At 68.5% G+C, this 57,671-nt stretch carries 38 protein-coding genes and 1 pseudogene; 19 read left to right on the top strand and 20 right to left on the bottom strand.

The genetic code is table 11. The features are described from left to right. Positions 1 to 152 precede the first annotated feature (152 nt). A complete protein-coding gene (locus ACFQ9R_RS03445) occupies positions 153 to 1,043 on the top strand; it encodes an MHYT domain-containing protein (RefSeq protein ID WP_378988634.1) in 891 nt (296 codons plus the stop codon). Here the strand turns inward: ACFQ9R_RS03445 and ACFQ9R_RS03440 are convergent, their stop codons facing one another. Genes ACFQ9R_RS03440 through ACFQ9R_RS03430 form a run of 3 tightly spaced genes read right to left on the bottom strand, consistent with a single transcriptional unit; the run spans position 1,044 to position 3,119 of the window. Then, complete coding sequence (locus tag ACFQ9R_RS03440; protein ID WP_378988632.1) at positions 1,044 to 2,222, bottom strand: cation:proton antiporter; 1,179 nt, start codon at positions 2,220 to 2,222, stop codon at positions 1,044 to 1,046. Between the two features lie 5 nt (positions 2,223 to 2,227). Continuing rightward, positions 2,228 to 2,710, bottom strand: coding sequence for a cation:proton antiporter regulatory subunit (locus ACFQ9R_RS03435; RefSeq protein WP_101466659.1), 483 nt, complete (start codon positions 2,708 to 2,710; stop codon positions 2,228 to 2,230). A gap of 37 nt (positions 2,711 to 2,747) precedes the next feature. Next, entirely contained in the window at positions 2,748 to 3,119 is a 372-nt protein-coding gene (locus ACFQ9R_RS03430) for a DUF952 domain-containing protein (RefSeq protein WP_378988630.1), read from the bottom strand. Between the two features lie 402 nt (positions 3,120 to 3,521). Between ACFQ9R_RS03430 and ACFQ9R_RS03425 the strand changes: the two genes are divergently transcribed. Next, a complete protein-coding gene (locus ACFQ9R_RS03425; RefSeq protein ID WP_378988628.1) occupies positions 3,522 to 3,716 on the top strand; it encodes a hypothetical protein in 195 nt (64 codons plus the stop codon). Positions 3,717 to 3,817: 101 nt separating this feature from the next. On the opposite strand, the gene ACFQ9R_RS03420 is transcribed toward ACFQ9R_RS03425, so the two are convergent. Then, a complete protein-coding gene (locus ACFQ9R_RS03420; RefSeq protein WP_378988626.1) occupies positions 3,818 to 4,576 on the bottom strand; it encodes a TetR/AcrR family transcriptional regulator in 759 nt (252 codons plus the stop codon). 138 nt (positions 4,577 to 4,714) lie between these two features. On the opposite strand from ACFQ9R_RS03420, the gene ACFQ9R_RS03415 reads away from it, so the two are divergent. Further along, positions 4,715 to 6,445, top strand: coding sequence for a DEAD/DEAH box helicase (locus ACFQ9R_RS03415; RefSeq protein ID WP_378989122.1), 1,731 nt, complete (start codon positions 4,715 to 4,717; stop codon positions 6,443 to 6,445). Next, positions 6,445 to 6,993 (top strand): hypothetical protein, encoded by a 549-nt coding sequence (locus tag ACFQ9R_RS03410; RefSeq protein ID WP_378988624.1) that lies wholly within the window; start codon positions 6,445 to 6,447, stop codon positions 6,991 to 6,993. The genes ACFQ9R_RS03415 and ACFQ9R_RS03410 overlap by 1 nt, the downstream gene beginning before the upstream one ends. Before the next feature lie 118 nt (positions 6,994 to 7,111). Here the strand turns inward: ACFQ9R_RS03410 and ACFQ9R_RS03405 are convergent, their stop codons facing one another. Further along, complete coding sequence (locus ACFQ9R_RS03405; RefSeq protein WP_378988622.1) at positions 7,112 to 7,849, bottom strand: SDR family NAD(P)-dependent oxidoreductase; 738 nt, start codon at positions 7,847 to 7,849, stop codon at positions 7,112 to 7,114. 161 nt (positions 7,850 to 8,010) lie between these two features. On the opposite strand from ACFQ9R_RS03405, the gene ACFQ9R_RS03400 reads away from it, so the two are divergent. Next, a complete protein-coding gene (locus tag ACFQ9R_RS03400; protein ID WP_378988620.1) occupies positions 8,011 to 8,613 on the top strand; it encodes a TetR/AcrR family transcriptional regulator in 603 nt (200 codons plus the stop codon). 40 nt (positions 8,614 to 8,653) lie between these two features. On the opposite strand, the gene ACFQ9R_RS03395 is transcribed toward ACFQ9R_RS03400, so the two are convergent. Next, positions 8,654 to 10,363 carry a DEAD/DEAH box helicase gene (locus ACFQ9R_RS03395; RefSeq protein WP_378628281.1) on the bottom strand — a complete coding sequence of 570 codons (1,710 nt, stop codon included), beginning with the start codon at positions 10,361 to 10,363 and terminating at the stop codon, positions 8,654 to 8,656. A gap of 206 nt (positions 10,364 to 10,569) precedes the next feature. Here ACFQ9R_RS03395 and ACFQ9R_RS03390 point away from each other — a divergent pair, with 206 nt between their 5' ends. Then, the gene (locus tag ACFQ9R_RS03390; RefSeq protein ID WP_378988618.1) at positions 10,570 to 11,733 is read left to right on the top strand and encodes a YihY/virulence factor BrkB family protein; all 1,164 of its coding nucleotides are present in this window, start codon (positions 10,570 to 10,572) and stop codon (positions 11,731 to 11,733) included. On the opposite strand, the gene ACFQ9R_RS03385 is transcribed toward ACFQ9R_RS03390, so the two are convergent. Then, on the bottom strand, positions 11,703 to 11,942 hold the full coding sequence (locus ACFQ9R_RS03385; RefSeq protein ID WP_056815556.1) for a DUF3039 domain-containing protein: 240 nt from the start codon (positions 11,940 to 11,942) through the stop codon (positions 11,703 to 11,705). The two genes, ACFQ9R_RS03390 and ACFQ9R_RS03385, sit on opposite strands and share 31 nt — an antisense overlap. A gap of 83 nt (positions 11,943 to 12,025) precedes the next feature. On the opposite strand from ACFQ9R_RS03385, the gene ACFQ9R_RS03380 reads away from it, so the two are divergent. Continuing rightward, entirely contained in the window at positions 12,026 to 12,442 is a 417-nt protein-coding gene (locus ACFQ9R_RS03380) for a DUF3099 domain-containing protein (protein ID WP_378988616.1), read from the top strand. A 13-nt stretch (positions 12,443 to 12,455) separates the two neighbouring features. On the opposite strand, the pseudogene ACFQ9R_RS03375 reads toward ACFQ9R_RS03380, so the two are convergent. Beyond that, positions 12,456 to 13,837 (bottom strand): annotated as a pseudogene (locus ACFQ9R_RS03375) (MFS transporter). A 222-nt stretch (positions 13,838 to 14,059) separates the two neighbouring features. On the opposite strand from ACFQ9R_RS03375, the gene ACFQ9R_RS03370 reads away from it, so the two are divergent. The 3 genes from ACFQ9R_RS03370 to ACFQ9R_RS03360 all read left to right on the top strand — a co-directional run bounded on the left by ACFQ9R_RS03370 (position 14,060) and on the right by ACFQ9R_RS03360 (position 17,638). After that, entirely contained in the window at positions 14,060 to 14,797 is a 738-nt protein-coding gene (locus ACFQ9R_RS03370) for a VOC family protein (RefSeq protein WP_378988614.1), read from the top strand. Between the two features lie 203 nt (positions 14,798 to 15,000). After that, positions 15,001 to 16,500, top strand: a complete 1,500-nt coding sequence (locus ACFQ9R_RS03365) for a methyltransferase (RefSeq protein WP_378988612.1) — start codon at positions 15,001 to 15,003, stop codon at positions 16,498 to 16,500. A gap of 169 nt (positions 16,501 to 16,669) precedes the next feature. Continuing rightward, positions 16,670 to 17,638, top strand: a complete 969-nt coding sequence (locus ACFQ9R_RS03360; RefSeq protein ID WP_378626663.1) for a sigma-70 family RNA polymerase sigma factor — start codon at positions 16,670 to 16,672, stop codon at positions 17,636 to 17,638. A gap of 123 nt (positions 17,639 to 17,761) precedes the next feature. Here the strand turns inward: ACFQ9R_RS03360 and ACFQ9R_RS03355 are convergent, their stop codons facing one another. Together ACFQ9R_RS03355 and ACFQ9R_RS03350 are read right to left on the bottom strand one after the other, a co-directional pair. Continuing rightward, positions 17,762 to 20,956, bottom strand: coding sequence for a GNAT family N-acetyltransferase (locus ACFQ9R_RS03355; RefSeq protein ID WP_378988610.1), 3,195 nt, complete (start codon positions 20,954 to 20,956; stop codon positions 17,762 to 17,764). Further along, complete coding sequence (locus ACFQ9R_RS03350; protein WP_378988608.1) at positions 20,949 to 22,190, bottom strand: acetoin utilization protein AcuC; 1,242 nt, start codon at positions 22,188 to 22,190, stop codon at positions 20,949 to 20,951. Before ACFQ9R_RS03350 ends, ACFQ9R_RS03355 begins: the two co-directional genes overlap by 8 nt. Positions 22,191 to 22,319: 129 nt before the next feature. On the opposite strand from ACFQ9R_RS03350, the gene ACFQ9R_RS03345 reads away from it, so the two are divergent. Continuing rightward, positions 22,320 to 23,006, top strand: a complete 687-nt coding sequence (locus ACFQ9R_RS03345) for a metal-dependent transcriptional regulator (protein ID WP_378989121.1) — start codon at positions 22,320 to 22,322, stop codon at positions 23,004 to 23,006. A gap of 3 nt (positions 23,007 to 23,009) precedes the next feature. Next, complete coding sequence (galE, locus tag ACFQ9R_RS03340) at positions 23,010 to 23,990, top strand: UDP-glucose 4-epimerase GalE (RefSeq protein WP_378626657.1); 981 nt, start codon at positions 23,010 to 23,012, stop codon at positions 23,988 to 23,990. A 10-nt stretch (positions 23,991 to 24,000) separates the two neighbouring features. On the opposite strand, the gene ACFQ9R_RS03335 is transcribed toward galE, so the two are convergent. Both ACFQ9R_RS03335 and ACFQ9R_RS03330 read right to left on the bottom strand, forming a co-directional pair. Then, positions 24,001 to 25,167 carry a DUF4192 domain-containing protein gene (locus tag ACFQ9R_RS03335; protein WP_378988606.1) on the bottom strand — a complete coding sequence of 389 codons (1,167 nt, stop codon included), beginning with the start codon at positions 25,165 to 25,167 and terminating at the stop codon, positions 24,001 to 24,003. A gap of 146 nt (positions 25,168 to 25,313) precedes the next feature. Continuing rightward, positions 25,314 to 26,036, bottom strand: a complete 723-nt coding sequence (locus ACFQ9R_RS03330; RefSeq protein WP_378988604.1) for a sensor domain-containing protein — start codon at positions 26,034 to 26,036, stop codon at positions 25,314 to 25,316. A 233-nt stretch (positions 26,037 to 26,269) separates the two neighbouring features. Between ACFQ9R_RS03330 and ACFQ9R_RS03325 the strand changes: the two genes are divergently transcribed. The 5 genes from ACFQ9R_RS03325 to ACFQ9R_RS03305 all read left to right on the top strand — a co-directional run bounded on the left by ACFQ9R_RS03325 (position 26,270) and on the right by ACFQ9R_RS03305 (position 32,856). Then, the gene (locus ACFQ9R_RS03325) at positions 26,270 to 27,214 is read left to right on the top strand and encodes a PAC2 family protein (RefSeq protein ID WP_378988602.1); all 945 of its coding nucleotides are present in this window, start codon (positions 26,270 to 26,272) and stop codon (positions 27,212 to 27,214) included. Between the two features lie 26 nt (positions 27,215 to 27,240). Continuing rightward, positions 27,241 to 29,739: a DEAD/DEAH box helicase gene (locus ACFQ9R_RS03320; RefSeq protein ID WP_378988600.1), complete on the top strand. Its 2,499-nt coding sequence runs from the start codon at positions 27,241 to 27,243 to the stop codon at positions 29,737 to 29,739. Positions 29,740 to 29,842: 103 nt separating this feature from the next. Beyond that, on the top strand, positions 29,843 to 30,946 hold the full coding sequence (locus ACFQ9R_RS03315; RefSeq protein WP_378626650.1) for a type III PLP-dependent enzyme: 1,104 nt from the start codon (positions 29,843 to 29,845) through the stop codon (positions 30,944 to 30,946). A gap of 8 nt (positions 30,947 to 30,954) precedes the next feature. Then, entirely contained in the window at positions 30,955 to 32,160 is a 1,206-nt protein-coding gene (speD, locus tag ACFQ9R_RS03310) for an adenosylmethionine decarboxylase (RefSeq protein ID WP_378988598.1), read from the top strand. Between the two features lie 135 nt (positions 32,161 to 32,295). Further along, positions 32,296 to 32,856: a hypothetical protein gene (locus ACFQ9R_RS03305; RefSeq protein ID WP_378988596.1), complete on the top strand. Its 561-nt coding sequence runs from the start codon at positions 32,296 to 32,298 to the stop codon at positions 32,854 to 32,856. A 67-nt stretch (positions 32,857 to 32,923) separates the two neighbouring features. On the opposite strand, the gene ACFQ9R_RS03300 is transcribed toward ACFQ9R_RS03305, so the two are convergent. The 8 genes from ACFQ9R_RS03300 to ACFQ9R_RS03265 all read right to left on the bottom strand — a co-directional run bounded on the left by ACFQ9R_RS03300 (position 32,924) and on the right by ACFQ9R_RS03265 (position 56,394). Continuing rightward, on the bottom strand, positions 32,924 to 33,136 hold the full coding sequence (locus tag ACFQ9R_RS03300) for a 4-oxalocrotonate tautomerase family protein (protein ID WP_378988594.1): 213 nt from the start codon (positions 33,134 to 33,136) through the stop codon (positions 32,924 to 32,926). A gap of 96 nt (positions 33,137 to 33,232) precedes the next feature. Next, positions 33,233 to 33,973, bottom strand: coding sequence for an SDR family NAD(P)-dependent oxidoreductase (locus ACFQ9R_RS03295; RefSeq protein ID WP_378988592.1), 741 nt, complete (start codon positions 33,971 to 33,973; stop codon positions 33,233 to 33,235). A 78-nt stretch (positions 33,974 to 34,051) separates the two neighbouring features. After that, the gene (locus ACFQ9R_RS03290; RefSeq protein WP_378988590.1) at positions 34,052 to 34,642 is read right to left on the bottom strand and encodes a TetR family transcriptional regulator C-terminal domain-containing protein; all 591 of its coding nucleotides are present in this window, start codon (positions 34,640 to 34,642) and stop codon (positions 34,052 to 34,054) included. A 105-nt stretch (positions 34,643 to 34,747) separates the two neighbouring features. After that, a complete protein-coding gene (locus ACFQ9R_RS03285; protein WP_378988588.1) occupies positions 34,748 to 35,350 on the bottom strand; it encodes an energy-coupling factor transporter transmembrane component T family protein in 603 nt (200 codons plus the stop codon). Further along, entirely contained in the window at positions 35,347 to 36,027 is a 681-nt protein-coding gene (locus ACFQ9R_RS03280) for an energy-coupling factor ABC transporter ATP-binding protein (protein ID WP_378988586.1), read from the bottom strand. The genes ACFQ9R_RS03285 and ACFQ9R_RS03280 overlap by 4 nt, the downstream gene beginning before the upstream one ends. 12 nt (positions 36,028 to 36,039) lie before the next feature. Continuing rightward, positions 36,040 to 36,633, bottom strand: coding sequence for a biotin transporter BioY (locus tag ACFQ9R_RS03275; RefSeq protein WP_378988584.1), 594 nt, complete (start codon positions 36,631 to 36,633; stop codon positions 36,040 to 36,042). An 86-nt stretch (positions 36,634 to 36,719) separates the two neighbouring features. After that, a complete protein-coding gene (locus ACFQ9R_RS03270) occupies positions 36,720 to 54,851 on the bottom strand; it encodes an amino acid adenylation domain-containing protein (RefSeq protein WP_378989120.1) in 18,132 nt (6,043 codons plus the stop codon). Positions 54,852 to 55,485: 634 nt separating this feature from the next. Beyond that, the gene (locus ACFQ9R_RS03265; protein WP_378988582.1) at positions 55,486 to 56,394 is read right to left on the bottom strand and encodes a hydrogen peroxide-inducible genes activator; all 909 of its coding nucleotides are present in this window, start codon (positions 56,392 to 56,394) and stop codon (positions 55,486 to 55,488) included. Positions 56,395 to 56,474: 80 nt separating this feature from the next. Here ACFQ9R_RS03265 and ACFQ9R_RS03260 point away from each other — a divergent pair, with 80 nt between their 5' ends. Further along, positions 56,475 to 57,062 (top strand): peroxiredoxin, encoded by a 588-nt coding sequence (locus tag ACFQ9R_RS03260; protein WP_378988580.1) that lies wholly within the window; start codon positions 56,475 to 56,477, stop codon positions 57,060 to 57,062. Positions 57,063 to 57,103: 41 nt separating this feature from the next. Then, entirely contained in the window at positions 57,104 to 57,643 is a 540-nt protein-coding gene (locus ACFQ9R_RS03255) for a carboxymuconolactone decarboxylase family protein (protein ID WP_378626640.1), read from the top strand. Positions 57,644 to 57,671 lie beyond the last annotated feature (28 nt).

Below are 57,671 nucleotides of genomic sequence, written 5' to 3'. Positions count from 1 at the left end.
GTAAATCGGTGAGTAATCTTTTCGTGATCAAACCCACACTGCTGGATTGCACTGTGGAGGACCCGGATTGGCGATCTTCGACGTATTGTCACACCCAGCTTTTCGTTCTACCGCCTCAAGTCTGCGGTATCGGCATTGAGGGTTTTTCGCGCGTGCTCGACATTTACCACTTCAGCTACGGCTGGATCACCCCCGTACTCGCCTACTTCATGTCCGTCACGGGCTGCCTGCTCGGACTGCAGTGCGCGGCCCGCGGTCGCAATGCCACCGAGGGACGGGTCGGCTGGCTCATCGGCGCCGCGATCGCGATCGGCGGGACCGGGATCTGGGTCATGCATTTCATCGCGATGCTCGGCTTCACCATCCGCGGCACCGAGATCCGCTACGACATCCCGTTGACGCTGTTCAGCGCGATCACCGCGATGGTGGTGGTCGGAATCGGGCTGTTCATGGTCAACAAGCCACAGCCGACCCTGCGCTCACTGCTCACTGGTGGCGTCATCACCGGCCTCGGTGTCGGGACCATGCACTACACCGGCATGTACGCGATGAGATCCAGCGCGACCGTGCGATACGACCCGGCGATCGTGGCCCTGTCGATGGTGATCGCGGTGGTGGCATCGGTCGTGGCGCTGTGGTTCACGTTGCGCGTCAAGGGATTTCTCGCCACCGTGGGTGCGGCACTGATCATGGGTGTGGCCGTGTGCGGCATGCACTACACCGGGATGGCCTCGATGCACGCGCACACCGGACATCAAACCGCGCCCGCGACCGGCGCCGAGGCGATGCAATTGCTGGCGCCGCTGATCGGGGTGAGCAGCATCGTCACCATGCTCGTGCTGATCAGTGTGAGCCTCACCGAGATCGAGAACGAGGAAGCACTGCCACGCATGTGGCTCACCTCGCGGCACCGGCCCCAGCCGCGGCCGGCCGCGCCCGCGCGCCCGGCCGCGCAGTACGCGCCGCCGGTCCAGCACGAGTACCGCACCGAGGAATTGAGTTACGACGGTGCGGGCGCCTGGCCACGCCGGGTCGTCGACTGATCAGGTCGTCGCGACACCCGAACGGCGCCTGACGAACTCGGCCACCGGCTCGACGACCCGGGCCGCGATCGGGCCGAGGATCGCCATCAGCAGCACATAGGCGGAGGCGAGCGCGGCCAGCTTCGCGTCGGCCTTGCCGTAGGCGACCGCCAATCCGGCGATGACGATGGAGAATTCGCCGCGCGCCACCAGCGCGGCGCCCGCCCTCGCCCGACCCATCTGCCGGATTCCCTGCCTGCTCGCCGCCCACCAACCGACCGCGATCTTGGTGCCGGTGGTCACCACCGCCAGCGCGACCGCCCAGGCGAACACCGGCGGGATCGCGGTCGGGTCGATCGACAGACCGAACGCGACGAAGAAGATCGCGGCGAACAGATCACGCAGTGGCTCGAGCAGTTTCGCGGCCTCGTGCGCGGTGGACCCCGAGATGGCGATGCCGAGCAGGAACGCGCCGACCGCGGCCGAGACATTGAGCGCCGAGGCCGCCCCGGCCACGAGCAGCGCGGCGCCGAGCAGCTGGAGCAGGAACACCTCGCGATCGGCGCTGTCGAGTACGGCCGAGACCACCCGCCCGAACCGCAGCGCCACCACGAGCACCACCGTGATGGTCGCCAGCGCGACCGCGAGGGAGATCAATCCGCTCAGCAGGCTCAACCCGGCCAGCATCATGGTCAGGATCGGCAGGTACACCGCCATCGCGAGGTCTTCGAGCACCAGGATCGACAGCACCACGGGCGTCTCGCGGTTACCGAGACGGCCCAGATCGTCGAGCACCTTGGCCACGATCCCCGACGACGAGATGTAGGTGACCCCGCCGAGCACGACGGCGCCGAGCACACCCCAGCCCATGATGAGCGCGACCGCGACCCCGGGCAGCGCGTTGGCCACCAGATCGAGCACTCCGGCGGCCCAGGAGCGCCGCAGACCGGTCATCAGCTCGGGGGCGGTGTACTCGAGCCCGAGCAGCAGAAGCAGCAGCACGACGCCGATCTCGCTCGCCATGTGCCCGAACTCGGTGGCGGCGTCGAGCTCGATGAAACCGCCGCGGCCGAACGCCAGTCCGCCCAGCAGGTACAGCGGAATCGGGGACATCCCGAAGCGGCCCGCCACTCGCCCGCAGATCCCCAGCGCGAACAAGATCACGCCGAGCTCGAGCAGAGCCAAGGCCTGCGAGGTCACGGCGGTCAGCCGTGCACGAGAATCTTCGCGGCCGCTTCCAGGCCGTCCGGGGTGCCGACGACCACGAGCAGATCACCCTCGGTGAAGGTGAAGTCCGGGCCGGGTGACGGGTGGAGCTGACCGGCGCGCATCACCGCAACGATCGAGGTCTTGGTGCGGGTGCGCATGCCGGTCTCGCCGAGCGTCCGGCCCGCGTAGGGGGATTCGTCGACGATGGCGAGCTGGCGGGTGGTGATGCCCGGCAGATCGCGATGGTCGTCGTTGAGTTTGGCGACCAGCTGCGGCGCGCCGAGCAGGTTCGCCAGCACCGACGCCTCGTCGGTGGACAGCGGCACCTGGGCGGCGATGGCGTCCGGGTCGTCGGGTTTGGACACGATCAGATCGATGTCACCGTCGCGGTGGGCGACCACCCCGACGCGGCGCCCCGACCTGACTTCGAAATCCTTGCGCACTCCGATGCCCGGTAGCGCTGTGACGTCGACGTTCACACCGTCAACAGTAGACGCGCCCGGCCGCGATTGTGGTCTACGCCACTCCCTCCCGGCGCGGTGTGCTGAACACGCCGTCGGATCCGGGCAGATACGGCTGCGCGGCCAGCACCGCGGCGACCGGCAGCGCCGCGTAGAGGTGCGGGAACAGCATCGACGACGGGTCGCTCGGCACGCCCGGTTCCCACTTCACCGCACCGGTGAACGCCGCCGGATCCAGCCACAGCACGACCATGTCGGCGCGCCCGGCAAAGAGTCGATTGGCGGGCAGGTGGACCTGCTCCGGGGTGGACAGGTGCACGAAGCCCGCGTCGGCCAGCGAAGGCGGTCTGCGCTCGCCCACGCGGCGAGCTTCCTCCCATTCTTGGGAAGAACACAGGTGAACAAGGGTGTGAGTGTCGGATGTCACGGGTAATCTCCGGGTAGACAACAGGTTCGGACGGTCAAGACCCTGTCACAACTCGATCGTGTTCGGCCCGCTTCGGTGCTCGGCTCGTCCGTAACGAGCAACACCGCAGCGAGCGACATATCGGTGAGCGGCAGGTTCGAGTGGGAGGTGGCATCAGCGCTTCGCGGGTGATCGGTGGGTGCTCGAGACCGACGACCGGCGGGTGTTCGCTTTCAGCGAAACCGCAGGTCTGTTATCGAAAACACAAAGATTCACTTCCGGGAACAAAGCCTGAACCCCGAACGTCTGACAGAGTAGTCGTACCACTGCTGGGAAGTAGCGGATGCGAGCCGCGTGGAGTGACCACGAGGCCCACACCTAGGCGAACGGCCACGCAGCGCCGGGAGCCGGGACGGAGGAGTCATGCCAGGAACACTGACCAGCACCCCACTGACCGCACTCGATCGTTGCGATCGCTGCGGGGCGGCTGCCCGAGTGCGTGCCGTGCTTCCCGCGGGTGGCGAGTTGCTCTTCTGCCAGCACCACGCGAATGAACACATGGACCGCTTGCGCGAACTCGAAGCCGTGCTCAACACGGACGAAGCTCCCGCGATCTGACCACTCCTCGCGTCCGAAACAACCACATCTGACAACAGAAAACTCCCGACAGCGGGCGACCCGGACAGGGCGCCCGCTGTCGCTGTATCCGGGTATCCCGGCTATCGGGCGTCGGCGAGAATGCCGTCGACGAGGGTCGCCACGCCGTAGTCGAACGCGCCCTCCGGGTCGGCGGGCGCCTGGTAGTGCTCGCCGACGGCCGTACCGACCCGCCCGGCGAGCGGGAATTCGCCGGCGGGCATCACCTGGGCCAGCAAGGGGCCGTTGACCTCCCACCATCGGGCGTCGCTCAGCTGCGCGGCGGCGCCCGCGGCCGCGATGGCGAGGCGGGCATTGCCGGTCGCGAAGTCGGTGAGGACCGCGATCGCGCGGTCCATGGCCAGATCGCTCAGGCCGATGCCCTCGATCGCGGCCAGCTGATGTTCGTAGCGGCGCATCCGGGCGGGGCCGAGCACCTGGCGCCACGGGGACACCGCGAGGAGCCAGGGGTGCTCGATCAGCTCGGCCCTGATCCGGGTGGCGACGGTGATCATGCGTTCGCGGACCGGCAGGTCGGCCGGGATCGGGGAGTCCGCGGCGGCCACGGCGTCGACCATGAGCACGATCAGGGCGTCCTTGCTGGGGACATAGGTGTAGAGACTCATCGCGCGCAGACCGAGTTGCGTGGCGACCGCGCGGATCGTCAGCTTGTCGATGCCGTCGCGGTCGGCCAGGGTGATACCCGCCGCCACCACATCGTCGACGGTGAGCCCGGGTTTCGGGCCGCGCGCGCCCGGCTTCGACGGCAAGGAGTGCCGCCACAGCAATTCGAGGATCCGGGTGGCCTGAGCGGTCGATTCCCCGTCCTGGTCAGCGGGCACGAGCCATCCTCTCCGGAGATTGTGTCGAGCGTTCGGGAACAAACTCAGTACAGTGTACGTTGTTCGGTTGTTCGTGCTGCCCGATCAGAGGAGAACGTTCTGCCCGCCATTCAGGCCACCTACCTTCCCGACCGTCACCTGTTCGCCCTGTGGACGTGGACCGGGCACGACACCGGCCCCGCGCCGACGGGGGTCGGCGATCCGGAACAACTCACCCTCGCGCTGCCGGTCGGCGAGCGCGGGGCGATCGAAACCGTCGAGGTGGCGACCGCGGTGGTCACCCCCGCCGAACTGGCTGACGTCACCCTCGGCGACCTCGCCCCGTCCGCGCTGGCCTGGCGCGCGTCGATGACCGACGAGCGGTCCTTCGCCTTGCCCGCCGCCGCGCACGCCGTCCCCGACGCGGTCGGCACCGCCATCGTGTCCGCCGAGCGGGCGGCGCGGGTCTTGCGCGAGACGCGGGCCCTCGACGGGGAGCTGGCGGGAGTTCTCGATGCCACGCTGCGGCCGTATCAGGTCCGCGGGGTGGGGTGGTTGCGCGAGACCGTGTCGGCGTTCGGCGGGGCCGTGCTGGCCGACGAGATGGGGCTCGGGAAGACGGTGCAGACCATCGGGTTCCTGCAGGGCCGCTCCGACGGTCCGCAGTTGGTGGTGTGCCCGACCTCGCTGGTGGGCAACTGGGTGCACGAGATCGAACGGTTCGCACCGGGGTTGAAGGCGGTGTCGTGGCGCGGTGGCGCGGTGCCCGCCGGCGCGGGGACGGTTCTCGTGACCGGGTATCCGACCCTGCGGCTGCACGGGGCGGCACTGACCGGTGAGCAGTGGGCCACCGTGGTGTTCGACGAGGCGCAAGCGCTGAAGAATCCGCGCACCCAGGTGTCGCGGGCGGCGCGCGCGCTGACCGCCGACGCGAAGGTCGCGCTGACCGGAACGCCGGTGGAGAACCACCTCGACGAACTGTTCGCACTGCTCAACCTCACCGTGCCGCGACTGTTCGCGCATCGCACGCAGTTCCGGCGCCGGTTCGTGCGGCCGATCGAGGAGGGGTCGGCCACGGCCGCGGCACGGCTCAGGGACGCCGTCGAGCCGGTTGTCCTCGGACGCAAGAAGCTTCAGGTGGCGGCGTCGCTGCCCGCGAAGATCCACAGCGATCTGCTGTGCGATCTCACCGCCGAGCAGGAACGGGTGTACGACGCGGTGCTCGCCGACGCCCTCGATGAGGGCTTCGGTTCCGGCCTGCAACGACAGGGACGGGTACTGGCCGCGCTCACCCACCTCAAGCAAGTGTGCAACCACCCCGGACTGGTTTCCGGCGACCTGGGCGAACTCGCGGGCCGTTCCGGCAAACTCGACCTGTGCACCGACATCGTGGCCACCAACCTCGACACCGGTGACCCCACGCTGATCTTCACCCAGTACCGCAAGACCGGCGACCTGCTGGTGCGGCACCTGGCCGAGCAGTTCGGCGTCGACGCGCCGTTCTTCCACGGTGGGCTGGACGCGACCCAGCGCGGCGACCTCGTCACCCGCTTCCAGGCGCCGGACGGGCCGCCGGTACTGATCCTGAGCCTGCGCGCGGCGGGCACCGGCCTCACCCTCACCCGCGCGGCCGATGTGATCCATTTCGATCGCTGGTGGAATCCGGCGGTGGAGGCGCAGGCCTCGGACCGGGCGCACCGGATCGGGCAGACCCGCACCGTCACCGTCACCACCCTCACCAGCGCCACCACGGTGGAGGAGCACATCGCCGCGATGCACACCCGCAAGTCCGCGCTGACGGACCTGTCCGATGCGGCGGGCATCGCCGAACTGGCCCGCCTCGACGACGACGCCCTCGTCGACATCCTGCGCCGGAAGCGAGAGAACTGATGGCCGACAACGAATTCGGTTACACCCAGTGGGGTCGGGATTGGGTGCGCCTGGCCGAACCGCTGCGCCAGACCCGGCCGGAACCACTGCTGCCCCGCGCCCGCAGCATCGCGCGCAACGACGGCGTGCGCGTCGAGATCGAGGGGCGAACGGTGCGCGCGCACCTGCATCGCGGCGGTCAGGCCTCGATCGCGCACGTCGAGGTGGCGCCGCTGTCGCGGGCGGCGGTGACCGCGATCGGCCAGACGATCACCGACCCGACCGTCCTCACCGACGAGATGCACCGGGCATTGGTCGACGCGGGCCACTCCCCCGCGCCGACCCTGGTGAGCGCCGATTGTTCCTGCTCGGCGCGGACCGCGCGCTGCCTGCACGTGTTCGCGACGCTGTACACGATCGCGCGCGGGGTCGACGAGAATCCTCGCCTCGCACTGGAATTGCAGGGCTACTTCGACGCGACCGCCGAATCCGACGCGCCCACCCAGGAACAACGCTGGACTCCCCTGCACACCCTCGACCCGGCCGACTTCTTCGACATCGTCCGCTAGGCGATCAGCCGACGAGACCTCCTCGAACGCAACGGGTTATCCGTGAGTCCTGCCGATCCCGCTCGACGAAGCCGGCATCCGGAAGATACACAGAGCCCGTTCGGGCTGCGCCCGCCGCTCAGGCGTTGGTGCCGCCGTCGACGGTGAGGATCGCGCCGGTGATCGATCGGCCCGACGGACCCGCGAGGAAGGCGACGAGGTCGGCCACGTCGGCGGCGGCACCGAAACGGCCCAGCGCGTTGAACTCCCGTTGCGTAGGGGCGTGCCCGCTGTCCGCGGGGTTCATGTCGGTGTCGGTCGGTCCGGGCTGGACGAGGTTGACCGTGATGCCGCGCGGACCGAGCTCGCGCGCAAGGGCTTTGGTGAAGCCGTTGAGGGCCGACTTGCTGAGGTTGTAGAGCGACAGTCCACCGAAGAGCGCGCGTTCGGACAGGTTGGAGCCGATGGAGATGATCCGGCCGCCGTCACCGAGGTACGGGAGAGCGGCCTGGCCCGCGACGAAGGCGGCGCGGGCGTGGATGTTCAGCGCGCGGTCGATCTCGTCGAGGGTGAACTCCTCGTAGGGCTTGGCCGGGAAGATGCCCGCGTTGTTCACGAGGACGTCGAGCCCGCCCAGTTCGCGCGCGGTCTGTTCCACGGCGGCGACGACCGCTGCGGCGTCGCCGCTGTCGGCCTTGATCGGCAGCGCCCGCCTGCCCAGCGCCTCGATCTCGGCGGCGACCGCCTTCGCGGCGACCTCGTCGCGCTGATAGGTGAACGCCACATCGGTGCCGGCGGCGGCCAGTGCGCGGGCGATGGCCGCGCCGATCCCGCGGCTCGCGCCGGTCACCAGGGCCACGGTGTTGCTGCTCGTCATCAGGTTTGCTCCAATTTTGTAGTAGTCGATATACAAATAGAGAAGCGTATCCACAGCACCCTCGTCAAGAGTTTCTTACCGATCGACACAGAAACAAGTGGGCGCGGCCGTCCGCCGCCGCGGGCACGGTATATTTACCGATCGGCACAGAAAGGTTTCACATGGCAGAGCGCGGGCGCCCCCGAGGCTTCGATCGTGAGATCGCGCTGCGTCGCGCGATGGAGGTGTTCTGGGAGCTCGGCTACGACGGCGCCTCGATGAGCGACCTCACCGCCGCCATGGGCATCAACTCCCCCAGCCTCTACGCCGCCTTCGGCGACAAGGAGGCCCTGTTCCGCGCCGCCGTCGAGCTCTACCGCCGCACCGAGGGCTCCTACACGGCCACGGCGCTGCGCGAGCAACCCACCGCCTACGCCGCGATCGAGGCGATGCTGCGCGACAACATCACCCACTACACCGACCCCGGTCTACCCAACGGCTGCATGGTGGTCCTCGCCGGCGCGACCTACACCACCCGCAACGCCGCGGTGCGCGAATTCCTGGTCGAAGCCCGTCGCCACACCACGGCCGACATCCGCGCACGTCTCGATCGCGGCGTCACCGACGGCGATCTCGCCGCCGACACCGACACGGCTTCGCTGGCCATGCTGTACAGCACCGTCCTGTACGGGTTGTCGATCCAGGCCAGAGACGGCGTCAGCCCCGGCGAACTCAGCGCCGCCGTCGACAGCGCGTTGCGCACACTCGACGCCGCGACACGCTAGGCGAAGCCCGCGGGCCGGCGCGTCGGCGAGGTTCGGTCTCTCAGAGTCGACGCAGGGCGGCGATACGTTCACCCAATTGATCGACACTCGCCAAGGCCGTAGGCGGACCACCACATTCGCGACGGAGTTCGCCGTGGATCACGCCGTGGGGTTTGCCGGTGCGGTGGTGGTGCATCGCGACGAGGCTGTTGAGTTCGCGGCGCAGCTCGCCCAGTTTGTCCGAGGTGGCGACACGTTCGGCGACGGCCGCGGGCTGGGGGGCGGACTCCTGCGCGGCACTACGGTCGGCCAGCTGACGGGTCTGACGGTCGCGCAGGAGAGCACGCATCTGGTCGGCGTCGAGCAGACCGGGAATGCCGAGGTAGTCGGCTTCCTCGTCGCTGCCCGCGATGGTGGCGGTGCCGAAGGAGGAACCGTCGTAGATCACCTGGTCGAGCTCGGCGTCCGCGGCGAGGGCGACGAAGGACTTCTCGTCCTCTCCGGGCTCGTCCTTGGCCTTGTTCGCGTCCATCAGGAGCTCGTCGTCGAGGCCGTCCTTCTCGCGGTGCGGCTTGCCGATCACGTGATCGCGCTGCAACTCCAGCTGCGCGGCCAGGTCGAGCAACACCGGCACCGACGGCAGGAACACGCTCGCGGTCTCGCCCGGCTTGCGGGCACGCACGAAACGGCCGATGGCCTGCGCGAAGTACAGCGGCGTCGAGGCGCTGGTGGCGTAGACGCCGACGGCGAGGCGTGGCACGTCGACACCCTCGGACACCATGCGCACCGCGACCATCCACGGCTGGGTGCCCTTCCCGAACTCGCCGATGCGCTGCGAGGACTGCGGGTCGTCCGAGAGCACCACCGACGGCCGCTCGCCACAGATGTGCTCGAGCAGTTCGGCGTAGTCGCGGGCCCGCTCCTGATCGGTGGCGATCACCAGACCGCCCGCGTCGGGCATGCCCGACGCGCGCAGCTGACGCAGGCGCACATCCGCCGCGCGCAGCACCGCCGAGATCCAGTCACCTGCCGGATCAAGGGCCGTGCGCCAGGCCCGCGCGGTGTGTTCGGCGCTGAGCGGTTCGCCGAGACGGGCGGTGTGTTCCTCGCCCGCGCTGTCGCGCCAGTGCGCGTCACCGGAGTAGGCCAGGAACACCACCGGACGCACGACGCCGTCGGCGAGCGCGTCGGCATAGCCGTAGGAGTGGTCGGCGCGCGAACGCGGGAACCCACCCTCGTCGGGCTCATAGGTGACGAACGGGATCTTCGAATCGTCACTGCGGAACGGGGTTCCGGTCAGCGCCAGTCGGCGCGTCGCGTCGCCGAACGCCTCCTCGGTCGCCTCGCCCCAGGTCTTGGCGTCGCCCGCGTGGTGGATCTCGTCGAGGATCACCAGCGTGCGACGGTTCTCGGTGCGCACCCGGTGTCGTGTCGGGTGGGCCGCGACCTGGGCATAGGTCACCACGACGCCGTGATAGTCGCCGGAGGTCGCGCCGGTGGAGTTGGAGAACCGCGAGTCCAGCTGGATCCCGGTGCGCGCGGCCGCGGCGGACCACTGGTGCTTGAGGTGCTCGGTCGGCGCGACGACGGTGATCTGATCCACCGTACGATCGGCCAGCAACTCCGCGGCAACACGCAGCGCGAAGGTGGTCTTACCGGCGCCGGGCGTCGCGACCGCGAGGAAGTCACGCGGCTTGGTGGCCAGGTACTTCGTCAACGCGCGCCGCTGCCAGGCGCGCAACGAACCCGACGGGGCACCTCCCGCGGCAATCTCGCCCGGTGTCCCCGCTTGCTTCGCCGTAGCGGCGCCACCCGACCCAGTCACGCAGTCGACCCTAGCCGCCCGATGCGGCGTGTCGCCAAACCGACGCGGGGTGGGCGACAGGCATCACAACCGCGCCCGTGGTCACCGGCCATTTACCTGTTACCCGCCGACACGATGCCCGGCCCGCACCACACAGACCCCCAACGTGCGGGATGCTTGACACCGAGATGAACAACGACCAGGTCCCGGCTGCCGACGCGGCACACCCGCCGCAGGCGCTCCCGCCCCGCGACTCGCCCGCGCGCCCTGCGGTCGGCGCGCGGGCCGCTCCGCAACGTCGCAGCGATCACGCGCCGTGGGTGCGATGGCTCGCTACGGCATGGCGACTGGTGGTCCGGGTCGCGGTCAAGTGCTGGGACAACTCGATTTTCGCCAAGTCCGCGGCGGCGGCGTTCTGGCAGACCCTGTCGCTGGCACCACTGCTGCTCGGCCTCCTCGGCAGCCTCGGCTATGTGGGCGGATTGTTCGGGCCCGACACCGTGCAGATCGTGGAGAGCAAGATCATCGCGTTCAGCCGCGAGTTCTTCAGCCCGTCGGTGGTCTCGGACCTGATCGAACCGACCGTCGACGACGTGCTCGGCCGAGGGCGCGGCGCGCTGGTGTCGGTGGGTTTCGTGCTGTCGCTGTGGGCCGGCTCCTCGGCGATGGCCACCTTCGTCGACGCCATCGTGGAGGCGCACGGACAGCAGGACGCCCGTCATCCGATCTGGCAGCGGATCTTCGCGCTGCTGCTCTACGTGCAGTTCCTGGTGGCCGCGGTGCTCATCCTGCCGGTGATCGCACTGGGTCCCACCAGGATCGGGCGGGTGCTGCCCGAAGCGTGGCGGGAGCCGGGATTGCGGCTGATCGACACGTTCTACTACCCGATCGTCGGGCTGCTGCTGATCGTCGGGCTGACCACGCTCTACAAGCTGGCCCTGCACAAATCACTGCCGTGGCATCGGCTGTTCGGCGGCGCGCTGGTGGCCGGGGTCTTCTTCATGGCGGCCAGCGACCTGCTGCGCCGGTACCTGTCGTGGATCACCGCCACCGGGGTGAGCTACGGCGCGCTGGCCACCCCGATCGCGTTCCTGCTGTTCACGTACTTCCTCGGCTTCGCGGTGATCCTGGGCGCGGAGTTCAACGCCGCCGTTCAGGAGTTCTGGCCTGCCCGGGCCACCCGGATCGAGCAGGTCAAGGAATGGATCACCAGCCAGGTGCGGGGTGACGACGACGATGACGATGAGCACGACGAAACCGCCGGGGCCTGCTCCGAGGCACCGGCGTCACCGACCGAGTCCTCGGCTCAGTCGCCGTCCTTGCGCAAGCCCTCGTAGACCTTCTTGCAGTCCGGGCACACGGGCGAGCCGGGCTTGGCCGAACGCGTCACCGGGAAAACCTCGCCACACAGGGCGACGACCATCGTGCCCATCACGGCACTTTCGGCGATCCGGTCCTTCTTCACGTAATGGAAGAATTTGGGGGTGTCGTCGCTGGTCGTCTCGTCGGTCGTGGTTTCCGGGCGTACCAGAGTGTCTGTACTCACGCCTTCCATGATGCCGCATCCCGGCCCCGGGCCGCTGACCAGCCGCGTGTGCGCTCGATGACGCCGAGTGGAAGACTCGGGGTATGCAGTCCTACGGCGATGTCCCAGGCGCCGACGAACCGAAGCCGGACCCGGAAGTGACGATCCCCCCCGAGCCCAAGTCCTCGCGTGGGTTCTTCCGGCCCGCCCCCGCCGAACACGCCGTGCTGATCACCGAGGCCGCGCCCTCGCTCGACGACCAGCATCGCGCCAGAGTGCGCCGCTACACGTTCATCATGGCCTTCCGGATCCCCTGCCTGATCCTGGCCGCGATCGCCTACAGCGCGTTCGAGAACCCGCTGCTCTCGATCCTGATCATCGCCGCCTCGGTGCCGCTGCCGTGGATCGCGGTGCTGATCGCCAACGACCGCCCGCCGCGGACCAAGGACGAACCCAGCCGCTGGGACGGCCGCACGAACCAGATCGCGCTGGAATCCGGACAGCACAAGACCCTGGAATAGCGGCTGGGTTCGGCTACTCGGCCGTTGCCGGTCTGCGGACCAGCATCGACATGACCGCGGCGATCCCGCAGAGCGCACCCGCCACGTACCAGGCGAGGTCGTAGAGCCCTGGACGTCGCGGATGAAGCCCGCGCCGGTGGCGGCCACGGCGGCGCCGACCTGGTGGGCGGCGAAGACCCAGCCGAACGCGATCGGGCCGTCCGCGCCGAAGAGTTCGCGGCACAGCAGCACGGTCGGCGGGACGGTCGCGATCCAGTCCAGGCCGTAGAACACGATGAACACCCACATGCTCGGCTCGGTGTGCGGCCCGAGCAGCGACGGCAGGATCAGTAGCGAGAGCCCGCGCAGCGAGTAGTAGCCGAGCAGCAGGTAGCGCGGATCCACGCGGTCCGAGAGCCAGCCCGAGGCGATGGTGCCTGCCACATCGAAGATCCCGACCAGGGCGAGCAGTCCGGCCGCGGTGGTCGGCGGCATGCCGTGGTCGTGGGCCGCGGTGACGAAATGGGTGCCGACCAGGCCGTTCGTCGAGGCCCCACAGATCGCGAAACCGCCCGCCAGCAGCCAGAATCCGGGTCGGCGCGCGGCCGAGGCGAGTACCTTCAACGCCCGGTTGGCACCGCCCACGATCGGGACTCGCGCGCCCGCGTCCGAATCGGTCGGCGCCCCGTACGCGCGGACACCGACGTCGCTGGGATAGTCGCGCACGAACAGCCAGACCAGCGGCACCACCGACAGCGCCACTGCCGCCACGATCAACGACGGCAGCCGCCAGCCGTGCTCGGTGGCCAGCATCGACACCAGCGGCAGGAACACCAGCTGACCGGTGGCGCCCGCCGCGGTGAGCACTCCGGTGACCAGGCCACGACTCCGGACGAACCAACGGCCGGTGATGGTCGCGACGAACGGCATGGACATCGACCCGACGCCGACACCCACCAGCAATCCCCAGGTCGCCACCAGCTGCCACGCCTGGGTCATGAACACCGTCAGCCCGCTGCCCGCGGCGATCAGCACCAGCGCCGAACACACCACCTTGCGGATGCCGAATCGATCCATCAGCGCGGCGGCGAACGGCGAGATCAGGCCGTAGAGCAGCATGTTCAGCGAGATGGCGGTGGAGATCGTGGCGTGTGACCACCCGAATTCGGTGTGCAGCGGCTCGATGAGGACGCTGGGGACCGAGCGGAAGGCGGCCGCGCCGAGGAGGGCGACGAAGCCGACGCCCGCCACGATCCACGCGGGATGGAGTCGACGACGTTCGTCGGTGACCGATGCCGGTGCGGAAGTGAGGTTGTCGGCCGGGTCGTCGCCGGTGGGCGGCGCGGGCGCACGTAAATCGGTCACTCGGCCAGCGTGCCGGATCGACGGCGGGCGAGCGAGTGGCCGGTGTGACATGTTTCGTCAATATCCTGCCATCGACGGGGTCGGTCGGGCGCGCGCGAGCGAAACGCGGCACGAAGGCCGTGACAGCGGAGCCCCGCGCGCTGAACCGACAAGGCTGTCGACAGCGGAGCGCGGGCCGCCTACCGTTCGGACAGGACCACCCGAGCTGCCCGACAGGACAACCGAATCCGGCCGACGGCTTCCGAGGTGCCCTCATAGCGGAAGGGAGACAGCATGATTCGCTGGACCTGGGCCTTTCTCGACCGACCCGTCGATACTTTCGCCGACTGCGCACGATTCTGGGCGAAGGTCACCGACTCCACCGTCTCGCCACCGCGCGGCGAACACGATGAGTTCATCACCCTGCTGCCCGCCACCGGGCCCGCGTGGATCAAGATGCAAGCCGTCCACGACGACGGCGGCATCCACCTGGATCTCGACGTCGACGATCTCCCCGCGGCGATCGCGACCGCGACCGGGCTCGGCGCCCACGTGGTCGCCGAGATGGATGACTACACCGTGCTGGAATCGCCTGCCGGACAGACGTTCTGTCTCATTCCGTCTACCGAGCCCGCCGGTCTCGGTCCGGCGCCGATCACGGTGTCGACCGCGCCCGACGGCACAGTGACCCGCCTCGACCAGATCTGCCTCGACCTGTCCCCCACCGACATCGACGCCGATACCGCCTTCTGGCAGACACTCACCGACTGGACCCACAAGCCCGGCCGCCGCCCGGAATTCTCGCGCCTGCGCGGCCCCGACCAGCCACTGCACTTTCTGCTCCAGCGCCTGGATGAGCCCGGCCCCACCGGCGCGCACGCCGACCTGGCCTCGTCGAACATCACCGCCACCGCGGCCTGGCACGAATCCCTCGGCGCCACCCGGGTCACCGACGCCGAACACTGGATCGTCCTGCGTGACCCCGGAAATGCCTTGTACTGCGTGACATCGCGGGACCCGTACACCGGCTGAACCACCTCAGAATGCGACCTGCCGCGAGCACAGCCGATGTGCCACTGCGACCCAGCGGCTTTCCATCCAGTCCGTGAGAGGAACTAGCTACCGCGGTATTCGGGCGAGTCCAGGGTCTGCGCACGCGACGACACGCAGTGGCAGCTGGTCGTTCTCGGTGCTCGTGGCCCTGGCAGAGTGGTCGGGTGCCTACGAACCCGACGATGACCGACTCCCCGCTCACCGCGCTGTGCCCGGACCTGCGCACCGCGCTGATCCGCGTCGGCTACGACGCCGACACCCTCGTCGAGGCGTTGGGTCCCGATGTGCATGCGGCACTGAGCCGTTCGGAGCCGGTGCCGGTGCGGCGGGCGGCGCGGGCGGCGGGCGACCTCGGCACGCTGGTGCGGTTGCTGCTGCTCGGAGACGTCCTGCCGGAGCGCGACGTCGCGACCGCACTGGCGCCGGTGCGCATCGACGCCGCGGTGGCGGCGGGTCTGCTCACGCGCGACGGTGACCAGGTGCGGGCCGCGCTGGATCTGCGGCCGCTCGATGCCGGCGCGGGTACCCGGTGGATCCTGTCCGATCTCGACGATTCGATGCGGCGGCGCACGCTCACCGAGGATCACGTCCTCGGCGTCGGGCACGCGTCGCTGTCGTTGCTGCGCGCCACCCCCACCGAACCCGTCGGCACCGTGCTGGATCTGGGCACCGGCTGCGGTGTGCAGGCCGTGCACGCGGCGGGTTACGCGGGTCGGGTCACCGCCACCGATGTCAACGCACGGGCCCTGTGGCTGGCGCAGGCCACGGCCGCGCTCAACGAACTCGATATCGAACTGCTCGAGGGGTCCTGGTTCGAGCCGGTGGCGGGGCGACGCTTCGACCAGGTCGTGGCCAATCCGCCGTTCGTGGTCGGTCCGGCCCGCATCGAGCACACCTATCGCGACTCCGGGCTCGCCCTGGACGGGGCCAGTGAACTGGTCATCGGGCAGGCGCCCGAGCTACTGGCCCCCGGCGGCACGGCGGCCATGCTCGCCGCCTGGGTGCACGTGGACGGCGAGGACTGGCGCCGGCGCGTGTCGAGCTGGTTGCCCGCGCACGGCGTCGACGCGTGGGTCGTGCAGCGCGACGTCGCCGATCCTGCCCTCTACGTCGGTACCTGGTTGCGCGACGCGGGCCTGGACCCGCGCGACCCGGCCGCCCAGGAACAGGCGGCGCGCTGGCTCGACGCCTTCGAGGCCGCCGATGTCGAAGGTGTCGGGTTCGGGTTCGTCTATCTGCGCGCGATCGACGGCCCCACCGAACTCCTCGCCGAGGACCTCACCCATGGTTTCGACGACCCGCTCGGCACCGAAGTGGCCGGGTACTTCGCGCGGTCGGCGTGGTTGCGCGCGGTGGCCTCCGACGAAAACCTCGCGTGGGCATCCCGTTTCGCGCCGAGCCCGGCGACCGCGCTGGAGCGGGTGTATCTGCCCGGCGAGTTCGGCTGGACCGAGCAGGTGGCCCGGCTTCATCGCGGCGACGGACCACGCTGGCAGCACGAGGTCGACGAGTCGACGGTCGCGCTGGTCGCGGGAATGCGGCCCGACGGGCTGCCGTTGTACGAACTGATCGAACTACTCGCCCTCGCCGACGGAGCAGAGCAGGTCACGCCGGAATTCGCCGCCCAGGCCCTCGGTGTGGTCGCCGGACTCGTCCGTCACGGACTGGTGCGGCCCGTCTGAGCCGCCCCGCGGTGGCAGCGAGTTCCGACCAGGACCCTCTTCTCAGGAACTTCTCAGCCGTTGGGGTGGGAACCAGCAGCTCAGAGCGGTTTATCGACCGCGGGATCGGGAACTTTCTCTAAGTCGGGTCCGTTGATCGGAGTGAGACACCACCGACAGGAGGCAAGTCATGACAAGCCCCGCCACCACTCGTTTGCGCCCCAGCGAGGCCGATATCGACGCCCAGAGCCCCGCAGCCGATCTGGTACGCGTGTACCTCAACGGAATCGGACGCACGGCACTGCTCACGGCGGCCGACGAGGTCGAATTGGCCAAGCGCATCGAGGCGGGCCTGTATGCCCAGAACCTGCTGTCAACCAGTAAGCGGTTGACGGCGGCTCGCAAGCGTGACCTGGCGATTCTGGTTCGCGAGGGCTCTGCCGCCCGCTCGCACCTGCTCGAGGCCAACCTGCGTCTGGTCGTATCGCTGGCCAAGCGCTACACGGGCCGCGGCATGCCGCTGCTGGACCTGATCCAGGAGGGCAACCTCGGACTGATCCGCGCGATGGAGAAGTTCGATTACGCCAAGGGCTTCAAGTTCTCCACCTACGCCACCTGGTGGATCCGTCAGGCCATCACCCGCGGCATGGCCGATCAGAGCCGCACCATCCGGCTGCCCGTGCACCTGGTCGAACAGGTGAACAAGCTCGCCAGGATCAAGCGGGAACTGCATCAGCAGCTGGGCCGCGAGGCCACCGACGCCGAACTCGCCAACGAGTCGGGCATCCCGGTGGAGAAGATCGCCGATCTGCTCGACCACAGCCGCGACCCGGTGAGCCTGGACATGCCCGTCGGCAACGACGAGGAGGCTCCCCTCGGCGACTTCATCGAGGACTCCGAGGCCACCTCCGCCGAGAGCGCCGTCATCGCCGGCCTGCTGCACCACGACGTGCGCAGCGTCCTGGCCACCCTCGACGAGCGCGAACAGCAGGTCATCCGCCTGCGCTTCGGTCTCGACGACGGCCAGCCGCGCACCCTGGACCAGATCGGCAAGCTCTTCGGCCTGTCCCGCGAGCGGGTCCGCCAGATCGAGCGCGAGGTCATGTCCAAGCTGCGCAAGGGCGACCGCGCCGACCGCTTGCGCGCCTACGCCAGCTGATCCGAAAACTCGACGGCCCCGCGGGGTCGTCTGCCGAAACGCCGACCGGCGACCGCGCACCCCTCCCCTCCGGGTCGCGAGCCGGTCGGCGTTGTTCGTTCCACCGGACCGATCGGCCATCGTTCAGGCCAGCCGACGGGGGCCGGTGTCGAAGCGGCTCGGTTCCGGGCCGATGCGTGCTCGGGCGTAGATGATCTCCGCCGAGGCCGAGGCGGCCAGGACGGGGTCGCAGGAGAGTTCGCGCATCTGGGGGATGTCGTCGAACAAGGCCGAGATGCGTTGAGCCAGCGCGGCCAGTGCGGCTTTGTCCACCCCCACTCTGCCCGGCCCGTCCGAGAGCAATGGCGCCGCGCGTGGTGCGTCGATGAGCGCGGTCGCTTCCTCCTCGGTCAGCGGTAGGGCGCGGTAGGCGCGGTCGCCGAGCAGGTCGATGATCATGCCGGACAGGCCGAATTGGATGACCGATCCGAACGAGGGGTCGTCGGTGACGCGCAGCACGCAGCCGACACCCTTGGTCGCCATCTTCTGCACGTGCAGCAGCGGATCGCCACAGATCTCCACCAGGTCGGTGTAGGCCTGCCGGACCGCCTCCGGTCCCCACAGATCCAGACGCACGCCGATCAGATCCGGTCGGCGCCGCCACAGCTCCCCCGTGGCCTTCGCCGCGACCGGATAACCGAGTTCCTCGGCCGCGGCGACCGCCTGTTCGGCATCACGCACAGCCCGGAACTCGACCACGTCGATGCCGTAGCACCCGAGTAGCCGCACCGCTTCCTCGTCGGTGAGCCACCGCCCGCCCGACTCGGCGAGCCAGCCCTCCACCAGCGCCGCCGCGGCCGCGGTGTCGATTCCTGGCGGGCGCACCACCGGCGAGATCGGCCGATCCCGCCAGCGCGCGTACCGATCCACCCTGGCCAGGGCTCGCGCGGCTCGCTCGGGATCCGGATAGGACGGGATGGACCCGCGGGCCGGCGCGCCCGCGGTGGTACGCACCGCCAACTGTCGCGGAATGCCCGATTCCGCGACGAACGTGGTGAGCACCGGCTTGCCCGGCGCCGCCGCGGCTGCCGCCCGCAAGGCGTCTCCGAAGCCTTCCATCGGCACCGGAACGGGCGGGGCGACCACGACGATCACCGCGTCGACCTCCTCGCTACGCAGCGCAGCCAGGACCGCTTCCCGGAAGTCGGCCGGTGTCGCCTCCGGGCCGAGATCCACCGGCCCGTCCACGATCGCACTGTCCACGCTCCGTGCGGCCGGGCCGAGGTCGCCCTCGGTGTGGCGGGTCGGCCCGGCGCTGTCCGCGGTCCGGTGAGCAGGCCCGGCACTGCCCACAGTCCGCTGGGACGACCCGGCGCTACCTCTGGTCCGGTCGGCCGGCCCTACGCCACCTCTCGTCCGATCGGGCGTCCCGGCGTTGTCCCCGGGCCGGTCGGCCGGTCCGCTGCCCCTGCTTCGGTCAGGCGTCCCGGCGTTGTCCCGGGGCCGGTCGGCCGGTCCGCTGCCCCTGCTTCGGTCCGGCGCCCCGGTGCTGTCCCCGGGCCGGTCGGTCGTCCCGGCATCGGCCGGGCCCCGGCTTCCCCGCCGGGCGCCGCGCAATCCCCACGCCGTCCGCCCGGCACGATCCGCGCCTCGCTCGGCGCGCTCGCCCGGCCGAGCGCTGCGTAGGTCCGGCTCCGGCGGCCGCGCGGCCTGCGCTCCGCGTTCGGTGGGCCGGGCTCCGGGACCTCGGTCGACCGCGATGACGGGCCGGTGCACCCGCAGCCCTTCGCTGCGGGCGGCGTCGATGGCCAGCCAGTTCAGCGCGGCGCTGTTACCGACCACCGCGACCCGGGGGCCCTTCGGTAGCGGCTGACAGGCCAGCAGCGCGGCACAGTCGAACAGTTCGGAGATGGAGTCGACCTGGATGATCCCGGCCTGACCGAAGAGATCGCGGACCACGATGCGGTCCATGTCGGCGCCGGCCGCGAGGCGGCCGCTGCTCACCGCGACGATCGGTTTGCCGCGGGCCACCCGGCGTGCCAACCGGGAGAACTTGCGTGGGTTACCGAAGCTCTCCAGATACAGCAGGATCACCTCGGTATCGGCGGCGGTGTCCCAGTACTGGAGCAGGTCGTTGCCCGAGACGTCGGCCCGGTTTCCCGCCGAGACGAACGTCGACAGACCGAGGTTGCGGGCCGCGGCCTCGCCGAGGATCGCCGCGCCGAGGGGGCCGGATTGGCAGAAGAAGCCGATTCGCCCGCGCTGGGGTAGCACCGGGGCCAAAGTCGCGTTGAGACCGACCGCGGGATCGGTGTTGGCGATGCCGAGCGCGCTGGGTCCGACCACACGCATCCCATGCCCGCGCGCCGCGGCGACCAGGTCGTGTTCGGCGGCCAGCCCGGCTGCCCCGGTCTCGCCGAAGCCGGCGGTCAACACGACAAGGCCCTTGACCCCCTTGGCCATGCAATCGTCGAGGACCGCCCCGATCGCGGCGGGTGGCACCGCCACCACCGCCAGGTCCACCTCGTCGGGGATCTCGCTCACCGCGGCGTAGGCGCGCACGCCACGGACCGAGCGCCGGTGCAGGTTCACCGGGAACACGGGTCCGCTGAAACCGCCTGCCAGCAGATTCGCGAATACCGCGCCGCCGACCCGGGTCTGTTCCGGTGACGCGCCGATCACCGCGACCGAACCGGGTGCGAGCAGATTGCCGACACTGCGTGCTTCCGAGGCCGCCTCCCGCGAATCCCGCACGGTGCGCAGCGCTTCGGTGGGGTCGATGGCGAATTCGAGGTGTACCTCGGAACCATCACGACTGCGCTGCAGTTGGTAGCCGGCCTCACGGAAGACCGTGATCATGGCCTCGTTCTCGGCCAGCACCTCGGCGACGAAGGCGATCACCTCGTTCTCGGCGGCGGCACCGGCGAGGTGTTCGAGCAACACCGAGCCGAGCCCACGCCCCTGGTGCTCGTCGGCGACCACGAACGCCACCTCGGCCGCGCGTGGGCCCGGCCGGGCGAGCAGTTCGTAGCGGGCCACGCCGATGATCGCCGTGCCGAGCACCGCGACGAGACCGACCCGATCGCGGTAGTCGACGTGGGTGGTGCGGTACATGTCCTTCGGCGAGATCTGCGGGTACGGACCGAAGTAGCGCAGATACCGGGTGCGATCGGACAGGCCGGTGTGAAAGGCCGCGAGCGCGTCGGCATCGGCGGGCACGATCGGGCGCACCCGGACCACGCCACCGTCGGCGGCGAGCACATCGCCGTACCAATGTTGAGGCGGGGCAGGCGGATTCGCGGGCGTGTCGGCGGTATCCGGTAGCAGTGGCTCAGTCACGAGGATCCTCCGGATCGAGCCCGAGCAGGCCGAAACTCGCCCGCCGGGTGGCCGTGATCGCGGTGTCGACCGCGCGCTGCGCGCGGATCTGGCCCGCGTCGCCGATCTCGGGTGTGCCGCCGGGACCGTCCCAGGCCCGATAGGCGGTGTCGCCGCCGTCACCCATGGTCGTCGGTGGTTGCACACGTGGCGCGGAGGCCCGCACGTGGTCGATCCAGTCGGCGGGCACCGGCGTTTCGGGGGCGAGCGGCCGGTCCAGTGCCGCGGCGAGCAGGTGGGTCCAGGCGCGCGGCACCACCCGCACCACGCCGTATCCGCCACCGCCGATGGCCAGCCACCGCCCTTCGGCGTGTTCGTCGGCGAGGTCGCGCATCGCGAGGAAGGCCGCGCGCTGACCGTCGACGGTGAGCTCCAGATCGGCCAGCGGATCTTCGCGGTGGGTGTCGACACCGCACTGGCTGATGATGATCTGCGGCCGGAACGCGGCGACCGCACCGGGCACCACCGCGTGAAATCCTCTCAGCCACTGCGCGTCCCGGGTGCCCGGCAGGAGTGGCAGATTGATCGAGGTACCTTCGGCCGCCCCGACCCCGGTCTCTTCGGGCCAGCCGGTATTGGGCCACAACGTCGCCGGATGCTGGTGTATCGACACCGTGAGCACCCGCGGATCGGCGTAGAACGCGCGTTGCACACCGTCGCCGTGGTGGACATCGACATCGAGGTAGGCGATGCGGTCGAAGCCGTGGTCGAGCAGCCATGAGATGGCGATCGCGGCGTCGTTGTAGACGCAGAACCCCGCCGCCGAATCCGGCATGGCGTGGTGCATTCCACCGCCGATGCTCACAGCCCGCCGGGTACGGCCCGCCGCGATCTCCCTGGCGGCGGCGAGAGTGCCGCCGACGATCACCGACGCCGCCTCGTGCATCCTCGGGAACACCGGATTATCGGCGGTTCCGAGCCCGTAGAGGACGTCCTCGGGCGTCGGCGGGCCCTGTCCGGCCCGGCGCACCGCCTCGATGTAGGAGCTGCTGTGGACCCGCATCAGATCGGCCTGGGTGGCCGCGTCGGGTGCCAACGGCTCGACACCATCGAGAAGACCTAGGCTTTCGGCCAGCGACATGGTGTATTGCAGGCGCGCCGGCTTCATCGGATGCTCCGGACTCCAGGTGTAGCCGAGGAATCGCTCGGTCCACACGACGGTCCCACTGGTTTCGCTGCGCGGCGACGTGACCATGGTCGCCACGCTAGCCGGAAGCAGCAGCCCCCGTGCGGCGTTGACATGCAGTAGAAATAGGGCCGCTGGTCCGACGGGCGGACCGGCGTTCGCGCGTGGGTAGAATTCGTGCTGACGAAGGGGTATCAGGTGAAGGATCTGGTCGACACCACGGAGATGTATCTCCGTACCATCTACGACCTCGAGGAAGAGGGCGTGGTGCCGTTGCGGGCACGCATCGCCGAACGCCTCGAGCAGAGTGGTCCGACGGTGAGCCAGACGGTCGCGCGGATGGAGCGCGACGGCCTGTTGCTCGTCGCGGGCGACCGCCATCTCGAGCTCACCGACAAGGGCCGTTCCATGGCCGTCTCGGTGATGCGCAAGCACCGGCTCGCCGAGCGGTTGCTGGTCGACATCATCGGTCTGGACTGGGAGAACGTCCACGCCGAGGCGTGTCGCTGGGAACACGTGATGAGCGAGGAGGTGGAGCGGCGCCTGATCGAGGTGCTCAACCACCCGACCACCTCGCCCTACGGCAACCCCATCCCGGGTCTGGACGAACTCGGCCTCGGCGACGTGTCCGCCGCCGAGGAGAAGCTGATCCGGCTCTCCGATCTGCCCAACGGCGCGCTGCACGCGGTGGTCGTGCGCAGGCTGGCCGAGCACATCCAGACCGACCCGGAGGTCATCGGGCGGTTGCGTGAGGCGGGCGTGGTGCCCGACGCACGCGTTACCGTGGAGACCAAGCCGGGTGCGGTGCTGATCACGGTGCCGGGCCACAACGGTTTCGAACTGTCCGAAGAGATGGCGCATGCCGTCCAGGTGAGGCTGGTCTGATTCGTGAAACTTCTTGTCACCGGCGGCGCCGGCTACGTGGGTGGCGGTTGCGCCGCCGTGCTGCTCGAAGAGGGCCACGAGGTGGTCGTGGTCGATGACCTCTCGACCGGTAACGCCGACGGTGTGCCGGCCGGTGCCCGGTTCGTCGACGGTGATATCGCTGTCGCCGCCCCCGATCTGCTGCGTGCCGAATCCTTCGACGGTGTTCTGCATTTCGCGGCGCAGTCGCTGGTCGGCGAGTCGGTGGAGCAGCCGGAGAAGTACTGGCACGGCAACGTCGTGAAAACGCTGACGCTGCTCGAGGCGATCCGTGAGACCGGAACCCCCCGCCTGGTGTTCTCCTCCACCGCCGCGGTGTACGGCGAGCCCGAGCAGGTCCCGATCACCGAGGCCTCGCCCACGCGCCCCACCAATCCCTACGGCGCCAGCAAGCTGGCCATCGATCACGCCATCACCTCCTACGCGGTGGCGCACGATCTGGCCGCGACCAGCCTGCGCTATTTCAACGTGGCGGGCGCCTATGCCGGGCTCGGCGAGAACCGGGTGGTGGAAACGCATCTGATCCCCCTCGTATTGCAGGTGGCACTGGGTCATCGCAAGGCCATTTCGGTGTACGGCACCGACTGGCCGACGCCGGACGGTACGTGCGTGCGTGACTACATCCACATCCGCGACCTGGCGCAGGCGCATCTGCTCGCGCTGTCGTCGTCGCAGCCGGGCACACACCGGATCTGCAACCTGGGTTCGGGCACGGGTTTCTCGGTGCGCGAAGTGATCTCGGCGTGCGAGCGGGTCACCGGTCTGCCGATCGAGACGATCGACGCGCCGCGCCGCGCGGGTGACCCGGCCGTATTGATCGCCTCCAGTGACCGAGCGGTCGCCGAACTGGGCTGGCGACCCGAGCACAACGACCTCGACGAGATCGTCTCCGACGCCTGGGATTTCCTGCGCTCCCTCGGCACGAAGGCCCACAGCGCTCGCTGACCTGCCTGCCTCACCGGGTGATCGGGCCGATGTCGACCCCGAGATCGGCGGCGATCTGGTGACCACACAGCGCGAGTCTGCGCAGCCGTTCGGGCCGCAGTCCGGTCTGTAGCGAGGTCTCCAGCAGCACCGCCATCGCGTGCTCGGCGTCGGCCTCGACGGCGGCGCCGATCGCGACGCCGGCGAACGGTCCGTCGCCGCGCAGGTAGGCACTGAAGCCGAGCAGCGACGCTGCTTCGGCGCGGTCGGTACCGGGTGTCGCCCTGGCCAACTGCGCCCACAGCCGCTCGGCGGCCTCGGCGTGATCGCCGACCGCGAGGCCGTACACGGCGTCGCGGATCGGCCGGTCGCGCAGGGTCGCGGCCAGTCGCGCGAGTTCGCGTGCGGCACGCGGTGCGCCGGACGCGGTGTCGGCGATCTGCCACAGCACCCATTCCAGTGCCCGCCGCTGGTAGGCCAGGGCGCTACCGGCGCGCGTCGCCGCCGCCAGCCCACCCCGGTAGCGCGCGTCCGCGGGCCCGAGCTGAGCGCGCACGCGCGCGCTCAGCAGCTCGTCGGGAACCATCAGCGCCGTCATCTCCTGACGCGAGCCACGAATCTGCTTGCCTTCCAGCACATGTGACACGGCCACGATCGAGGACGACGGATCGGCGACCAGGCCGGTCCCGACCAGGCCGAACACACTGCGGTAGCGTTCGCCCGCCGCGATCGCGGGAACCGACCAGGCGCCGCGGACCGCGATCCCGTCCTCGGCCAGTACATCGATCAATTCGGCCGCGCGCAGGACCTCCTCGCTCTCGAACTCGGCACGGTCCTCGACGAAGACGGCGAGCACCCCGGTCGCCTCTTCGCGCAGGCAGATCGATGCCAGGCAGGCGGTGAACTGGTCGAGCAGCCGGATGTCGGTGGCCACGTCGAGGTCGAAGCGCACCACCGCCTCGATCGCCTCGGCCGCACCGCCCGCCACCTCGTGCAGCACGGCGACGACGAGGGACCGTTCGGGGACGAAGCCGAGCATCGCGGGCAGGGCGGCGATCAGCTCACCGGGTTCGTCGACCCGCAGCGGTGGGCGCGGCAGCCCGCCGGGATAGCGGGGAGTGGATTCGGCGCAGCCGAGTGCGCGGGGAAACGGTCCGGAGCGCTTGACCCGGCGGGTGGGGTTCGTCGAAGGCGTCATGGCTCCACGGTGCCCGCCGGCTCCCCCACACCGGGTGCACCGACCTGGGCTTTCATCCGCCCTGTGTGTAGCGCCGAAGCTGTGGACCGATCCCGCTCCCGGCCATGCGCGGCGGGCGAACCTGTCACCGCCTGGTGGTAGGCGCTTCAGCTACCGCGTACGGCGGCGGCGGTGGTGGCGAACATCTCGTCCACTGCGGCCGTATCCGGTTGTCCCGCACCGAAGGTCATCGACGTCACCGTGATGCGCACGTCGCCGATCTGCCCGATCGAGGTCTGCATCGTCTGCGTCAGCCCCGCACCGCCGACTTCGGGAACCACGGTGCGCCGCAACGCTATCGCGTCGTCGGTGCCGGTCGGCGCGGTCCGGTCGAGCGCGGTCGTGACGGTGGACCCCGCACCCGCCCGCCGAACCTGGATCAGCCCGCACTCACCGAGTCGATCGCGCAGCGACGACACCGGTTCGGCGCTCCGCGACAACTCGACGGTCAGGGTGGCCCGGCTCGCGTCATCGGTCCCGACCGCCACCGCCGCGGGCTCCCCGCCGGGCTCTGCCTCGACCGGTGTGCATTTCGCCGGGCTGACGGTCGCGCCCGCCCCCACTCCGTCGAGATCGGCCGCGGCCGCCGTCGCAGCCTGCGCGGGCAGCACGACCGCCGGATACCGGGCCGGAAACTGCGACGGCGCGGGCAGCAGCTCGGCCAGCGAACCATCGATCTGCCGCACCGATACCGCGCTCTCGGCGACCGGTGTCCCGCTGACGCTCTGCGCACACCCGGTGAGCGCGAAGGACACGGCCACCAACCCCAGCCACCAGCGGCGCAGGCCCGGATCACCCGCGCGGACCGGTGTCGCCTGCGCCACGTTCACACCGTCCACTGTGCCCCACCGCCTCGATCGGCCCGGTCGCGCCACGCCGGGCGGGAGGCGCGGCACACCCCGGTCCTCCGCACCGGGCGGGAATGCGCGAGGTGTCCATGCTGTTGCCTAACAGGACGAGCCGTCCCCGGCCGTGTGTGATGGCACTGCTCGCGTGGGGGACAATGGAGATCCGCTTCCCCACCCCGCGAGCGATGGTGGACCGCGCAGGAAGGAGAAACGCGATGGATGACCAGTCGCATATGTACGAACTGGAGTTTCCGGCGCCGCAGTTGTCCTCGGACGACGGTGCGGGCCCCGTGCTGGTGCACGGTCTGGAAGGTTTCACCGACGCCGGGCACGCCGTGCGTCTGGCGACGACCCATCTGCGCGAGAGCCTCGAATCGGAGCTGGTCGCGTCGTTCGATGTCGACGAGTTGCTCGATTACCGGTCGCGCCGCCCGCTGATGACGTTCAAGACCGATCATTTCGCCGACTACGCGGAACCGGAACTGAACCTGTGGGCGTTGCGCGACACCGCGGGCACCCCGTTCCTGCTGCTCTCGGGCCTGGAACCGGACCTGCGCTGGGAGAAGTTCACCACTGCGGTGCGGCTGCTGGCCGAACAGCTCGGTGTGCGCCGCACGATCGGCCTGTCGGCGATTCCGATGGCGATCCCGCACACCCGTCCGCTCGGTGTCACCGCGCACTCCTCGGATCGTTCGCTGATCGGCGAGCACCAGCGCTGGCCGGGCGAGTTGCAGGTGCCGGGCAGCGCGTCGTCGCTGCTCGAGTACCGGATGGCGCAGCACGGCCACGAATCGCTCGGATTCTCGGTGCACGTGCCGCACTACCTGGCCCAGACCGATTACCCCGAGGCCGCGCAGACGCTGCTGGAGAACTTCGCCGACAACGCGGGCCTGGATCTGCCGCTCTCGGCGCTGGGTGAGGCGGCCGCGCGCGTGCGTGAGCAGGTCGCCGAGCACATCGCGGGCAACGAGGAGGTGGAGACGGTCGTCACAGCGCTGGAACGCCAGTACGACAGCTTCGTCACCGCCCAGGAACGCCAGTCCAGCCTGCTGGCCGCCGACGGTGAACTGCCCAGTGGCGAGGAGCTAGGGGCGGAGTTCGAGCGCTTCCTGGCCGAGCAGGGTGGTTACGACGACACCTCCGGCGAAGGTAAAGACTGACCCCCACACCCACTAGGGTGGTCGGAGTGGATCTGACCGACCTACTGGAAATTCCCGGGACCGACGCCGACGCGCTCTACGAGTCGTTCGCGGCGTGGGCTGCCGAGCAGGGCACAACCCTGTATCCAGCGCAGGACGAGGCGCTGATGGAGTTGGCGTCGGGGTCCAATGTCATCCTGGCGACGCCGACCGGCTCCGGAAAGTCTCTGGTAGCGGTCGGCGCGCACCTGTTCGCCATGGCCAACGGGCAGCGCAGCTACTACACCGCACCGATCAAGGCGCTGGTCAGCGAGAAGTTCTTCGCGCTGTGTGAGGTGTTCGGCGCGGAGAACGTGGGCATGGTGACCGGTGACGCGGCGGTCAACGCCGACGCCCCGATCATCTGCGCCACGGCGGAGATCCTGGCGAACCTGGCGTTACGCGAGGGCGCGGCAGCCGAGGTCGGGCAGATCGTGATGGACGAGTTCCATTTCTACGCCGACCCGGACCGCGGCTGGGCGTGGCAGGTGCCGATCATCGAACTCCCCCGCGCCCAATTCCTGCTGATGTCGGCGACATTGGGCGAAGTGGACTTCTTCGCCGCCGATCTCGAGGCGCGCACCGGCCGCTCCACCACGGTGGTCGCGGGCACCGAACGTCCTGTCCCACTGACGTTCTCGTATGTGCGCACCCCGATCACCGAGACTCTCGAAGAGCTGGTGACCACCCACCAGGCGCCGGTCTACGTCGTGCACTTCACCCAGGCCGCCGCGCTCGAACGCGCGCAGGCGCTGACGAGCGTGAACTTCGCCTCCCGTGCCGAGAAGGACGCGATCGCCGCCGCCATCGGCGAGTTCCGGTTCGCCTCGGGCTTCGGCAAGACGCTGTCGCGGCTGATCCGTCACGGCATCGGTGTGCACCACGCGGGGATGCTGCCCAAATATCGCCGCCTCGTGGAGAAGCTTGCTCAGGACGGGCTGCTGAAAGTGGTGTGCGGCACCGATACCCTCGGCGTCGGCATCAACGTCCCGATCCGTACCGTGTTGCTCACCGGTCTCACCAAGTACGACGGTGTGCGCACCCGCAGGCTCAAAGCGCGTGAGTTCCATCAGATCGCCGGGCGCGCGGGTCGTGCGGGCTACGACACGATGGGCACCGTGGTGGTGCAGGCTCCCGAGCACGAGGTCGAGAACACCCGCCTCATCGCCAAGGCGGGTGACGACCCGAAGAAGCAGCGAAAAGTGGTGCGGCGCAAGCCGCCGGAGGGTTTCGTCTCGTGGAGCGAGGAGACCTTCGACCGGCTGATCGCCGCCCCGCCCGAGCCGATGGTGTCGCGCTTCGCGGTGACCAACTCGATGTTGCTCAATGTGATCGCCCGCCCGGGCAACTGCTTCTACGCGATGCGTCATCTGCTCGAGGACAACCACGAGCCGCGTCCCGCGCAACGCAAGCACATCCTGCGAGCCCTGCGCCTGTACCGGTCACTGCGCGATGCCGGTGTGGTGCAACAACTGTCCGAGCCCGACGCGAAGGGCAGGATGGCGCGGCTCACCGTCGACCTGCAACGCGATTTCGCGCTGGACCAACCACTGTCACCGTTCGCGCTGGCCGCGTTCGACCTGCTCGATCGCGACAGTCCCACCTACACACTCGACGTCGTCTCGCTGATCGAGGCGACCCTCGAGGACCCGCGCCAGCTGCTGATGGCCCAGCAGCACAAGGCCCGTGGTGTCGCCGTCAACGAGATGAAGGCCGACGGTATCGAATACGAGGAGCGGATGGAGCTCCTGGAGGAAGTCACCTGGCCCAAACCCCTGGCCGAGCTGATCGATCCGATGTTCGAGACCTACCGAGCCGGCCACCCCTGGGTGTCGGAATTCGCGCCGTCACCGAAGTCGGTGGTGCGCGACATGATCGAACGTGCGATGACCTTCGCCGAACTGATCTCGCACTACGAACTGACCCGCTCCGAAGGCGTCGTGCTGCGCTACCTCGCCGACGCCTACCGCGCCTTGCGCCGCACCGTGCCCGACGCCGCCCGCACCGAGGATCTCGACGACCTCACCGAATGGCTCGGCGAGCTCATCCGCCAGGTCGACTCGAGCCTGCTCGACGAGTGGGAACAGCTCACCAACCCCGGCGCCGAGAACGACGCCCAGCAGATAGCGTTCGGCGCCGAAACGGTGCGCCCGATCACCGCCAACGAACGCGCCTTCCGGATCATGGTGCGCAACGCCATGTTCCGCCGGGTGGAGCTGGCGTCGCGACACCGCTGGTACGAACTCGACCAACTCGGCACCGGCCCCGAGTGGGCCGAGGACTTCGCCCCCTATTTCGACGAGTACGCCACGATCGGCACCGGCCCCGACGCGCGGGGTCCACAACTGTTCGGGATCGAGCAGCGGCCCGGTTTCTGGCATGTCCGCCAGGTGATCGACGACCCCGCGGGTGATCACGGCTGGGCGGTCACGGCGATCGTGGATCTCGAGGAATCCGACGCCGCGGGCGAGGTCGTGTTCGACGAGGTCACAGTCACGGCGGGATGAGTAATACCAGTTGCCTATGACGAATATGACGAATGTTTGACGGATTCGTTGTTGGGTAGGCGCCGCTGATAGTCTCTCCCGGCTGCCGACCGAAAGTTCACCTGTGCCCGAATCCCCGTACCTTGTCATCGACCCCGAGCGGGTACGTGCCAACTACCGAACCCTCGACGCCGCCGTCGCTGTCGGCACCCGGATCCGGTACGCGGTCAAGGCGGCGCCGGTGGCGGAACTGATCACCCTGCTCGACGACGAGGGCGCCGAATTCGACGTCGCCAGCATCGGCGAGATCGACCAGTGCCTCGACCTCGGTGTCGCGCCCGAGCGGCTCTGCTACGGCAACCCGATCAAGAAGAGCGCCCATATCGCGCGCGCCTTCGCCCTCGGGGTGCGCCGCTACGCCTTCGACACCGAGGACGACCTCGACCGCATCGCCGAGCACGCGCCCGGCTCCGAGGTCGAGTGCCGGTTCCTGTCCTCGGCCCCCGAATCACGGACCCCGTTCGGCACCAAGTTCGGGTGCGCGCCCGCCGAAGCCCTGCGGCTGCTGGTGCGCGCCCGGGATCTGGGTCTACGGGTCGGCGGCCCCTATTTCCATGTCGGCTCCCAGCAGCTCGACCCCGCCGCATGGCGGATCGGCATCGAGCAGGCGGGTGCGATCGTCACGGCGTTGGCGGACAAGGACATTCACGTCACGGCGGTCAATGTGGGCGGCGGTCTGCCGATCTCCTACGTCGACGCCGCCCCCGAACTCGACGCGATCGCGGCCGCCATCTCCGGTGCCGCCGCCGAGTTCCTGCCCGCGGCCATCGGCCTGATCGTGGAACCCGGCCGTGCGCTGGTGGGTAACGCGGGCACTGTGCACGCCGAGGTCGTCGGCGTGCGATTCGCGCCGGATGGCCGGCGCTGGGTGTATCTCGACATCGGCCGATACAACGGTATGGCCGAGACCGAGAACGAGTACATCGCTTACCGTTTCGTCACCGATCGCGACGGCGATCCGGTGTCGGAGGCGGTGGTCGCGGGTCCGACCTGCGACGGCGACGATGTACTGTATCAACGCACGAAGGTCCTTCTGCCGACCACGTTGCGAGCCGGTGACCGGATTCAGATCCTGCACACCGGCGCCTATACCGCGAGTTATTCGTCGGTGTCCTTCAATGGTTTTCCGCCCTTGACCGTTCATGTCTCGGGCGCTGAGCGAGAGTGAGTTTGCCCATGACGGCGGAATTCACCGGTTGGCACGTGCTGGCCGAGTTCGGTGGCGTCGACACAGCCCTGTGTGACGATCTCGAACGACTCGAATCGGCGTTGCGTGAGTCTCTGATCGCGGCGGGCGTCACCATCTGCGAAGTCGTTCACAAAAAGTTCGATCCGCAGGGGGTGACCGTCCTCGCGCTGTTGTCGGAGTCTCACGCCTCGATTCACACTTATCCGGAGTCCGGCGACATCTTCGTCGACGTCTTCACCTGCGGCAGCATCGGTGCGGGCGCGACGAAAGCCGTCGAGTTGCTCCGAGACAAGTTGTCCCCCACCACAGTTCGGATGCAGACGGTCCAGCGTGGCCACGGCGCCGAGAAGATCTACGAACCGGTGGGCGACGGCCTGACCCGGATCTGGGATCTGCACGAGGTGATCGTGGATACGAACACCCCGTTCCAGCACATGGTGATCGCGCGGACCGATCAGGGGATCTCCCTGTTCTCCGACGATGATCGCCAGTCCACCGAGTTCTCCCAGGTCACCTACCACGAGGCCATGATGGTCCCGGCGTTCGTGCTGGCGGAGAAGCTCGACCGGGTGCTGATCATCGGTTCCGGCGAGGGTGTGGCCTCGCAGATGTCGGTGGCGGCCGGGGCGACCCTGGTCGACCATGTCGACATCGATCAGCGCGAAGTGGAGCTGTGTGCCGAGCACCTGCCCTACGGCTACACCACCGACGAGCTCGCCGCCGCGGTGCGGCACGAGGGCCCGGTCCATGTGCACTACGCCGACGGCTGGGACTTCCTGGCGAACGCGCAGGCGGCGGGCACCCGCTACGACGTGATCGTCATCGATCTGCCCGACGAGCGTGTCGAGGACGCCCAGCACAACCGCCTCTACGAGTCGGAGTTCCTGTCCCGATGTAAGGCACTGCTCGCTCCCGGCGGCGTGCTGTCGGCGCAGGCCGGTTGCGCGACCATGTGGCGCAACGAGACGCTGAAGCGTTCGTGGGGTCGTTTCCACGAGCAGTTCGCCACCGTGGTCCCCTACGGCAGCGACGAGCACGAGTGGACCTTCCTGTTCGGCCTGAACGAGAAGATCGACGACCCGGTCCGCGGCATGCGCGACCGTCTCGCCCTGCTCCCCTACCGCGCCGAGACCATCGACGCGCGGGCTCTGGAGCGCGGCGCGGTCGAGCCGTACGCCCTGCGCGACCGGTAGGGAATCCGCCTCGACAACGGGCCGGGACGTGTGATGCGTCCCGGCCCGTTGTCATGGGTCCGGCGAAACCGCACCGGGGCGCGCCGCGGCTTGGCACCATGCGAGGACCGAGTTTCGACAGAATCGAGTCCGCCCATGAAGCCGACACCGTTGTCCGCGAACGGTCTGATGCCGGTCCACCGGCCATCTGACCGACGCCCGCGCCTCGATGCCCTGTCCACGGCGGGTATCGCCGCGTTCACGGAGCTGTTCACCGCGGCGCCGGAGACGACAGCATCAGATTTCGGCCGGCTGACCGGCGATCTGGTGATGCGATCTTTTCCCGCGACCGGCTCCCGGTTGCTCGGACCGCTGATGGACCGTCCCACCTACTTCTGGGTGGGCAAGTCCTTTCGTCACGTGGACGGCGGGATGGCATTCGGGCACAATATCTTCCGCCTGCTCGGCGGCATGCGGGCGCTCAACTTCGTGGCAACCGTCGGCGCATCCTCGGTCGATGGACGTGCGGCCGTGCGATTGGACTACGACGATCTCCGGGCCGGAAAGCCCGGTCCCGCCCACCGGATCTACGACGAGTTGCGCGAGATCGAGCCGGGTCTGTGGCTGGGACCCAGCTACTTCAAGCGCGGTGCGACACTGACGTCCATGGGCTGGTTCGCCCTGGATGCCTCGATCGAGTTCGACGGTCCACTGTGAGTCGGCCCCGCGCTCTCGCCCGGTGAGGGTACCGAGCCGGGGCACCGCCCGGCCCGGTACCGATGACTCACTCCGTGGCGGCTCGACGGGCGCGATACTCGGCGACGTTCACGCCACCGACGCCCCAATCCGTCAGCGGCACTTCATCGATCACGACGTAGGTGCTGTCGGGGGCCTTGCCGAGTACCTCGAAGAGCAGATCGGTGACGCCCTTGATGAGCTGCGACTTCTGTTCCGTGGTGACATTTTCGTCGGTGACCTTGATGTTCACGTACGGCATGAGCATGTCCTTTCGATGGGTGCAGCTCTCACAGGATGACCGGCGTTCGGGGCGCTGCGCACCCGAATCCGTTGTGTAGTAGGTCTTTTCGCCGACTCAGGCCGCTCGGCCGGAAATGAAGCCGCCGTCGACGGGCAGGATGTGGCCGGTGACGAACTCGGCGTCGGCGAGGTACATCACGGCCGCGGTGGTTTCGGTGACGTCGCCGAGACGGTCGAGGAGGGCGAACCCGCCGAAGACAGCCTCGTTACCGCTCGCCAGCAGCGGCGTGCGCACGAAGCCGGGGGCGACGGCGTTGACGCGAATACGGTCGACTGCCAGTTCGGCCGCCAAACTTGTGGTCAAGGCGTGGATCGCGCCCTTGCTGGCCAACGGCGCGGAGGCGGGGATATCGGCGATCGCGTGCGTGACGAGCACGGTGCCGATATTGACGATACTGCCGCCCGCACCCTGCTCACGAAGCCGCCGGACCACGGCCTGCGTGGTGAAGTAGGTGCCTTTCAGGTTGCCGTCGAGGTAGCCGGTCAACTCGTCGGCGGTGACCTCGGTGAACGGCTTCGCCGCGAACGTGCCCGCGTTGTTGACCAGCACATCCACCCCACCGAATCGCTCGACCGCGGCCGCGACCAGCGCCGAACCCGTTGCGGGCGAGCCGATATCGCCGACGACGACCGCCGTGCGCTCGGGCGCGCCCAACTCCTGGGCCACCGCCGCGAGCTTCGCGGCATCACGCCCGTTGAGCACGACATTGTCGCCGCGCTGAACGAAGGCACGAGCGATGTCGCGCCCGATCCCACTGGAGGATCCGGTCACGATGGCCGTTTTGATGGTGGACATGGTGTCTTCCCTTTCATTTGATACGACCGGTCGTCTTGGAATAGACATGCAGCAACCAGCCGGTCCGCCCGACCCTGATCAGGGCCGGAAGTAGTCGTCCAGCAGACGGTTCAGGCACTTGTGCAGCGGCTCGACGGTGCGCTGCAGCTTCATCCGGATCACGGCGCCCTCCCACGATTCGAGGAGCAGGTCGGCGAGGTCGACCGCGTCGATATCGCCGCGCACCGAGCCGTCGGCCTGCGCGGCGCGCAACGCGGCCGCGACACTGTCACGCCAGGCCACCCAGGCACTCGACAGTTCTTCCCGCAGCACGTCACTACCTTCGAGCTCGGCCGCGAGGTTCGCGAGCAGGCAGCCGCCGGTGAAGTCGGTGCGCACGAATTCGGCGGTCTGCCGCGCGAAGAAGACGCGCACGCCACCGAGGGGATCGGCGGTGGCGCCGAAGGCGTCGGCGAGGTTGCGCTGGATGCACAGTGAATGATGCTCGATCACCGCTCGAGCGAACGTCTCTTTGCTGTCGAAGTAGTTGTAGAACGAGCCTTTCGGCACCCCGACCTTGTCGAGCACCTGCTTGATGCCGGTGCCGTGATAGCCGTTGGACAGCAGATCGGCCGCGCCCTCCTCGATGAGAAGCGCTCTCGTGTCGTCGCTGCGCCGTGGTCGTGCCATGTGCAGAACTATACGACCGGTCGTCTAGGAATAGCAAGGTGCGCGTACGCGCGCTACGCGGAAGGCGGCTGGTGTCCTGTTCGCATCGCGCGGTCCACGCCGATCTCAGTCGTCGTCGACACCGCGTGCGGCGAGGGCTTCGCCCATCGCGTCGGCGGTGCGCAATGCCCGTACCAGCACGGGCGTGACCAGTGCGGTCGCCGACCACGACACCCCGCGGGCTCGCCGAGCCTCGCCGACATCGTGGACGATCTGCGCCAGCAACGGAACACACCGGATGGCCAGTGCCAGAAGCAGGCTCACCCGCTCCGGATTCACTCCGACGCGGCGCAGCGGGCCGAGCGCGCGGGTGAGCGCATCGAGCATGGCGCTCACCCGTGTGGTCACCGTGACCAGCGCCGCGAGGGCCACCGACACGAGCAACACCCCGCACACCACCACGGCCCGCGCCGGCGAGGTGGTGAGCAGCTGGAACACCCCGATGATCGCGGTCATCCACAGCACCGGGCGCACCTGGGCGAAGGCCACCCGCCAGGAGACGCGGGCGAGCGCGAACAGACAGGCCACCAGCGCCGCGGCGACCAGCACAGTGAGTGGACCGCGGACGAACACCGTCATCGCGAGGATCGAGACCAGCAACAGCGCCAGCTTCACCCCCGCCGGCATCCGGTGCAGTGGCGAGTCGCCGGGGCAGTACAGGCCGATCATTCGATCAGGTGCCGATACGCGTCGATCGCCGCCGGCGGTGCGCCGTCGAAAACGACGCAACCGTTGTCCAGCACCACGACTCGATCGAACCCGTCGAGCAGTCCGAGCTGGTGGGTCACCACGATCACCTGCTGGTCGAGGGAGTTCAGCGCCTGCGAGACCCGTCGGGCATTGCGTAGATCGAGCAGCGTGGTCGGTTCGTCGGCCACGATCACCTCGGGCTCGCGAATCAGTGCGGAACCGATGGCCAGCAGCTGTTTCTGTCCACCGGAGAGCAGGTGCGCCGGGTGGTCGGTGTGCGCGGCGAGGCCGAATCGGTCGAGCATCCGCTGTACCCGGGCGGCGATATCGCTCTTGCTCAGGCCGCTGCGGCGCAGCGAGAACGCGAGGTCCTCGGCAACTGTCGGCATCACGATCTGGGTATCGGGGTCGGTGAACACGAAGCCGACCTTGCGCCGCACCTGCGCGCCCTTGCGGGCGACGTCGAGCCCGTCGACGGTGACGGTGCCCGCGGTCGGCTTCAGCAGTCCGTTGAGCATGCGGGCCAGCGTCGATTTGCCCGAGCCGTTGGCGCCGATGAAGCCGACCCGGCGTTCGGTGATCCGCAGATTTATCTCACGCAGCACGGTCCGGTCACCGAAACGATGCCCCACCGCGTCGACGACGATCTCGCTCACGACGCGCGGCGATCAGCCACGGATCAGCCCGGGATACGCGCGATGCACGCCCTTGGCGACGACCGTGGCGATCACGACCTTGGCGAGGTCACCCGGGATGAACGCGAAGTTGGTCGACACCGCCGCCCACGAGCTGAGATCGGTGCGCACCAGCAGTCCCGCGGTGCCGAACAGGTAGATGATCACGATGCCGCCGAGTGCGTTGATCAGCAGACCGAACACGATCGGATACTTCGGCAGGATCATCGCGGTCAACAGACCGATGACCAGCGTCGCCGGAATCCAGCCGATCAGGTAACCCGCCGTCGGCGAGGCCAGGGCGGTGAGTCCGGTCCGGCCGCCGGACAGCAGCGGCAGCCCGATCATGGTCAGTGCGATGAACACCGCCACCGCGGCCGTGCCCTTACGCGCACCCAGGATCGCACCGGTGAGGATCACTCCGAGCGTCTGCAGCGTGATCGGTACCCCGCTGAACCCGACGGTGATCGCGCCGGGCAGGCCGAGCGCGGCGATCAGGGCGGCGAACACCGCGATCTGCGCCATGTCCCGTGCGGTGAAGGTGGCTGCCCACTTCGGGGATTTCTCGACTTCGGGCACGGCGGACATCCTTCGCTACACAATTGAACAACGTTCAAGATAGCAGGCGACCAGGTCGGTCTCGCAACCGGAGCGTGTGGGCGGACCTCACACGGTCATTGATCCAGTCGCGCGTTGAGAATCCGGGCGATCTCGGCGATCGCACCTGGTTGGGTCATCTCGAGGTGGGCTGCGTCGATATCGAAGCTCGACACCTGCCCGCGGACCACCCGCGCCCATCCCTCGTGACCCGCGACGTCGGATCGCCGGTCGCGTGTCGCGGTGAAATAGAGCATGTCGCTGTCCAAGACCGCCGGACGCCACGCACCGGCTGCCCGGACCGCCAGGTTGTAGGCATCGGTCAGGCGCTGGATCCGTGCCGCGTCGATGCCGAGGCTGCTTCCCAGATGTCGTTCGATCAGGTCGGCAGCCTCCTCGGCTGTCGCATCGGGGTCGATGAAATCGACGCCCATGACCGGGCCGAGATTGCTGATCAGCTCGCCGGCCGTCACGGCGCGCAGCGTCGACTCGTCGACACCGCCGACTTCGGCGTCCAACAGTGCCAGCAGCGCGACCTGTTCACCGGCGGCGCGCATCTCGACGGCAATAGCATGGGCGATCGCACCACCCAGTGACCAGCCGAGCAGGTGATAGGGGCCCTGTGGCTGAACCGCGCGAATCTCGTCGAAGTAGCGTGCTGCCATTTCTTCGATCGATGTAGGACCGGGGATCTCACCGCCGATCTGTGGCGCCTGGATGCCGTAGATCGGTCGGCCGTCGGAGAGGTAGCGGTCGAGTGTGCGGTAGCACCACGACAGGCCGACGGCCGGGTGGATACAGAACAGTGGCGCTCGGTCACCATCGGTCCGGATCGGCAACAGCGTGTCGAAGCCGGCATCGGTCCCGTCGACGGTCGAACCGGAGCGGATTCTGGATTCGATCCGCTTGGCCAGGTCGGCCGGGCAGGGATCGGACAGCATCCAGCTGATCGGCACCTCGTAGTCGAGTTCCTTGCGCAACTCGCTCACCACTTGCACCGACTTCAGCGAGTTACCGCCCAATGCGTAGAAGTCGTCGTCGGCGCCCACCCGATCCACGCCGAGCACCGTTCCGAAGGCCCGTGCGACCTCGCCTTCCAGCCACGACGAGGGCTCCCTGAACTCCGCTACCGAGAGCACCGGCTCCGGTAGCCGCAGACGGTCCAGCTTGCCCGACGAGTGGAAGGCCACCGAGTCGAGCACCATCATCGTGGCGGGCACCATGTAGTCGGGCAGTTTGGTCGCCGCGTGCGCGGCCACCGCCGCGGTATCGACCGTCGCGCCCGCGACAGGCACGAGGTAGCCGACCAGGTGCTCCATCGTACCGATGGGGCGCACCACCGCGATCGCCCGCGCGACGCTGGGGTGCTCGGAGAGTACTGCCTCGATTTCGCCGAGTTCGATGCGCAGGCCGCGCAGCTTCACCTGGAAATCGGTGCGGCCCAGGTAATCCAATTCGCCGGTCCGGCGCCAGCGCACCAAGTCGCCGGTGCGGTACAGGCGCCTGCCGTCACCGTACGGATCGGGCACGAACCGTTCCGCGGTGAGGCCCGGGCGTGACTGGTAGCCGCGCGCGAGCTGGGTGCCCGCCAGGTACAGCTCCCCGGCGACGCCGGGCGGTACCGGATGCAACCGGTCGTCGAGGACGTATGCGCGCGTGTTCCATACCGGTGAGCCGATCGGCATGGTCGCGCTCTCGGCTTCGCTCACCCGATGCGCGGTCGAGCACACGGTGCATTCGGTCGGCCCGTACAGATTGTGCAACTCGACCCCGGGCACCATTCGCCGTGCCGCGGCCACCGTCTCGGGGTCGAATGCCTCACCGCCCACCAGCAGCGTCCGCACCGACTCGAGCGACTGCGCGGGCGCCATGTCCGCCAGTACCGCCACCATCGACGGCACCAGCGCGGCGACCGTGACCCGCTGGGCGGCGATGGTTTCGGCGAGATAGGCCGGGTCGGTATGCCCGTAGGCTCGCGCGATCACCAGCCGCGCGCCCGCCGCCAGCGGCGCGAACAACTCCCACACCGACATGTCGAACGTAGCCGGGGACTTCAGCAGGGCGACGTCTTTCGGCGTCAGCGCGTAGGTCTCGTTGACCCACCGCACCTGGTTGACCACTGAACAGTGTGATACCGCGACGCCTTTCGGTCGACCGGTCGACCCCGACGTGAAGATCACGTACGCGACATTGTGCGATCGCAGCGGCGCGAGCCGATCGGCGTCGGTGACCGGCCCGTCGTCGAATCCCGACAGCTCCAGCCCATCGAGGGACGACAGCTCCAGCGCCGGTGCGGCGATGGACAGCATGTAGTCGATGCGGTCGGCCGGCAGGTCCGGATCGACCGGCAGGTATCCGCCCCCGGCGGCGTGCACCGCGTAGATGGTGACGACCTGGTCCAGTGAACGCCGCATCCGCAGCGCCACCAACGACTCCGGCCCCACTCCGCGGGAGATCAACCACCGCGCCAACCGATTGACGCGGGACGCGAATTCCGCATAGGTCAATGTCTGCTCTCCGGCTGTCACCGCGGGCCGATCCGCTCGCGCCAGCACGGAGTGAGCGAAGAGGGAGGGGAGCGTCTCCTCCGGCTGGAGGCTGTGATCGGTCGAATTCCACTGCGTCAGGATGGTTTCGCGCTCATCGTCGCCGAGCAGATCCACTTCGCGCACCGGCTGTGTCGCATCGGTCACCAGTTCGCCGAGCAATCGCAGCAGGCGATCGACGATCGCTGTCGCTGTCGTGGCGTCGAAGAGGTCGCTCGCGTAGATCACCCCGCCGCTGATGCCGGCCGGGTCACCGGCGGAGTCATAGGAATCCGACATCGTGATCAGCAGATCGAACAGCGCGATGTCGGTGTCGGCCGTCACGGCGGACGCCGAGAGCCCCGGAAGTTCGAACTGGGCCCCGCCGACGTTCTGGAATGCCAGCATCACCTGGAACAGTGGATGGTGGGCGTGCGACCGCACCGGGTTCAGCTCTTGCACCAGCCGCTCGAACGGAACATCGGCGTGTCCGAACGCGGCCAGATCGGTCCCCCGCTGGTGTTCGAGTAGCTGGGTGAACGTCATCCCCGGCGTCAACCGGGTCCGCAGCACCAGGGTGTTGACGAACATCCCGACCAGATCGTCGAGTTCGGGCTCGCCGCGTCCGGCGAACGGAGTGCCGATCGCGATATCGTCCGTATCGGCCAGCCGGGCCAGCGTGGCCGCCAGCGCGGCATGGAAGACCATGAACAGCGTCGTGTTGTGTTCTCGCGCGACCTGCTGCAATCCCGCGTGCAGATCGGCACCGACAGTGATCGGCACGCTCGCGCCCGCATGGGTCTGCACGGGCGGACGCGGTCGGTCGGTCGGCAGCCCCAGCAATACCGGGAGCTCGGCCAACTCGAGGGTCCAGTAGTCGATCTGGGCACGGAGCAGCGACTGGGGATCGTCTTCGGACCCCAATACCGTCCGCTGCCAGATCGCGTAGTCGGCGTACTGCACCGGCAACGGCGGCCGGCTCGGCGACTCCCCGAGCAGGTGAGCTGTGTACGCCGTCATCATGTCCCGTGCCAGCGGGCCGAGCGAGGACCCGTCGCAGGCGATGTGATGCACCACCACGGCCAAGACCCACTCGTCCCGCCCGAGCTCGAACAACCGCACCCGCACCGGCGCCTCGACCGTCACATCGAACACCGTCGAGACGAACGCCGACAACGACTCGGCCAGTTCGGGTTCCGCGACCGAGGTCACGGTCAGCGGCGGATACGCGTCAGCGGCGGAAAGGACCACCTGCGACGGCTCGCCGTCGGCATACGGGTATACGGTCCGCAGTACTTCGTGCCGATCCAGGACATCCTCGATCGCCGCGCGCAACGCGTCGAGATCCAGCTGTCCGGACAGCCGCAGCACCATCGGAATGCTGTAGGCGGCCGAGCCGGGCTCGAGCCGGTTCAGGAACCACATCCGCTGCTGTGCGTACGACAGGGGAATTCGCCGCGGCCGTGGCTGCGCGGTCAGCGCTACCCGACCGGTATCGGCGTGCGATTCGGCGCGCGCGGCCAACCTCTCGACCGTCGGCGCTTCGAAGATCATCGACACCGGGATGGTCACGTCGAGCGCGGCACCGATCCGCGCGGCTACCCGGGTGGCCACCAGGCTGTTGCCGCCGAGGTCGAAGAAGTCGTCGTCGGCGCCGACGGGACCGTCGTTGCCGAGGACGTCGGCGAAGACGCCCGCCACTATTTCCTCCGCCGGTGACACCGGTGCCCGGAACCGCTTGGCCTGGACGACGGGTGCGGGCAGGGCCGCGCGGTCGAGCTTTCCGTTCGGCGACAAGGGGATCGCGTCGAGGATCATCACCGCGGCGGGCACCAGGTACGACGGCAGCGCCTCGACCAACGCCGCGCGCAACTGTTCGCCCGAGATGCTCGCGCCGGTTTCGGGGACCGCGTAGGACACCAACTGTGCCGGACCGGTGCCCGCACGCCACGGCACCGTGACCGCGTAGGCCACCTCCGCCTGGGCGTTCAGCACCGCGTCGATCTCGCCCAGCTCTACCCGGTAACCACGGATCTTCACCTGGAAATCGTTGCGCCCCAAGAACTCCAGATCGCCGTCGGTCTTCCAGCGCACCACATCACCGGTCCGGTACATGCGGCGTCCCGGTTCCCCGAACGCGAGCGCCACGAACCGCACCGCGTCGAGAGCCGCCCTGTTCAGGTACCCGCGCGCCAGCGCCGGACCCGCGAGATACAACTCTCCGGCCACCCCCACCGGCACCGGCCGCAGCCGGTCATCCAGGACCAGTGCCTGGATCCCCGGCAGCGGGACGCCGATCGTCGGCCGACCATCCGGTTGCAGCGCGCGCGTCGCCGTGGCGAGCATCGTGGCCTCGGTCGGCCCGTACAGCACCTGGAACTCCCGGGCGCCCGCGACGTCGGTGCCCGCCCATCGGCTCACCAGATCCGCCGGGACCTCCTCACCACCGGACAACACCATCCGCAGGTCGTCGAGCCCGGCCGGATCCACCGACGCGAGCGCGGCCGGGGTGATGAAGGCGTGGGTGACCCGCTGCACGCGCAGGAACTCGGCCAGCTCGTCGCCGCCGTAGATCCCCGTCGGCGCCACGATGAGCGCACCGGCTCGACTGGCCGCGATCAGGATCTCCATCACCGCGGCGTCGAACGACGGCGACGCGAAATGCAACACCCTGGACGTGTGCCGCAGCTCTCGGTCGGCACGCCGCCCGGCGACGAAGCCGGCGATGCCGGAATGTGTGATGGCGACGCCCTTCGGCACTCCGGTGGATCCGGAGGTGAAGACCACGTAGGCGACATCCGAGGCTCGCAACGGCCGCGTCCGCTCGTCGTCGCCGATCGGGCCGCTCGCCGCCGCGTCGATCCGCGCGGCGACGGCCGGGTCGTCGAGCACGATCCAGTCCACCGAATCGGGCAGCTGGGCACGCACCGAGGACACCGTAACCCCCAGCGTCGCACCGGAATCCGACACCATCTGCTCGATCCGGCTGTGGGGGTAGCTCGGGTCGACCGGCACGTATGCCGCACCCGACCGCACCACCGCCCACCACGCGACGACCGACTCCGCCGACCGCGCTGCTGCCACCAGCACCGGATTCTCCGGTCCGGCGCCACGGCGGATCAGCACCCTCGCCAGCCGGCTCGATCGTTCGTCCAGCTGCGTATACGACAGCGTGGCATCCCCCGCGACGACGGCGATACCGTCGCCGTTGTCCCGGACGGCCGAGGTGAACACCTCCGGCAGCAATCCGGACGGTTCCAGCGCCGCCACGGTGTGCGCCCCGACCCGCGAGGTGAGCGACGAGCGCTCGTCGGCTTCCAGCCAGTCGATATCGCCGACTACTACGGCCGGATCGTCGGCGACGGCTTCCAGTACCCGCACCAGCCGCCGGACGATCGCCGCTGCGGTCACCTCGTCGAACAGATCCCGAGCATAGGTCAACATTCCCGACATACCCTGCGCGGATGAATCGGACAGCACCAGCTGCAGATCGAACTGGATCGCCTCGGTATCCACCTCTGCCCGGGCCACCCGGACGTCGGGCAGCACCACTTCGATCGTCGACACGTTTTGGAACGCCAAGGCCACCTGGAACAACGGATGTCGTGCCGCCGATCGCTCCGGGTTCAACTCCTCCACGACCCGCTCGAACGGCACGTCCGCGTGCTCGAACGCCAGCAGGTCCGTCTGCCGGGTGCGCATCAGCAACTCGGCGAACGGCTCGCCCGTATCCACGCGGGTCCGCAAGGCCAGCGTGTTCACGAACATCCCCACCAGATCGTCGAGACCAGGCTCGCCCCGTCCCGCGACCGGGGTGCCGATCACGACGTCATCGCTGCTGCTCAGCCGCCCCAACACCGCTGCCAGCGCCGCGTGCATCACCATGAACAGCGACGACCCTCGCGACCGTGCCAGCGCGACCAGCCGCTCGTGCAGGCTCGCACCGATCTCCACCGGTACCCGGCCTCCCGACAGCGATGCGACGGCCGGGCGTGGGCGGTCCGCCGGAAGTTCCAGCCGGTCCGGTGCACCCGCGAGCGTCGAGCGCCAGAACTCCAACTGCTCCGACATCAACGACGCCGGATCGTCCGCGGCCCCCAGCATCTGCCGTTGCCACCACGCGAAATCCGCGTACTGCACAGCGAGCGGCTCCCACAGCGGTGCCTGCCCGGCCAGTCGCGCGGCATAGGCCACCATCACGTCACGCGCCAGCGGCCCCATCGACTGACCATCGCCCGCGATGTGATGGACCACGAGCACCAGCAGGAATTCTCCTGTGTCACTGTCGCGCTCGGCGCCCAGCTCGAACAAGCCCACGCGCATCGGCACCCGGACGGTCACATCGAATCCACGCCGCACGAACTCGCCCACCACCTCCTGGACGGAATCCGCGGGCACTCGCACCGCCCGCACCGGCACCGCGGTCTCGTCGAGAACGACCTGGCGCGGCTCACCGGCGACTTCTGGATATATCGTCCGCAATACTTCGTGGCGCGCGACCACATCGGCGAGCGCGGCAGCCAGCGCTTCGGTGTCCAGCCGTCCGGACAGCCGCAGCATCACCGGAATGCTGTGCACCGCCGAATCCGGCTCGAACCGGTTCAGGAACCACATCCGCTGCTGGGCCAGCGACAGCGGCACGGAGTCGGGGTGGGCTCCCGGCAGCAGAGGCAACCGGCCCCCACCGCTGAGCGCCGCGGCGAGACCGGCCAATCCGCCGACGGTCGGCGCCTCGAAAACCGACCGCACCGGCACTCGCGTATCCAGGGCAGCGCCGAGGCGCGCCACCACCATCGAGGCGCTCAGGGAATCGCCGCCCAGCGCGAAGAAGTCGTCGTCGACTCCCACCCGGTCCACGTCGAGCACCTGCTCGAATGTCCGCGCGACCAACTCTTCCAACCCCGGCGACGGCGCCCGGAATTCTCGCGTGACGGACACCGGCTCGGGCAGCCGCTCGCGATCCAGCTTCCCGTTGACGGTCAGCGGCACCTCGTCCAGCACCATCACCGTGGACGGCACCATGTACCGGGGCAGCACCTCGGCCAGTGCCGCACGCAACTGCTCGCCCGATACCTGCGTCCCCGGCGCGGGCACGACATAGGACGCCAGCACCGCCGCTCGCGCGCCGTCGCGGCGCGGCACCGTGACCGCGTACGCCACATCCGCCCGCGCATCGAGCACCGCGTCGATCTCCCCCAGCTCGATCCTGGTGCCGTGCACCTTCACCTGAAAATCGTTGCGCCCCAAGAATTCCATCTCGCCGTCGACGCCACGGCGCACCACGTCACCGGTGCGGTACATGCGCTGACCCGGCTCCGCGAACGGGCACGCGACGAACCGCGACGCGGTCAACCCCGTCCTGGCGGCGTACCCGTCGGCCAAGCCGGGACCGAACAGATACAGCTCGCCCTCGACACCGTGTGGCACGGGCCGCAACCAGGTATCGAGCACGACGACCGCGACGGGGCCGACCGGCCTGCCGATCGTGATCGCGGCATCGGGCGCCAGTGCGTCGCTGGCGGTAGCCCAGATCGTGCTTTCGCTCGGCCCGTAGAGATTGACCATGGTGCGGTGCGGCGCCCACCGATCGACCAGTTCCGGCCCGACCGGCTCACCGGCTGTCGCCAGCACGCGCAGCCCGTCGAGACCGTCACACGAGACTGTCGCCAGCGCAGAGGGAGTGATCACCACGTGCGAGATATGTTCGCGACCGATCAGATCCGCCAGCTCGGGTCCGGCGTAGACATCGGGAGGCGAGACGACCAGTCGGCCGCCCGAGCCGTGCGCCATCAACAACTCGAACACCGAGGCGTCGAAGCTGGGCGAGGCTACCTGCAGCACCACCGAACTCGGGTCGACGCCGAGAATCCGCCGCTGCGCCGCGACGATATCGGCCAGGCCGCGATGGCTGACGAGCACACCCTTGGGCATACCGGTCGACCCGGAGGTGTAGCTCACGTACACGGTCTGATCCCGCCGGATCGGACCGCCGCGTTCGGCATCGGTGATCGGCACCGCGGCAACCGAATCCGCGGCGTCGAGCATCTGCTCCTGGTCGAGGACCAGCCAGTCGACGCCATCGGGAAAGTGCGCCCCGGCGGAGGAGTCGGTCAGCCCGAGCACGGCTTTCGAATCCGACAGCAGAAAGTCGATCCGCTCCGGCGGCAGGGTCGGGTCTATCGGCAGGACTGCGGCACCGGTCTTCGCCACGGCCCACAGGGTCACCGTCGCCGCCAGGGATCGCGGAAGCACCGAGGCGACGACCTGTCCACGCCGGACGCCGTGCCGCAGCAGGACCCGGGCCAGACGTGCGGATCGCTCGTCGAGCTGCCGGTACGTCATGGCGGTCGCACCGCATCGCACGGCGATGGCGTCGGGTTCGGCGGTAGCGCACGCGGTGAGGATCCGGTCCAGCGTGTCCGGGATTTCCGGTTCCGCACCCGAAACCGGCCACGACGGCCCCGGTTCCTGGTCGAGCGGCAGCTCACCCAGCCGTAGGTCGGCGTCGACGGCGATCCGGCCGAGCAACTCGACGAAGCGGTCGAGGATCCGGCGCGCCGCCGCGGTGTCGAACGCGCGGTCGTGGAATCGCAGGGTGATCCGCAGTGCCTGTGCTTCGCCGTGCACGGACTGTTTCGGCGCCACGACCAGGCTCAGCGGGTACGGCGTCGCGTCGACACCGCTGAGTTCGTCCACCCGCAGGCCCGCCGACTCGATGAGTTGCTGTAGTGCCGTCCGGTCGACGGGGAACGATTGGAAGGTGACGGCGGTGTCGAAGAGTTCGGGCAGACCGACGCTGCGGTGAATCTCGGGCAGGCCGATGTGGTGATGATCCAGCATGCGAGCGTGCCGCTCCTGAATGCCGGTCAGCAACTCGCGCACCGTCATGGTGGGTTCGAGCGGGACTCGCACGGGAATCGTGGTCAAGAACATGCCGAGCGTCTGCTCGACCCGCGGTAACTCCGGTGGCCGTCCCGACACCGCGGATCCGAAGATCACATCGGTCTCACCGGTCAGGACGCGCAGATTCAGGGCCCAGGCCGCGGCGACCGCCGTATTGATGGTGACGGCCGACTCGGCTGCCACTCGACGGAGACCTCCGAAACGATCTGCCGTCAGCTCGGCCTCGATTTCGGCGGCGGATACCGAACCCGTCGCGAGCACGTCGCGCGACACCCGGGTGGGTGCGTCGACATCCGAAAAGGCCTGTGCCCATGCCGCCTTGGATGCGGCGGCGTCCTGGCGCCCCAGCCAGGACAGATAGTCGCGGTAGGAGGGTGCGGGTCCGGCGGAGTCGATATGGGTGGGAGACCCGTAGTAGTCGAGCAGTTCTCGCATCAGCAGCGGCATCGACCAGCCGTCCAGGATCACATGGTGATTCGTGACGAGCAGCCGGAAGGACCCCGCGTCGAGACGGATCAGCGTCAAGCGCAGGAGCGGAGGAGCCGACAGGTCGAATCCCGCCGCCGCGTCCGCCGCGGCGATCGTTGCCGGGTCGGCCGGGGATTCCGCGTCGCGGTCACCGGCGAGATCGATCTCCCGGAATCCGATCTCGGCATGGTCGAGCACGATCTGACGGGGCCCGCCCGCGGTCTCGACGAAGGCGGCCCGCAGGATGTCGTGCCGGTCGACCACGGCCTGCGCGGCACGGCGCAAGCGCTCACCGTCGACCTCGCCGGAAAATCCGATCATCGTCTGGACGGTGTAGTTGTCCCCGGCATCCGGGTCGAACGTCGAGTGGAAATGCACACCGGACTGCATGGGCGACAACGGCCAGACGTCGGACAGGCCGTGGTATTGCTGCTCGAGCCGATCGATGTCGGGTTGGGTGAGGGCGACGAGCGGAGAATCCGAGGCGCGTTCCACCGGCGGGGCCCCATCGCCGTCGGCCATCGCGGCGAGGGCGGCAACTGTCTTGCCTTCGAAGACATCTCGCGGCGTGAGCGTGAGCCCGGCGGATCGCGCCAGCGCCACCAGTCGCATCGAGACGATGCTGTCCCCGCCGAGCGCGAAGAAATTGCTGTCGGCGGACACGGTGTCGAGATGGAGCACGTCGGCGAAGAGTTTCGCCATGACCTGTTCGGTATGCGTCGACGGCATTCTGCCGTCCGCGGCGTGGGCATCGAAGGACCTCTGCCGCAATGCTTTCCGATCGAGTTTTCCGGTCGGTGTGCGCGGCATCTCTTCGAGCTGCACGATCGCCGCGGGGTTCATATAGCGCGGTAGCGTGCGCGACAGATCGTCGCCGAGTGCCACCACGTCGACCACGGCGCCCGAGGCGGAGACGAAATAGGACACCAGCACCGGTTCGTCGGCAGGCCCCTTCACCACGACGGTCGCGACGCTCGCCACCTCCGGGTGCAGAGCCAGGTGCGCATCGATTTCCCCCGGCTCGATCCGCAGACCGTGGATCTTGACCTGCTGATCGCCTCGACCCAGATATTCCAGTGCCAATCCGGCGCGACCGCGCACCCAGCGCACGGAATCACCGGTGCGGTAGATCCGTTCGCCGCGAAGCGATCGCGGATCCGCGACGAAGCGCGACGCGGTCACACCCGGTCGACCGACGTACCCGCGGGCGAGTCCGGGCCCACCGATATAGAGTTCGCCCACGACACCGACCGGCACCGGTCGCAGCCACCGGTCGAGAACCATCGCCGACGCGCCTCGGATCGGGCCGCCGATCGTCACCAGTTCGCCGGGTACCAGGGCGTCCGACCCCGTCGCCCAGATCGTGCACTCGGTCGGTCCGTAATGATTCATCAGCCGTCGGCCGTGCCCCCACCGGTTCACGGTGTCCGGCTCGGTCGCTTCGCCGACGACCGCGAGCGATGTCAACGACGGTGTCCGGGACGGATCCATGGTTTTCAGCACCGACGGGGTGATGATCGCGTGCGACACCTGCTGCGACCGAAGCAATTCCTCGAGGTCGGTCCCGGCGTACACCTCCGGCGGCGACACCACGAGACCGGCGCCACTCCCGTGCGCCAACAGCAACTCCGACAAGCAGGCGTCGAAGCCCGGCGACGCGACCTGCAGCACCACCGAACCCGGACCGACACCGAAGGCGTCGACCTGCGCCGCGACGAGGTCGGCCAGGCCGCGATGGCTGAGGTGGACCGCCTTCGGTTTGCCGGTCGATCCGGACGTATAGATCACGTATGCCGCGTTGTCGGCCGACAGCCGATCGGCCCCGGCCGAGACTTCGGACAGACGGGGAAGATTTTCGTCAGCATCCGTAGCCGCAGCGTCCAGCGTCAACCAGTCGACGGTGTCCGGAAGGCTCGGTGCGACATCGCTGGTCGTCACGCCGAGACCGGTCCGGGAGTCGGACAACAACTCCGCGATCCGCGCGGCGGGATTGCCGGGATCCAACGGCAGGAAGGCGGCGCCTGTCTTCGCCACCGCCCAGATGGCGACCACCAGTTCAGCCGAACGGGGAACGGCCAACGCGACGATCGACTCGGCGCGAGCACCATGGCGGGCCAGCAGATGTGCGAACTCGTCGGCGCGGCGCTCCAGCTCACGATAGGTCCACGTGGTGTCGCCGCACCGCAGGGCCACGGCATCCGGATACCTGCGCGCGGTCTCCCACAGGATGTCGCGCAGCACGAGCTCCGCGGCGGGCGGCTCCTCGCTGCCGACCGAAAGCAGTTCCGCGCGTTCGGAATCCCAGCAGGAGGAGATCGCGGCGACGTTGCGGGCGGGATTCCTGACGATCTGCGTGAGAAGAAGCTCGAAGCGTTCGAGCAGCGTACGGACCTCGGCCGAATCGAATCGGTCGGTGGCGAATTTCAGCGTCACCGTGTAGGTGCTCGGCTCGTCGGCGGCATCCGATCGCCGGTCGCGACTCGACCGCGGCGGGGACACTTGCAAACTCAGTGGATACGGCGTGGCGTCGTGTGCGTCGATCTCGACGAACCGCAAGCCGGCGTCGGAGAGATTGCGCGCCAGCAGTTCCCGGTCGAGCGGATACGACTCGAGCACCGTCGCGGTGTCGAACATGTCGGTGATGCCGGTGGCCCGTTGCAGCTCCGCCAAGCCGATGTACTGATGATCCAGCATGGCGGCTTGCTCGGATTGCACGCGGACGAGCAGGTCGCCGACGGTTTCGCCGGGGTCGAGGCGGACTCGGACGGGCAGCGTGTTGACGAGAAGCCCGACCATGCGCTCGACATCCGGAATCTGCGGCGGGCGGTGCGCGATCGTATTGCCGAAGACCACGTCCGACCGTCCGGTCAGCGCGGCCACCAGTAGTGCCCATGCCACCTGCAGGGCCGTGTTGGCGGTGACGCCGTGTGAGCGGCCCAGATCGAGAAGCGCTGCGGTGGTCGCCGCGTCCAGGTTCAGGTCGACCTCACCGACGTGCGCGGCGACGGACCGATCCGGCCTGCCCGTGACCCGTGTCGGACTGTCGATTCCGGCGAGCGTCTCCCGCCACGCGGCGATTGCGGCGTCGCGATCCTGCGCCTGCAGCCACCGCAGATACTCCCGGTACGAACGAGGGGGCGCGAGCTCGGCGGTGTCGCCATCGGAGGTGTACAAGGAGAGCAGCTCGTGGATCAGCAGAGGCATCGACCAGCCGTCGAGCACGAGGTGGTGGTTGGTGACCAGCAACTGGAAAGTATCGACGCCGGTGCGCACCAGGTGGAAACGCACCAGCGGTGGATGGGCCGGGTCGAACGGAGCCACTGCCGCCCTCGCGAGTCGCCGAAGTGCTCGCGCCCGCCTGCCCCCATCGCTGATGCCGGCGAGATTCGACTCGCCCCAATCGACTTCGGTGTCGCGCAGGACGATCTGCCGTGGCCCATCGACACTCTCGACGAACGCCGTCCGCAGGCTGTCGTGCCGGTCGATGAGCACCTGCGCGGCGCGGCGCATCCGCGCACCGTCCACCTGCCCGGCGAAGGTCAGCGCCACCTGCACGATGTAGCCGTCGTCGCCGTCGCGGTCGTAGATGGTGTGGAACAGCAGCCCGGACTGCAAGGCGGTGAGCGGCCACACATCGATCATCGACGGGTATTTCCCCAGCCAGTGGTCGACATCGTCCTGCGATACGGCGGTGAGCGGGAAGTCGGAGGGCGTGAAGCCGTAGCCGGTGTCGGATCGGACGTGGTCGGCGAGTGCCCCCAGCGCGCGAGCCCACAGCCCGGTGAGCTCGTCGACCTCCTCGGCACCCAATATCTGCGAGGCGAATTCCCAGGTCACGTCGAGTTCGAGCCCGTCGCGACCTTCCTCGGCGATCGCGTTGACATCGAGCACGGCCGGCAGCGCCATCCCCGGATCGCTCGTCGCGGTCAGTGCGGTGAACTCGGTGGTGGGCGCCCAGGGCATCGAGCGTTCAGCGACACTGACCCGCCCGAGGTAGTTGAAGCTGATCTGAGGTTCGGGCAAGTCCGCGAGCTCGGCGCGGCCCTGGGGATCGAGATGACGCAGCACCTGGTAGCCGATGCCGTTGTCCGGCACCGCGCGCAACTGCTCCTTCACCTGTTTGATCGCCAGTCCAGCACCTGCGCCGCCGGCCAGCGCGTCATCGAGATCGACACCGTCCCAGTCGATCCGGACCGGGAAGCGGGTGGTGAACCAGCCCACGGTGCCACTGAGATCGACGCCGGGCACGGCCCGCTCCTCACGGCCGTGTCCCTCCAGCGAGATCAGCTCGCCCGCGGTCGCCTCCGTACCGCGCCTGCGCCGCCACTCACCGAGTGCCAGTACCAGCGCCGCGAGCAGCGGATCGTTGGCACTGCAGTGGAAACGGTCCGGAATGGTGGTGAGAACCGCCTCGGTGACCGCTGCCGGAATGCGCTGGTGGACCCGGCCCGCCGTGGCGCCGACGTCACGATCCGGAACCAGACGGCGCGATCCGAGAAGCTGATCACCCCGCGCGAGGACGTCGTTCCACCTGTCGAGCTCCGCCGACCGTCTGCCCGGCGCCCACTCGACCAGGCCGTGCGCCCACCGCCGGAACGAGGTGGTGATCGGGCCGAAATCCGGTTCGCCGCCGTCGGAGATCTGCGCCCAGGCCCGCGCGAGGTCGGCGAGGAGGATGCGCCACGACACCACGTCGACGGCGAGATGGTGAATCACCAGCCACATCAGGTCGGGTCCCGAGCCGTGGAGATCCCGCATCCAGACGGCTTGAACGAGCACACCCTTGCCCGGGTCCAATCGATCGGCGGCCTGCTGCAGGTGGCGGTCGACCTCGGCGGCGTCCCGTCGATCGAGGCGAACATCGACAAGCGCGGCGTCCGGGTCGACCGCGTTCGGCTCGAGTACCTCGACGTAGCTATCAACCGAATCGCCGCGCAAGACCGCGCGCAGCATGTCGTGGCGGTCCAGCAGGGATCCCACTGCGCGCACGAGGCCCGCTCGATCGACCCCATCGGGCAGCTGCACGAGCGCGGCCTGCGCGAATCGGTCGTAATGACCCCGATCCAGCATTGCGCACATGATCGGCGACAACGGCAGCGGCCCGACGCCGCCGCCGGGCAACTCGGCCAACTCGGGCGTATCGCTTGATTTCGTCGCCGTGGCCGCCAAGCCCGCAACGGTCTTGTGCACGAACACATCCTGTGTGGAGAAACTCAGGCCATCGGCTTTGGCCCGCGCCACCAGCTGGATCGACAGAATGCTGTCGCCGCCCAGGGCGAAGAAGCTGTCGTCCGCCCCGACCAGAGGCACGCCGAGCACCTCGGTGAACAGCCGTGCGATCGCCTTCTCCCGGGCGGTGGCCGGCGGCCGGCCGACCGGCGCGGTCCCGAACTCCGGCTTCGGCAGAGCGCTGCGATCGAGCTTGCCGAAGGCGTTCACCGGGAGGCTGTCCAACGCGATGATCACCGCCGGAACCATCTGCGGCGGCAGCGAATCACGGGCGAAGCGCTGGAGTTCGAGCGGTTCGATCCGACGGCCGCTGACCGGGACCACATACGACGCCAGCACGGTCGTGCCCGCGTTGTTGTGCACCGGCACCGTCACGGAAAGATCCACGTCCTCGTGTGTGGTGAGCGCGGTGTCGATTTCACCCGGTTCGATCCGGTAGCCACGGATCTTGACCTGGAAGTCGCCGCGTCCCAGCAATTCCAGCGCCATCTCGGCGTTGTCGCCGGTCCAGCGCGCGATGTCGCCGGTGCGGTACATCCGCTCGCCCGCGCCGCCGTACGGGTCCGCGACGAACCGGGCGGCGGTTTCGACGAACAGATGGCTGTATCCGCGGGCCAATCCCGGCCCGGCGAGATACAGCTCGCCCGCGGTGCCGTTCGGCACCGGTTGGAGCGTTCGGTCCAGCACCATCGCCGCGACGCCACGAAGGGGGCCACCGACCAGGTGGGCGTGACCGGGTCCGAGCACGCCGCCGGCGGCGGTCACGGTGGCCTCGGTGGGACCGTATTCGTTGTACATGGACAACGACGACGCCCACCGCTCGATGACGTGCGGTGGACAGACGTCGCCGCCGACCACGAGCACGCGCACGTCGGTCGCCGGATGCGGGTCCACGGTCGCCAGCATCGTGGGCGTCAGGGTCAGGTGGGTCACGTGCTCGTCGGCCAGCAGTCGCGTGAGCGGCTCGCCGCCGGTCACCTCGGGCGGCACGATCACCAGCGCGGATCCGCTCGCAAAGCAGGTCAGAAACTGTTCCATGGAGGCGTCGAAACTGGGCGAGAGCGCATACGACACCCGAGAGGTCGCGTCTATTCCGTAGGTGGCGGCGCGGTCGGCAATCAGATTCGCGAGGCCGGTGTGCGTGACCTGAACGCCTTTCGGCGTTCCGGTGGATCCCGAGGTATAGGTGATGTAGGCGATGTTGGACGGGCGCAGTGGCCGGATACGGTCGTCGTCGGAAATCGGCCCGCTGTCGGCGCCGCCTTCCCCCAGGGTCGCGGGATCATCGAGAACCACGCACCGCGTGGCCGGTGGGACTCGGTCGCGCAAGTCGTCGATCGTGATCGCCACGGTCGCGCCGCTGTCGGCGACCATGTGTTCTACCCGCTTGCGCGGGTACTCGGGGGCCAGCTGGACCACCGCGGCCCCGCATTTCGCGATCGCCCATGTCGCCACCACGGATTCGACCGAGCGTCGCAGCATGATCGCCACCGCCGCATCCGGGCCACAACCCAGAGCTATCAGATGCCGGGCCAGCTGGGAGGATCTGTCGTCCAGCTCGCCGTAGGTCATCGTCTGCCCGGCCGAGACGATCGCGCACGCACTGCGATCCCGGCGCGCGCTCTCGGTCAGAATCTCGGGAAGCAGCCGTGTTTCGACTCCGCTCGGCCCCCGCACCCGCGGCAGGGTGGACCGCTCGTGTACGTCGAGCAGCGACAATCCGCTGACTCGACATTCCGCTCCCCCGGCGAGGAACTCGTGCAGGAACATGCGGAACCGCCGGTGGTGACCCGCGAGCTCGTCCGGGGTGTAGGCGTTCGGATTTCCCTGGAAGTCGATATGCGTACTGTCTTTGCCCGCACCCGGGTAGATATTGACGAAAAGGTCGGCGGTAGGGCCTGAGGTGAGGACGTTGAGGCGGCCTGTCGTGTTGCCGAGCACAACCTCGTTCTCGATCAGCATCAGGTTCACGGCAGGCCCGAAGGACGCCGCCTCGTCGCGCGCGATCCCCATATCGTGGAATATGTCCTCCTGGCGGTAGCGCTGCCGCCGCAGTGCACTCGTCAACTCACTTTGCACCGCGGCGATCAGTTCACCGACGTTGCGGCCGGCCACCCGCACCCGCAGCGGCACCACATTCGCCACCATCCCCCCGGAACGGCGCAGCACGGCGGAGTGCCGACCCGAAACCGGCAGGCTCAGCATCACTTCGTCGCTTCCGGTCATCCGCGCGAGATAGGCGGCGAACGCCGCGACGATGGTCGGAGCCACGCTCTGACCATGTTCGAGCGCGACGCTTGTCAGCAGACGCGCGGTGGCGTCGGGCAGCTCTGTGCTGACCAGCGCCGGATGGATGGTGGGCTTGCCGACGCGACCGGCCAGGCTGACGGCGGGCGGCGCGCCTGCCAGATGCTCCAGCCAGTAGTTGCGGTCGTTGTCGAAACGTGTCGAACCCCGGTACGCCAGGTCCTGCTCGACGATGACCTCCAGGTCCTGCGCCGCGCACGATGCCGGTTCCTCGGACTTCACCCAAGCGTTGTACAGCTCGGTCATCCTGTGCAGCATCGTTACCGCGGCGAATCCGTCGAGCGCGATGTGGTGCGCGCGCTGGTACCACAGGACATGGTCCTCGCCGACCCGGAACACGATGCTCGTCACGAGGTCGTCGTTCAGCATGTCCAGCGGAGCGGAATAGTCCTGAGCCATCATCGCGCGCGCGGTCGCCACCGGATCGGCATGATGGCGCAGGTCCACGACCGATACCGGACCTCCACGGTCCTCGTCGACGAACTGACAGGGCTCTCCATCGACCTCGATCAGTCGCGTATGCCCGGATCCGAACTCGCGACTGGCGGTTCTGCAGGCCTCGGCAAGCAGTTCGGCGTCCACCTCTCCGACGACCTCGACGTATTGGGCCACAGAAATCGGTGACGATTCGGTGAGGTGCTGGGCAAACCAGATCCCCCGCTGCGCCGCCGTCAGCGGAAAGATTTCGAATGACGGGTGTCCGCTGCCGTTGGACCCAGCGCCGGAACCGTTACCGGAATCCTTTTTTTGGGAATAGCGGAATGAGCCGATTTCCAACCGCTTCGACCGGTCCTGACTGTCATCGATGCGACTCTTTCGGCCCATTTCGACCTCCCCTCTTACAGCTCACTTCAAGATGTCGATTATATAGCCACAAAGTTGCCGAATCCGATTGCCGGAACCTTTCAACATGGTCACGAACACAGAAAGGACGTTTAGGACGTCGCCGCCGTGGCGATCGGCATCCCGACCTGGCCTGCCCCTGTTCGACATCCTCTCCGGTGGGCCGTTTCGGCCGTCCGCGCATAGTCGGATCACCCGCGGAACATGCATCGGGTACCGAATTCAGCACGATTCGGAATCGATCCACAAAGGTGGCGCAGACACTTGCCGCACCGCTCCGATCGCTATACCGTGTCGTGGGGGCTGTGGACCGAACTCCCCGGCTGCAGCATTCCCGAACACGTGAATGCCAATAGTTAACTGCAATGATTCTAGCGCTGATCGAAGCAACCGACACATCGCTGGATCACCGAGAAGTTATTTGATTTGCGATGCTAAAAATCCGCTCGCCCTCCGGTGGCGAGCGGAGAAAAGTCCATTTTGCGAAATTTATTCCGCAACTATGACAATTCGCCTGGCTCGATAACGAGCCCACTGTCACACAAGCATTGTCCGAGCAGCACGCAGATCAGAAAGGGCGCTTGGATCGGATGACCGCCGCGAGGTATTCGTAGTCCGCGGCCCGCGCGGAAGACCCTCGATACGCGAGCCCGATCGTGCGACCGGGAGCGGGGGCCGTGAAGCGGGCGGTGCCCAGATTCGCGCGCGCGGTCTCGGCGGCCACGGCCATCTCCGGGATGAGCGTCACCCCGAGCCCGCCGGCCACACACTGCACGACGGTGGTCAGCGAGGCGGCACGGGTATCGCCGACCGTCCCGGGTTGCACGTCGGCCGAGCGGCACAGGTCCAGAGTCTGATCGCGCAGACAGTGGCCCTCGTCGAGCAGCAACAGCGGCAGGTCGGCGAGCGCGGGCGCGGCCAGGTCGGTGCGGCCGGCCAGCTCGTGCCCGCGGGGCGTGACCAGCACGAATTCCTCGCTGTAGAGGGGGATCTCGACCAGGCCGTTGGCTTCGGTCGGCAGGGCGAGCACCGCCACGTCGAGCACACCGGTGCGCAACCCGTCCAGCAGCCGCGCGGTCTGGTCCTCCACCACCTGGGGTAGCACCCCTGGCAGTTTGCGGCGCAACTCGGGCAGCAGTCCGGGCAGCACGTACGGGGCGACGGTCGGAATGATGCCCACGCGCAGCGTGCCGCCGAGGGTGTCGCCGGTCGCCGAGGCGACGAATCGATCGGCGGCTTCCAGGGTCGCCATGGCCTGCGGCAGCAGTCGCATTCCGGCGGCGGTCACCAGCACGCGGCGGGTGCTGCGCTCGATCAGCTGGAGCCCGAGTCCGTTTTCCAGTGATGCCAGTGCCTGCGATAACGTGGGTTGACTCACAGTCAAACGCGCTGCGGCGGTGCCGAAATGCCGGTATTCGGCGACGGCCACGAACGCACGCAGCTGCGACAGGGTTGGCTGATAAGTCTGATCACTCACGCCTATCAGTGTACGACCAGCAATCGGCTTTACCTTTCAGTAGGCTGACATCAACCACACCACGAATGAGGAGACGAAGCATGGCTCTGCTGACCATCGGCGACCAGTTCCCGGCATACAACCTCAAGGCCGTCATCGGAGGCGACCTCTCCAAGGTCGACGCGCAGCAGCCCGACGATTACTTCACCCAGATCACCAGCGACGACCACGCCGGCAAGTGGCGCATCGTGTTCTTCTGGCCCAAGGACTTCACCTTCGTGTGCCCGACCGAGATCGCCGCGTTCGGCAAGCTGAACGAGGAGTTCGCCGATCGTGACGCGCAGGTGCTCGGCGCCTCGGTCGACAACGAGTTCGTGCACTTCCAGTGGCGCGCACAGCACGAGGATCTCAAGACCCTCCCCTTCCCGATCCTGTCGGACCTCAAGCGTGAACTGGCCACCGCCTCCGGCGTTCTCAACGCCGACGGCGTCGCCGATCGCGCCACCTTCATCGTCGACCCGAACAACGAGGTGCAGTTCGTCTCGGTGACCGCCGGTTCGGTCGGCCGCAACGTCGACGAGGTGCTGCGCGTGCTCGACGCCCTGCAGTCCGACGAGCTGTGCGCCTGCAACTGGAAGAAGGGCGACCCGACCATCAACGCGGGTGAGTTGCTCACCGCCAGCGTCTGAACCACTTCCCCACCGAAACACCCTGAAGGAGCCCCACTGTCATGAGCATCGAGAACCTGAAGAACTCTCTTCCCGAGTACGCCAAGGACCTCAAGCTCAATCTGTCCTCGCTGGCCCGCACCACGGTGCTCAACGAGCAGCAACTGTGGGGCACCCTGCTCGCTTCGGCCGCCGCCACGCGCTCGGCGACCACCCTGCGTGAGGTCGCCGAAGAGGCTGCCGACGTGCTCTCGGCCGAGGCCTACGACGCCGCGCTGGGCGCCGCGTCGATCATGGGCATGAACAACGTGTTCTACCGCGGTAAGGCGTTCCTGGACGGTCGCTACGACGATCTGCGCGCGGGCCTGCGGATGAACATCATCGGCAACCCCGGCGTCGACAAGGCCGACTTCGAGCTGTGGTCGTTCGCGGTGTCCTCGATCAACGGCTGCGCGCACTGCCTCGAGGCGCACGAGAAGACGCTGCGCGAGGCCGGTGTGTCGCGTGAGGTGATCTTCGAGTCACTGCGTGCGGCGGCGATCGTCGCCGGTGTCGGCCAGGCGGTCGCGTCCACCGAGGCGCTGGCTTCGGCTGCCGTCTGATTCGTCGGTTTCGCGCCTGTTTCGAGGC

Origin of the sequence: Nocardia sp. NPDC056541 (genome assembly GCF_042794235.1) — a bacterium.
Taxonomy (GTDB): Bacteria; Actinomycetota; Actinomycetes; order Mycobacteriales; family Mycobacteriaceae; genus Nocardia.
The sequence above is the reverse complement of the archived record's forward strand: the minus strand, read 5'-3'. Positions and strand labels throughout refer to the sequence as shown.

Excerpts from the sequence above, each read along its gene's own strand:
- ACFQ9R_RS03425 (WP_378988628.1), top strand. The coding sequence starts at position 3,522 with ATGCCAGGAACACTGACCAGCACCCCACTGACCGCACTCGATCGTTGC.
- ACFQ9R_RS03410 (WP_378988624.1), top strand. The coding sequence starts at position 6,445 with ATGGCCGACAACGAATTCGGTTACACCCAGTGGGGTCGGGATTGGGTG.
- ACFQ9R_RS03405 (WP_378988622.1), bottom strand. The coding sequence starts at position 7,849 with ATGACGAGCAGCAACACCGTGGCCCTGGTGACCGGCGCGAGCCGCGGG.
- ACFQ9R_RS03400 (WP_378988620.1), top strand. The coding sequence starts at position 8,011 with ATGGCAGAGCGCGGGCGCCCCCGAGGCTTCGATCGTGAGATCGCGCTG.
- ACFQ9R_RS03390 (WP_378988618.1), top strand. The coding sequence starts at position 10,570 with ATGCTTGACACCGAGATGAACAACGACCAGGTCCCGGCTGCCGACGCG.
- ACFQ9R_RS03380 (WP_378988616.1), top strand. The coding sequence starts at position 12,026 with ATGCAGTCCTACGGCGATGTCCCAGGCGCCGACGAACCGAAGCCGGAC.
- ACFQ9R_RS03370 (WP_378988614.1), top strand. The coding sequence starts at position 14,060 with ATGATTCGCTGGACCTGGGCCTTTCTCGACCGACCCGTCGATACTTTC.
- ACFQ9R_RS03365 (WP_378988612.1), top strand. The coding sequence starts at position 15,001 with ATGACCGACTCCCCGCTCACCGCGCTGTGCCCGGACCTGCGCACCGCG.
- ACFQ9R_RS03360 (WP_378626663.1), top strand. The coding sequence starts at position 16,670 with ATGACAAGCCCCGCCACCACTCGTTTGCGCCCCAGCGAGGCCGATATC.
- ACFQ9R_RS03350 (WP_378988608.1), bottom strand. The coding sequence starts at position 22,190 with ATGGTCACGTCGCCGCGCAGCGAAACCAGTGGGACCGTCGTGTGGACC.
- ACFQ9R_RS03335 (WP_378988606.1), bottom strand. The coding sequence starts at position 25,167 with ATGACGCCTTCGACGAACCCCACCCGCCGGGTCAAGCGCTCCGGACCG.
- ACFQ9R_RS03325 (WP_378988602.1), top strand. The coding sequence starts at position 26,270 with ATGGATGACCAGTCGCATATGTACGAACTGGAGTTTCCGGCGCCGCAG.
- speD (WP_378988598.1), top strand. The coding sequence starts at position 30,955 with ATGACGGCGGAATTCACCGGTTGGCACGTGCTGGCCGAGTTCGGTGGC.
- ACFQ9R_RS03305 (WP_378988596.1), top strand. The coding sequence starts at position 32,296 with ATGAAGCCGACACCGTTGTCCGCGAACGGTCTGATGCCGGTCCACCGG.
- ACFQ9R_RS03300 (WP_378988594.1), bottom strand. The coding sequence starts at position 33,136 with ATGCCGTACGTGAACATCAAGGTCACCGACGAAAATGTCACCACGGAA.
- ACFQ9R_RS03295 (WP_378988592.1), bottom strand. The coding sequence starts at position 33,973 with ATGTCCACCATCAAAACGGCCATCGTGACCGGATCCTCCAGTGGGATC.
- ACFQ9R_RS03290 (WP_378988590.1), bottom strand. The coding sequence starts at position 34,642 with ATGGCACGACCACGGCGCAGCGACGACACGAGAGCGCTTCTCATCGAG.
- ACFQ9R_RS03285 (WP_378988588.1), bottom strand. The coding sequence starts at position 35,350 with ATGATCGGCCTGTACTGCCCCGGCGACTCGCCACTGCACCGGATGCCG.
- ACFQ9R_RS03275 (WP_378988584.1), bottom strand. The coding sequence starts at position 36,633 with ATGTCCGCCGTGCCCGAAGTCGAGAAATCCCCGAAGTGGGCAGCCACC.
- ACFQ9R_RS03260 (WP_378988580.1), top strand. The coding sequence starts at position 56,475 with ATGGCTCTGCTGACCATCGGCGACCAGTTCCCGGCATACAACCTCAAG.
- ACFQ9R_RS03255 (WP_378626640.1), top strand. The coding sequence starts at position 57,104 with ATGAGCATCGAGAACCTGAAGAACTCTCTTCCCGAGTACGCCAAGGAC.